This window comes from Comamonas jiangduensis (genome assembly GCF_030162955.1).
Lineage (GTDB): Bacteria > Pseudomonadota > Gammaproteobacteria > Burkholderiales > Burkholderiaceae_C > Comamonas > Comamonas jiangduensis.
The window spans coordinates 1-57671 of the sequence record NZ_JARXOV010000001.1; the positions used below are offsets into that span (position 1 = coordinate 1).

A 57671-nucleotide genomic window follows, 5' to 3' on the forward strand; every position below is an offset into this window, starting at 1 on the left:
GACTGTCCATAAATGCCATAAAGTGCTTTGTTCAATCTTTGCTGGGATGTTTTGCGGCCAGACTTTTGGCGCGAAGCGTTAGGTGAGAGCAGACGTTTTTTTCCAGGAGCACCGCAGAGGTCTCTGCGTATTCGAAGGCTGCGTTCAGTGAAGCCGTAGGTGCACAAGATGGACCAGAGTTGGCGTACATGGGAGTTGCTTACTTGGTGCTTCTCCATCGTTTTTCGCACCAGTTCACCAATATTCCCCTGAACCAAAAGGCTCTCTCGTAATTGCTCAAAGTCAAGAAATGACTGCATGGTCAGGCAGCGTTTATTAAAGAGTGCCTGATCTTTCTTCTGCTTCAAGTCTGTGTAATACGATGAGTGCAGTTCTAAGCTGTGTGGAACGATTTCTCTGTTGTCGAGCAGCTCTTGGAAGAGCTGGTAGCTGATCTTGCTGAGTGAGCCGACCAAAGGTTTTTTAGGCGTCTGCTTCGGACGTTTTGTGGCAATGCCGATAGGGCGGCCACCAGGCCGCCTGTGTGTCGGATCTTCTGGACGAAAGAGGATGCAGATCACGGTGTCACTTGCACGTTCAGCGAGCACCATTCGATAGAACCCTTTAACCAGTCCGTAAGCGTCGTTTAGTACACGGAATGGCTGGTTGTGACTTAGAGGCATGCAGACCTCCGTGCAGCAAGAGGGTTTTGTGCCAAAAATTCACTTGGAGAGATGTACTTAAAAGGTTGCGATGGTCGCCATCCACGGCGTAGATCGATGGGTAGCAGTCCAAACCAGATGGCTTGCCATAACGCTTCTTGCGCAAGTAATTGAAATTCTTGGCCTCCAAACAGCAGCGTTAGATGGTTCACGATATCGGAGTAGGCATGAAGCGGCATGGTCATCGCTACCTTGCGAGCTATCTCCAGATTGTGTTTATCAACCAGAGGTGCAAGTCCCCAAGCTGCGGTGCGCATAAGCGTACGTTTAATGGCTGGGTCAAACTCTGATGGTGTGATTAGCAGCCACGTAACGCCTCGCATCTGCCAATAAATTTTTTCTAGAAGCAAAAGCTGTCGTGCACGTTTACTGAGCTTTTGAATGGACTCAGCCTTGACTGATACCGCTAACAACTCCTTCTGACCCGAGGCTGTTTCTAGTACTAGCACAAGGTCGGTGCTGGATGTCCAAAGAACATCTTCATCCGTCCCTTGAAGTCGTGGGTGCCGGATACCTAACGACTTTGCGACCGCAAGTGTCCCCGGGTGGTGTTTGGAGTTTGTTCTAATGTCCCATCTCGAAATTTCTAGCTGTGCATCTTCTTGCTGAAGTGGAAACTGTTCGACTAAATCGAGTACGTTAGGCAACATCGCCGCAAAGTTGACGCAGTTCCATTCGACATCCGATAGCAGCTCGCGCTGGCGCTCCCGCCAGATGATGAGGTGGGAGCGGCCATGGCTAGATGGATCAGAGCGTGAAACACGGTGCCAGGGTATGTAATCGGCATAGGTGCCAGTGCCTCGTCCATCTCGTTGAAAGCGCTCTATTAGCGATGGCGTAAAGCGTTTTTGAGTTCTCATAAAAATCCCCACTTTGAGAACGAACGAGTCCCTCGCTCGTTCTCAAACGTTCGATAAAAAGTGAAATGGGGATTGACGCTTTTTAGGTCAGAGACTTAGACTTTGTTTGTTCGGAAAGTCTGGGCCAACCCCCAGCGAAAGGCGACGTTGGTGTGCAAGCCAACGTCGTTTTTTTTTGAGTATTTGCAGATAACTAATAGCTAATGCGTTGTCTCCTTATCTTCTGGGGTTTAGCCCTTTTAAAGGGCGTGTGATTTAGTGCGCCCCGTAATTCGCGTTGTGGCCGCCACGAGGTTTGGAAGTCGCTTCGAAGAGGTGTTGTCTAATTTCGTTTAACGTTTGGCGATCAATATGCGGTGCCCAGACTTGGAAGAAAATCATCAAGTCGATGGTTTCGGGCGGCAGTGTTTTGCGGAGATGTGCCGTAATCCGTTCTGCAGTGGCAAGCGACAGAAGATCTGTTTTTTTCTTGTCTGAGAGAGCCAAGCCTGTCGCTATTTTTAGGATTGTTTTTTGTGATGGCGTTGGCCTTTTGCCGTTCTCAATTTCACTTAGATAGCCGATTGATATTTCAATTAAATTCGCGGCAGCTGCTTGAGAAATGCCGAGCTCCTGCCGTATGCAATACAGCATCTCTCCGACGGATGAGGGAGGTTTGGATACGCTCATTGACTAAGCATCCTGCAAGTTTGGAAAAAGAGCAAAGTTGCATAAGAAGGGAAATAGCACTTTGACAAATAGACAAACGAGTGATCTTGATCGCTTAAGAACGAGAACGTGGGCCATGTGTGTCGCGGCTGCCGTAGATGAGTTTTCTCCGACGCGGCTGGAAAAGCACTTGAACAACTTGCTAGGCGATGAGTTCAAAGATGCAACTGGTGTGTGGCGAAGCTACTGCGAAGGGTCATCGAAACCATTCAAGAGAAGAGCAGTAAAGCCAAAAGCTGTTTGGGTAGATGAAGTCGAGCGCCTGTATCCAGGTACATCGAGGTGGTTCTATACGCCAGTTTGGTATCTTTTGGAAGAAACAGAGTTCTATCCATCAGAGATTTATGAATGCGCTAAGCAGCTGCCACATGATGAGTTGGCGGAATATCTTTTGTCGGGAGAGGGATTGGAGGAATCAGCTGCGTTGATGCTTTCTGAGTTGACGATGCAAGTGCCTTGGCTTCTTGCGGTGAAGCCATCTCCAGAGGCTTTGGGCGCTATGGCGTGTGCGATGCGCAGAGCTGAGCTAGCAGGTCAGATGCCAATCTTTAGACGAGCTGGAATAGGTATGTTGTGGCTGCTGGATAGACTAATACTGAAGGAGCCCTTACCCGTTAGAGAGTGTTTGCGAGAGCTGCGGAAAATCGTCAAAGAAAAATTTGATAAACAGGTCTATCCGATGGGCGGTCTGATGCGCTCTCCTCCAAAGAGGAGGGACTTGGAGGAATTCTCAAAAAGAGTGAAGCTCTTGAAAGCCGCGGAAAAAGCTTTTGACAAATGCGATATGGAAAAGGGGGAATCACTGATTGATCAAGCGTTTTCGATAAAGTGAATTGCACCGTTCCGGCTCTCTTGGTGGTTTAAAATTGTCTAAAAAGCACTGGTCGATTCAAGCCGCTCTTTTGCCAGTTGGGTGCCTGCTGCCAGCGCTTTCAGCTTTCGCCATGCCACGTCCCTTCCCATGGGCGCTAGGCCGCAATTGGTGCATGGGAACAGACGTTCCTTGGGAACAAACTCCAGCGCACGGGCGATGGCGCCGGCCACTTCCTCGGGAGTTTCGACCACATCGCTGGCCACATCGATCACGCCGACCAACACATCTTTGCCAGCCAGCAGTTTCATCAGATTAGGTGGCACGTGGGAGTTGATGCATTCCAGGCTCACCTGGTCAATGCTGCTGCGGGCCAGTGCAGGGAATACGGTCTCGTACTGGCGCCATTCATCGCCCAGCGTGCTCTTCCAGTCGGTATTGGCCTTGATGCCGTAGCCATAGCAGATGTGCACAGCCGTCGTGCAGTTCAAGCCTTGCACGGCACGTTCTAGCGCTTGCACGCCCCAGTCAGCAGCATCTTTCATGTAGACATTGAATGCGGGCTCATCGAACTGGATGATGTCGACGCCATCGGCCTGTAGTGCCAGCGCCTCCTGGTTGAGCAGCTCGGCAAAGGCAAAGGCCATCTTGACCTTGTCGCCGTAAAAGCGGTCGGCCACAGTGTCGATGATGGTCATGGGTCCGGGCAGGGTGAACTTGAGCTTTTTCTTGGTGTGTGCCCGTGCCAGTTGGGCTTCAAACCCATGTACGCGGCCTTTGAGGCGCAGAGCTGAGACCACCTGCGGCACCATGGCGTCGTAGCGGTTGTTGCGGATGCCCATGGTCACCTTGTTGTCGAAGTCAATGCCTTCGACCTTTTCGAGAAAGCCGTGCACAAAGTGCTGGCGCGACTGCTCGCCGTCGCACACGATGTCTAGGCCCGCGTCTTCCTGCGCCTTGATCCACAGCAAAGTAGCGTCTGCCTTGGCCTGCAGCAGGGCATCGCCCTCGGCTTTCCACTTGGGCCAGAGTTTGTTGGTTTCCGCAAGCCATTCGGGTTTGGGCAGGCTGCCAGCAATAGATGTCTCAAACATAAGGATTCCTTTTAAAAATGGGGGGCTCACCGCAAGGCCGTATGCCTGTACGGTGAGTGCGACAGAAGTTCTTAAGCGGCCACTGCTTCCAAGTCAGCGCAAGTCGTCGCGCGGCATGCCAGCTCAATCATTGGCAATCCCTTTTCAACGGCTAATTGGGCTCGCTCAAGCAGAGCTTCATTGCGAAGGCAGCCGTCCGCAAAATCAGTGTCCGTCGCATAAACGCCTAAAGGCAAAGTGCGCGCTTGAAAAAAGCTGAATAAAGGGCGCAACTGGTGATCAATCATCAAAGCGTGACGCTGACTGCCGCCAGTGGCTGCCAGCAAGATGGGCTTATCGACCAGTGCATCCTGTTTAATAAAGTCGAAAAAATGCTTGAACATGCCTGTGTAGGAGCCACGAAAGACAGGGGTAGCCACAATCAGGATGTCTGCCTGCTCCACGGCAGCAAGTTCTTGCTCCAGCAAGCTTGGCAATTGCGTGCGAAATATCGTTCCTGCCAATTGCGGGACACGTTGCCCGATGCTGATCAGACGTACATCGCACGGTACCGCCTTAGCAACCAGACTGAGCAAATGCTTGGCCAAAACAGTGGACTTGGAGCTTTGCTGCAGCCCGCCAGAGACTGCAACTAAACGCAGTGGGCGCATGATTTTTCTTTCATGAAATTGCATCCAACAATCACAACCATGAGATGTAGAACCATTAAATCTGGACATGCGCAGACCATTGCTCAAGCACTTTTTGGTAGGGTTTGATAAACCATTCTTCCGTCAGCTTGCCCTGGCTCACAGCCAATTGGTTACGCTCTTCGCGATCGTAGAAAATCCGTGTCAATGAGTGGTCGGTATTCCTCAAGCTAGGCTGAAAACGAATGGCTGCTGGTGCATTGGCGTTATAAATCTCTGGGCGGTAGATTTTCTGAAACGTTTCCATGACGCTAATTGCAGCAATGATTTCCATATTTGAATAATCTGCCAGCAGGTCGCCAATAAAATAAAATGCCAGTGGGGCAACACTGTTTGCAGGCATGAAGTAGCGAACGTTCAGGCCCATCTTGGCGAAATAATTATCGGTAATTGAAAGTTGGTCTTGTTTGTACTCAACGCCCAGTACAGGGTGGGTTACACCTGTCTGGTAGTAGGTTTTTTCAGCTGCAATGCTCAGGCAGATCAGCGGGCTATTTTTGAAATTTTCTTTGTAGGCGCTTGATTCGAGAAAGTGCTTGAACAGCTTGCCATGCAATTCGCCAAAGCCCTCCGGCTCGCTAAACTGAATTTTGTTTTTGTTATGATTTTTCAATACAACGCTGAAATCATAGTCTCGAACGTATGAAGAAAAGCTGTTACCGCCGCTTCCTTCGATGTACTTACCTGTTTGATTGTCGAAAATATTTGTTTTCAATATTTCAATCAATGGAAGCTGATTCTTAAGCGTTTTCCGATTGATTTTCAGATCAGCAGAGATAATCTCTAATTCAATCGCATAGCGATCTCCATTCTGATTATCCAAATAGGCCAAGCTATTGAACCGATTGTTCATCATCTTGATGGTGCGTCGCAAATTTTCTTTGCGATTTTCGCCACGCGCCAAATTGGCAAAATTGGTCGTCAGGCGAGTCTTTTCAGAGGGTTGATAGTCCTCATCAAAAATTAATTTATCAATGCTGAAAGTAAATTCGGGGCACAAGGAGCTATTGCCCGCTACATCAATGCCATTAGGAGAAAGAGAACGACTCAGAGACATACAAACTTTCAAAAAAAGCACCACAACTGGGACAGGGCGGTGCCTAGGAATGCATGAATGCTATGAAGAGTACATCTTGAAGTAAAACGAGTTTTTTTCAGTGTGACTTGAGGTAAGCTAATGTTGTTGAGTTTTCGTACCCAAAGACTGCCGTGATCCTCTCCCCGTTTTTAGAGCTGCGTCACCTGCGGACACTCTCTGCCCTGCATGAAACCGGCAGCTTGGCTCGTGCTGCGCAGCTGCTGAATGTGACCCAATCCGCCCTCTCCCATCAGATCAAATTTCTGGAAGAGCGCTATGGCAGCCCCTTGTTTGAGCGCAAGTCCGTCCCCCTAAAATTCAGTGCCATTGGCGAACGCATCCTGGAGCTGGGCGCAAAAATACTGCCCGAGGTTGAACAAGCCGAACGCGATTTGCTGCGCTTATCGCAAGGTGGAGGTGGCACGCTGCGCATTGTGGTGGAGTGCCATACCTGCTTTGACTGGCTGATGCCCGCCATGGATGTGTTCCGCCAGCGTTGGCCTGATGTGGAGTTGGACATCGTCTCTGGCTTTCACCCCGACCCTGTGGCACTGATTCTGCAAAACCGTGCAGAAGTCGCCATCGTGGGAGAGCCCGATGACAACGACCCCGTGATCTACCATCCGTTGTTCCGCTATGAAATGCTGGCTCTCATAGCCAAGCACCACCATTTGGCGGAGCGCAGCTACTTGGAGGCTCAGGACTTTGCGGATGAAGTGCTTATCAGCTACCCGATTCCAGATGACATGCTGGACATCATGCGGCAAGTGCTGATGCCTGCCGGAGTCACCCCCGCAGGCCGTCGCACCAGTGAACTGACCGTTGCCATGTTGCAATTGGTCGCGAGTGGCCGCGGTATTGCCACATTACCGATGTGGACAGTGCAAAGTTATCTGGACAAAGGTTATGTCACTGCCAAGCCAGTGAGCAAACAAGGACTGCATGCGCACTTGTACATGGCCAGCACACCAGAAGTTGCGCAACGTCCATGGATGGCTGATTTCGTGCGTATTACCCGCGAAAGCACATTCAAAACACTACCGGGGATCGAATTGCTGTAGATCTGCTGCACCATGCGATGGTCGAGTCAGACTTCAGAACCTATGGCAGAGAGTCAGGAATAGCGCTTTTCCAGCGAATCCCAGAAGTCCTTGTTCACCAGGCGTTGGCGCTCTAGGAACGGGGTGACGATGGCGGGATCTTCATCCACTTTATGCTCATCGCGCAGCAGGGTTAGGCACTTTTGCATGCCAGCCACTGCACTTTGAAGGGCGGCGTTGGCGTACAGCACAAAGCCAAAGCCAAGCTGTCCGAGCTCATCGGCGTTGAGGATGGGGGTCTTGCCACCGATGACCATGTTCATCAACTGGGGTGCCTGCAGACGCTGGGGCAGGGCGCGCACTTCTTCGGCATGGGTGACGGCTTCGACGAACAGAATGTCGGCACCAGCTTCTTGAAACGCTTGGGCGCGTTCGATAGCGGCTTCAAAGCCATGAACTGCAGCGGCATCGGTGCGGGCCATGATGAGGGTGCCGATGTCGCGGCGGGCATCCACCGCAGCGTGGATCTTGCCCAGCATTTCGCTGGTTTCAATGACTTGCTTGCCGTTGAAGTGGCCGCAGCGCTTGGGTGAGACCTGGTCTTCCAGCTGAATGCAGTCGGCACCTGCGCGCTCAAGCGTGCGCACGGCGTGGTAGGTGTTGACGGCATTGCCGAATCCGGTGTCTGCATCGACTAACAGCGGCACTTCCACGGCATCACGGATGCGCGCCGTGTGGTCAGCGATATCGGCCAGACCCATAAAACCTTGGTCGGGCATGCCAAACCACATATTGGTCACGCCTGCACCGGTGACGTAAATCGCTTCAAAGCCTAAATCTGCGATTAGTTTGGCGGACATAGCGTTGAAAGCGCCGGGAACGATGACACCGCGGCGTGCGTCAGCCAGGGCTTTGAGTTGTTGCTTGGGGTTCATGATATGTCTCTTTAACTTAATAGCGGCTAGCGCTTATGCATCAAGTGCTACAGCCTGTTTTGTTTGTTATTTGGCTTCCAGCACCAATGCGGGCACACGTATCGCGCCTTCCATCAAAATGCGCGCACTGCGGCTCATCAAGGCCTTGGTGACTTGCCATTGACCGTCAACGAGTTGCGCTTCTGCACCCACACGCAGCGTGCCGCTTGGGTGGCCAAAGCGAACGGCACGGCGTTCGCCACCGCCCGCTGCCAGATTGACCAGTGTGCCGGGAATGGCTGCTGCTGTGCCGATAGCCACGGCGGCCGTACCCATCATGGCGTGGTGCAGCTTACCCATGGAGAGAGCTCGTACGACCAGGTCTATGTCCTGTGCGGCAATAGCCTTGCCGCTGGATGCGGTGTAGCTCTGGGCTGGTGCGACGAAGGCAATTTTGGGTGTGTGCTGGCGCGTGGCTGCTTCGCTCAGGTGTTTGATCAAACCCATACGAATCGCACCGTGGGAGCGGATGGTTTCAAACTTGGCCAGCGCTTCGGCGTCGTTGTTGATGTCGTCTTGCAGCTCACAGCCGGTGTAGCCCAGGTCTTTGGCGTTCAGGAAGATGGTGGGTATACCTGCGTTAATCATGGTCACAGCAAAGCTGCCAACACCAGGAACGTCGAGTTGATCGACCAGATTGCCTGTCAGGAACATCGAGCCACCGTCGTCGCCATCGTCAGCCGGGTCCAGAAATTCCAATGGGACTTCAGCTGCAGCGAAAGTTACTCCGTCCAGCTCAAAGTCGCCGGTTTCCTGCACTTGGTCATCGGTGATCGGCACATGGGCCACGATGGTCTTGCCAATATTGGCCTGCCAAATGCGGATGATGGCGGTGCCGTTTTGTGGAATACGGGCTGCGTCAATCAAGCCCATATGGATGGCACAAGGGCCGACAGCCGCGCTCAGGTTTCCGCAGTTACCGCTCCAGTCCACAAATGCCTTGTCGATAGCGACCTGGCCAAACACGTAGTCCACATCGTGGTCGGCGCGCGTGCTGCGGCTCAGGATCACGCCTTTGCTGGTGGACGACGAGGCATTGCCCATGCCGTCAATTTGCTTGCCATAGGGATCAGGGCTACCCAGAGTGCGCAAAAAAATGGCGTCGCGCACAGGGCCGGGCTGCTGTGCTGCTTCGGGCAAGTCCTGCAGTTTAAAGAACATCCCTTTGCTGGTGCCGCCACGCAGATAGGTGGCTGGAATCTTGATTTGCGGTGCAAACCGCTGGTTGTCACTCATGGTTGTCTCTGGCGTTAGGGTCGTTATCCAAGAGTGAGTAGCCATCGTCTTTGATAGCTACCCGTGCTAATTAAACCTGGGCTTCAAGCTCTTTTTGTTCAGAGTTCTTAGCCAGAAAGTCTTGTGCAAATCGTTGCAGCACGCCGCCAGCCTCATAAATGCTGACTTCTTCTGCTGTATCCAAGCGGCAACTCACAGGCACTTCGGTGCGGGCGCCAGTTTGGCGGTAGATGTGCAGCATCAGCTCGGCACCCGGTTTGCGCGTACCAATCACGTCATAGGTTTCGGTGCCATCCAGACCCAACGTCAAGCGAGTGGTGCCGGGCAGAAATTCCAGAGGCAGCACGCCCATACCGATCAGGTTGGTGCGGTGAATGCGCTCAAAACCTTCGGCCACGATAGCTTCTACACCCGCCAGACGCACCCCCTTGGCGGCCCAGTCGCGGCTCGAGCCCTGGCCATAGTCGGCGCCGGCAATGATGATCAGGGGCTGCTTGCGCTCCATATAAGTTTCGATGGCTTCCCACATGCGCATGGTCTTGCCTTCGGGCTCCACACGGGCCAGAGACCCCTGGCGCACTTTGCCGTTGTTGTCCACCACCATTTCATTGAACAACTTGGGATTGGCAAACGTGGCGCGTTGGGCGGTGAGGTGGTCGCCGCGGTGGGTGGCGTAGGAGTTGAAGTCCTCTTCGGGCAGACCCATCTTGTGCAGGTACTCACCGGCGGCCGAGTCCATCATGATGGCATTCGATGGCGACAGGTGATCGGTGGTGATGTTGTCAGGCAGGATGGCCAGCGGGCGCATCCCGCGCAGCGTGCGCTCTCCTGCCAAAGCACCTTCCCAGTAAGGTGGACGGCGTATGTAGGTCGATTGCGCGCGCCAGTCGTACAGTGCTTTTTCCTTGGCGCCGTTGTCCGCCTGGATGGTGAACATGGGCTCATAGACAGCGCGGAACTGTTCGGGCTTGACGGCGGCCTTGGCTACGCGGTCAATCTCGTCATCGCTGGGCCAGATGTCCTTGAGGCGAATTTCGCGCCCCTGGAAAACGCCGAGCACATCGTTTTCGATATCGAAGCGAATGGTGCCGGCAATCGCATAGGCGACCACCAAGGGGGGGGAGGCCAGGAAGGCCTGCTTGGCGTAGGGGTGGATGCGGCCGTCAAAGTTGCGGTTGCCAGAGAGTACGGCCGTGGTGTAGAGGTCGCGATCAATGATCTCTTGCTGAATGGCAGGGGCGAGCGCGCCGCTCATGCCGTTGCAAGTGGTACAGGCAAACGCCACCACGCCAAAGCCCAGGGCTTCGAGGTCATGCAGCAGGCCAGCCTGCTGCAGGTATAGCGGCACGGTCTTGGAGCCGGGGGCCAGCGACGATTTGACCCAGGGCTTGCGCATCAAGCCCAGGTTGCGGGCGTTGCGTGCCAGCAAACCGGCAGCGATCACGTTGCGCGGGTTGCTGGTGTTGGTGCAACTGGTGATTGCCGCGATGATGACGGCGCCATCGGGCATCTGATCCTCTTGCTCAGTCCATTCACCGGCAATGCCCTTAGCGGCCAGATCGCTGGTGGCCAGGCGGGCGTGCGGGTTGGAGGGGCCTGCCATATTCCGCACTACGCTGGACAGGTCGAACTGCAGCGTGCGCTCGTAGACGGCGTTTTTCAGCGCATCTGCCCACAGACCGGACTGCTTGGCATAGGTTTCGACCAGCTGAACTTGGGCAGGCTCGCGGCCCGTGAGGCGCAGGTAGTCAATGGTTTGCTCATCGATGGCGAACATGGCAGCCGTCGCGCCATATTCGGGCGCCATATTGGAGATGGTGGCGCGGTCGCCAATGGAGAGGCTGCGGGCGCCTTCACCAAAGAACTCCAGATACGCGCCCACCACTTTTTGCTGGCGCAGAAACTGGGTGAGGGCCAGCACGATATCGGTGGCGGTAATGCCGCTCTGGCGCTTGCCAGTCAGCTGCACGCCAATGATCTCGGGCAGGCGCATCCACGATGCACGGCCCAGCATGACGTTTTCGGCTTCGAGGCCGCCCACGCCGACAGCGATCACGCCCAGTGCATCCACATGCGGGGTGTGGCTGTCCGTGCCGACCAGCGTATCTGGATATGCTTCACCATTGATAGCATGGATCACAGGGCTCATGCGCTCCAGATTGATCTGGTGCATGATGCCGTTACCTGGTGGAATCACTTCCACATTCTTGAACGAGCGCTTGCACCAGTCGATGAAGTGAAAGCGGTCTTCGTTACGTCGGTCTTCGATGGCGCGGTTTTTCTGGAAGGCATCGGGGTCGAATCCGCCGCACTCTACTGCCAGCGAGTGGTCCACTATCAATTGCACGGGAACGACAGGGTTGACGGCAGCAGGGTCGCCGCCCTGGTCGGCAATGGCGTCACGCAGACCGGCCAGATCGACCAGCGCTGTCTGGCCCAGGATGTCGTGGCAGACCACGCGCGCCGGGAACCAGGGAAAGTCGCGCTCGCGCTTGCGTTGCACGATCTGGGTCAAACATTCGGTGAGGATGGCTGGCTCGCAGCGGCGCACCAGGTTTTCGGCATGCACACGGCTGGTATAGGGCAATGTGGCCCAAGCCCCGGGCTGAATTGCTTCGACAGCAGCTTGCGCATCGAAGTAATGCAAAGCCGTGCCGGGCAGGAATTTGCGGTAGACGTTGTGGGTGTTGTGTGTACTCATTTTTCTATCTTGTGACAGGCTTAGTCAGCAAAAGCAGCGCTGTGCTGCTCTGAAATAGCAGGGGTGTATGACGGGCGGGGACCCATTGCCAGTTGCAAGCGTGCTTGTGCAATCGCATAGACGCGCTGTGTCAGTTCAGTGCAGGATGTGCTGCTCTTGTGCCCGATCTCATTCAGGTGCTGTGCCAGAACTTGGCATAGCTGCTGGGCCTCGGCCTCCTGTGCGGCAGTGAGGCAAGTCACCGTCATTCCACGGCGGGGCTGTGCTGTGAGCAGACCCTCATGGCACAGCAGCTTCATGGCTTCGCGCACAGGGGTGCGACTCACGCCAAATTCCAGAGCCAACGCGCCATCGTTGATATCGCTGCCTGGCAGCATCTGATGGCTCAGAATGCGCTCGCGCAATTTGTCAGCTATGGCGATACACAGTGAGTGGGCCTGCAGGGTTTGGATAGTCATGGCGTGGGGCAGGGTGAGGTTTTACTGGCGCTCTTCAATGGGCACAAAGCGCAGATCGTCAGGGCCGGTGTAGTTGGCACTGGGGCGAATGATCTTGTTGTCCTGGCGCTGCTCGATGATGTGGGCCGCCCAGCCACTGGTGCGGGCAATCACGAACAAGGGCGTGAACATGGCGGTGGGCACGCCCATCATGTGGTAGCTCACGGCGCTGAACCAGTCGAGGTTGGGGAACATGTTCTTGACTTCCCACATCACGGCCTCCAAGCGCGCAGCGATGTCGTACATCTTGGTGCTGCCTGCTTCATCCGACAGCTGCTTGGCCACGCCTTTTATGACCACATTGCGTGGGTCGCTCACGGTGTAGACGGGGTGACCAAAGCCAATCACGACCTCTTTGGCTTCTACGCGGCGACGTATGTCGGCCTCAGCTTCGTCGGGGTTGTCATAGCGCTTCTGGATTTCAAACGCCACCTCATTGGCACCGCCATGCTTGGGGCCGCGCAGTGCGCCAATCGCGCCGGTGATGGCGGAGTACATATCGCTGCCGGTGCCTGCAACCACGCGGGCCGTGAAGGTGGATGCGTTGAATTCGTGCTCGGCGTACAGATTCAGCGAGGTGTGCATGGCGCGTACCCAGCTATCCGAAGGGTTGGCACCGTGCAGCAGGTGCAGGAAGTGGCCGCCGATGGAGTCGTCATCAGTCTCCACCTCAATGCGGCGGCCCGAGTTGCTGAAGTGGTACCAGTACAGCAGCATGGAGCCCAGCGATGCCATCAGGCGATCGGCAATATCACGGGCACCGGGCAAGTTGTGGTCGTCTTTCTCGGGCAGGGCGCAACCCAGGGTCGAGACACCGGTGCGCATGACATCCATTGGGTGGCTGGCGGCGGGCAGTTGCTCCAGTGCCGTCTTCACACTGGTGGGCAGACCGCGCAGTGCCTTGAGTTTGTTCTTGTAAGCCTTCAGTTCAGCGCGCGTGGGCAGCTTTCCATGCACCAGCAGGTGGGCGATTTCTTCAAATTCGCAGACCTCGGCAATGTCCAGAATGTCGTAGCCGCGGTAATGCAGGTCATTACCGGTCTTACCCACGGTGCACAGCGCTGTATTACCGGCCGTCACTCCCGACAGGGCCACGGACTTTTTGGGCTTGAACGTGCCTGTGGCAGCTGGATTGTTGGCTTGGACTGTGGGTTCGGCCACGATGCTCATATGGGTCTCCTTGGGTAGTTATGGATGGCAATCAAAAGCGCTTATGGGCTTTCTGGTCTGCCATACTTCGCAATCTACGCAATTGAATTGCACCGAGATAGCACTGAATTAGCGAAACATTGCGAAGAAGAATTCGCTAGATTGCAAATTTTGCGAATTTCTCTATCCATAAAACAGGGAGACGGTGAGATGGCCAAAACTTTCATGGGGGTACGGCTGCGCAGCCTGCGTGCCGAGCGCGGCATGACGCAAGCCGCGCTGGCGCAAGCTCTGGATCTATCGCCCAGCTACCTCAATCAGATTGAGCAGGATCAACGCCCGCTTACCGTGGCTGTGCTGCTCAAGATCCACAAGGCGCTGGGTGTGGACATCCAGCAGTTTTCGGAAGACGAAGAGGCGCGCCTGCTGGCGCAGTTGCGCGATGCCATAGCAGCCATGCCGCACGAAAGTGGTGGCGTGCCGCTGCCCGAGCTGCGCGAAGTCGCCTCCAAGCTGCCGCAGCTAGCAAAGGCGCTGCTGGCTATGCACCAGCGCCATCTGGCCGATACCGAGCGACTGGAGGCCTTGACGGTCCGCATGGGCGATGACCGCGCTGAAATGGATGAAGGCCAACTCCTGCTGGCCCATGCTCCGCGCCAAATGCCTTTCGAAGCCGTGCGTGACTTCTTTTTTGCCCATCGCAACTATTTTGATGCCCTGGACCGGACCGCAGAAAACCTGGCGATACAGGCCCAAGCTCAAATCAACGCTGAGGGCGGTACGCTGCAGGAGTGGCTGAAATATCGGCTGCAAGCCAAGCACCAAGTTCTGGTGCTACGAGATGGCCACAGCAACATGAGTGGGGAACATCGTCACCGCCACTTTGATCCAGCGTCGCGAACGCTTTATGTCACGCCGCAGCTGCGCCCGGCCCAGCAAGCCTTTCAATTGGCCACACAACTGGCCTTGCTGGAGTTTGACACCTTGATTGAGGAGCAGCTGCGGTCAACGCATTGGCAGGATGAGGCCACGCGGCGCCTGGCACGCATGGGGCTTGCCAACTATGTGGCAGGTGCCTTCGTGTTGCCCTATGACGAGTTTTTGCAGACTGCGGAGAACTTGCACTACGACATCGATTTGGTGGGCCAGCGCTTTGGGGTGGGATTTGAAACCGTATGCCACCGCCTCTCCACCTTGCAACGGGCAGAGGCACCTGGCATCCCTTTTTTCTTTGTGCGCGTGGACCGGGCAGGCAACATCAGCAAGCGTCAATCAGCTACGCATTTTCACTTCTCCAAAACCGGCGGTACCTGCCCGCTCTGGGGTGTGTATGAGGCATTTACCCAGCCGGGGCGCATCGTGCCGCAACTGGCCGCTATGCCCGATGGCCGCGTCTACCTCTGGGTGGCACGCACCATCAGCCATGCCGGCCACGGCTGGGGAGCACCCGGCAAGACGTTCTCGATTGGCCTGGGCTGCGACCTGCAACATGCCGCTCGGCTCGTCTATTCCAAGGGGCTGGATTTGCGTAATGTGGATGCCGCAGCACCTATAGGCATGGGCTGCAAGGTTTGTGAACGCAGCGCCTGCCCGCAACGGGCCTTCCCGTTTGTGGGCAAAGCCTTACGGGTCAATGAAAATGAAAGTGGTTTTGTGCCTTACGGATAGAGCATTGGTAAAGTGGCTTGGTCGAGGTCATGTTGCATTTGCGTTCCTGCTCACAACTCAGGCTTTGTCCCGAAAGCTCCGCCAAGGCGGTAAGCCATGTAATACGAAGTGAGTAAATGACCGGAGAGAATCCGGGTATGACTTACACCGAGCTGTAGATTTGCATGAGCGACTTGTGTATCACCAAGGTACTCTCTAGCACTCGGCCTGGTTGGGGTGGTTTGCGTATCTCCATTTGTAAATCCGTCAGTGACAGTCGATGCGCGGGGAGCTCCGGTGCACTGGTTCAACCACTGCAGGCTGCTGGAAACCATAGGGCATATACCGCCAGCGGAAGCTGAGGCAGACTACTAGCGGCAAGTTGCCAATACCGTGCAGGCTAGCCCCTGCACTTCAACAAACTAGCCTCCATCAAACCCGGTGTGATTCAGTCGTCGATCGCATTGAGCAGTCGAATGCTGCGTTCGTCCGCTTGAGGACGAAGCTAGGCATACTTCACCAAGTAGCTACCTAGTCATAGGGATCGACAAAGATGAGCACGTGCAGCACCGCCTCAAACAATCCAGCGGCAAAACAGCATAGTCCAGCTGTTGTCTACCTCGATTTCGATGGTGTCTTGCATCACCACAACGTCCTGTGGTCTACAAAGCGGGGACCACATCTAGACGCTTCGGCCCATGACGTGTTGTTCCAGCATGCTGAGCTACTCCTGGGTCTAATCCGCCCCTATCCAGACATCCGCATCGTTTTATCTACATCCTGGGTACTGAAATACGGATGCTACGGAGCCGCAAGACGGTTACCTGCAGAGCTACGGGCTCGAGTGATTGGAGCTACTTTCCACAGCAAAATGGACCGTACTACCTTCGAGGATGCCTTTCGTGGCATGCAAGTCTGGGGGGATGTGTACCGCCGCTGTCCTCGCGACTGGTTTGCTATTGATGATGACTACTTGCAATGGCCTGCGTGGTGTCGTCAAAACTTGGTTAGGACCCATCCAGAAAAAGGCATCAATGTCCCTGAAACGCTTGATGAGATACGACTGGGCTTGAAACGTATTTCAGCAGTCAAATCGATCGACTATCGCTTGCAGCTTAGTCGGTCACCAACGTCCCCGGGGTGGTAAATCGACCAGCATTTCCTGAACACTTGCGAAGCTGGGTAGAAGCGGCTTACTTTAGTTGCGAGATTGCGTACCCGCTTTATTGTTAGGGCAACTTGAATTAACCCTTGTAAGCCCTAAAGCTTGTCTAGGAAACTCTGGTCAGTTCACTTTTAGCTGGAAGGTTCTCCAACATTTCTTTTAGCAGCCTTATCAGTGTCTGTGCAGAAGCACTCAGTGGTGTATGCCTGTGCGTGACTACGCCCAAAGGCCGTTTTATTCCTGGAGAGTGCAAGCGCAAACAGCGGATCTGATTGGATTGCAGTAAGGCGATGGCCGTTTCAGGCAAGGCGCTAATGCCTAATCCCTGAACTACCAGCGCTCCAATTGTGGCGATGTGATCAACTTCGAAAGCTGGTATGAACTTGATGTCATGCTTTGCCAGTTCGGCATCCACATACTGGCGCACACTTGCCGAGCTGCTCATAGAAATATGTGGGAAATGCAGCGTTGCTTCCAGCACGATGGGCTTTACTTCTTCACATAGAGGATGGTCTGAACGACAGACCAGCAAGAACTCGTCAGTGGTGAGTTGCTCGTAAGCGAGATCTTCTTGCTTGGGATCCGCTGCTGTGAGGGCAAGATCTACTTTCCCATTACGCACTAGATCAAAGGCTGGGTCTGAGAGTGTGTCTCGCAAGGAAAGCCTAACTCCGGGATAGGCCTGGGAAAACGCAGCAAAGGCTTGAGGCACGATAGAAGCAGCCAAGGAGGGAAGAGCTGCCACGGACACCGCACCGGTTTTCAGCAGCACAGTATCTGCTACCGCTTGCAGTGCGCGCTGAGTGTCACGTATCAACTCTTGTGCATGAGCGACAAAAATATGCCCCACGTCTGTTAGCTCCACAGCGCGTGTCGTGCGTTCAAAGAGGCGCGCACCTAACTGGGCTTCCACTCGTGCAATCAACGCAGATAAAGCCGATTGCGAGAGATGCACCTGTAGTGCGGCTTGGCCAAAGCTGCGGGTTTGGCTCAAAGCGATAACCGCTTTGAGCTCTTTCGTTGATAAATTGGGTTCCACGAGCAGAGTATAGACAGCGGGGCAGCGACAAAAAGTGGCCCCGATTCGCTGCATTACTCAGGCTTGATGTTGCCGTCCTTGATTAACTTGGCCCACTTGGCATATTCATCGTTGATGATTTTCGATGTTTCTGCTGGGGTGTTGTAGGTCGCGATGGTGCCTTGTGCCAGCATGGAGTCTTTGACTTCTTGTTTGGTCAAAATTTCCTTCAAAGCACTGTTGAGCTTTTGGATTACAGCTTCGGGGGTGCCTGCTGGCGCAGAAATCCCAAACATCGAACTAACCAGCATGCCGGGGAAGCCTGCTTCACCAACTGTAGGCACATCGGGGAGTGATGCTACGCGCTCTTTAGTAGTAGTAGCTAGTGCACGCAGTTTGCCGGCCTTGATTTGGCTTTGTGCAGCCGGAACTGTATCGATCATGGCATTGACTTGACCGCCTAAGAGGTCTGCAATGGCGGGGCCGCTGCCCTTGTATGGAACGTGTACTGCATCAATCTTTGTCTGCAGCTTCAGCATTTCAAGGGCTAGATGCTGTGGAGAACCATTGCCAGCGGAAGCAACAGTGAGTGCGCCGGGTTTTGCTTTGGCGAGCTCAACAAGCTCTTTTACAGAGTTGGATGGTATTGAAGGGTTCACCACAAACACAAGTGGAACAGTACCAACCAGCGAAATATGCGCGAAGCTTTTCTGGATATCAAAGGGCGTTACCGCTGGCATTAGCGCCGCGTTGATGGTGTGGCTGGTAAAAGCGCCCATTAGCAGCGTGTAGCCATCAGCGGGGGATTTAGTAACTTGGCCTGCACCGAGGCTGCCACCAGCACCCGCACGGTTTTCCACGATGAATTGCTGGCCCAGTTCATCCGACAAGTGCTTTGCCAGCACGCGGCCAATCACGTCAGTCGCACCACCGGGAGCATAAGGTACGACTAGCTTAACAGGCTTGCTAGGGTAGTCGCTCTGGGCATAGACGTTACCCGATATACCGCAAAACATTAAAACAGTTGCAGACAGAGCAGTCAAAGCTTGGCGACGAGCCAGTTTAGGATTGGTGTTGGTAGTTTTCATTAAGTCTCCTTAGGGTTTGTAGGTACGCGTTTTCTTGTGAAGCGCTCGATTTTTTTGCAAATCAACAATATTATTAATAATTCAAATCTTCAACAGTGGTTAACCCTCCCATGACAGACAAGCCAAGCCAACAACCCACCATTCACCCTGAAGCTGCTACAAGCGGGATGGCAAAAGGTCTGACCAATTACGGAGACCGTGGGTTCTCGTTGTTCCTGCGAAAAGCTTTCATCAAGGGCGCAGGCTTCACGGACAAAGCGCTGGAGCGCCCGGTGATCGGCATTACCAACACGGGCAGCTCCTACAACCCTTGCCACGGCAACATGCCGCAGCTCATGGAGGCGGTAAAGCGCGGCATCCTTATGGCAGGTGGCCTGCCCATGGACTTTCCGACCATTTCTTTGCACGAGAGCTTTTCGCAACCCACTAGCATGTATTTGCGCAATCTGATGTCTATGGACACCGAAGAGATGCTGCGCGCCCAACCCATGGATGCGGTGGTATTGATCGGCGGCTGCGACAAGACGGTGCCTGCACAGCTCATGGGGGCTGCCTCGGTAGGATTGCCTGCTGTGCAGTTGGTGACCGGCTCGATGCTGACAGGCTCGCACCGTAGTGAACGTGTCGGCGCATGTACGGATTGCCGACGTTACTGGGGCAAATTTCGCGCAGAAGAAATTGACAGTGAAGAAATTTCGGACGTAAACAACCAACTGGTGGCCAGCGTGGGTACCTGCTCGGTGGCAGGAACGGCAAGCACCATGGCATGTATTGCTGAAGCTTTGGGTATTGCGATCCCTGGCAGTGCCAGCCCGCCGGCTGTCACTGCCGATCGCATCCGAATTGCCGAACGCTCGGGCGAAGTCGCCGTGCATATGGCGCGTGCTGGTTTGACCATCGACCAGATTCTGACGCCCGCTGCATTTGAAAATGCCATGCGCGTTTTGTTGGCCATGGGCGGTTCGACCAATGCCATCGTGCACCTGGCAGCTATTGCTGGACGTCTGGGTTACGAGTTGGATCTGAAAGCCCTGGATGTCTTGAGCCGCAATACGCCCGTGTTGTTGGACCTTAAACCCTCGGGTGATCACTACATGGAGGACTTCCACGCGGCAGGCGGCATGCCCACGCTGTTGCGCGAGCTTAAGCCTTTGCTCAACTTGGAGGCGTTGACTGTCACAGGCAGGACTTTGGGTGAAGAGTTGGAAGCTGCAGGTTCGGGCTTTAAGCAATCCATTGTGAAAACGCTCAAGGAACCGCTGTACCCCCAGGGCGGTATTGCTGTTCTCCATGGCAATCTTGCGCCTGCTGGAGCCATCATCAAGCAATCGGCAGCCAATCCCGCACTGATGGAGCACGAAGGGCGTGCCGTGGTGTTCGAGAATGCTGAAGATCTGGCCGCACGCATTGACGCACCGGATCTTGACGTTCAGGCTGACGATATTTTGGTGCTCAAAAATATTGGCCCTAAGGCAGCGGCAATGCCTGAGGCAGGCTATCTTCCTATCCCTAAAAAGCTGGCTGCGCAGGGCGTTAAGGACATGGTGCGAATCTCGGATGGCCGCATGAGCGGTACAGCGTTTGGCACCATCGTTTTGCACGTCACCCCTGAGGCTGCCATTGGTGGACCTTTGGCGTGGGTGCAGAACGGCGACAGAATCAAACTGTCGGTCAGTCAGCGCAGTATTGAATGGATGGTTGATTCTGCTGAGGTGGCCCGTCGCCAGAGCGCGCAACCGGTGCAAGTTCCTAGCGCTGAAAGAGGCTACGCCCATTTGTTCAAAAAGACGGTGTTGCAAGCCGATCGAGGGGCTGACTTTGACTTTCTGACAGCTACCGAAAGCAAAGGCGCTATTCCAAGGAGTTAAATCTGTATGTCGAATGGCATTCGTTTGTCCGAGTGCCGTCCCTTTGAGGGCGGTGCTTCGGTTATTGCGGCTACGCTGGAAGAAGACATTGTGTTGGGTCTTCTGGCGCCCAAGGTACGTTTGGTCGAAGACGAGCTCATAGGGCGCTTTGGGGCCAAGCGCCATCACGTGCGAGAGGCCCTGGTGCTGTTGGAGGCCTTGGGGCTGGTGGAGCGCAAGCGCAATATTGGTGCGCAGGTGAAAGCATTCAGCCGCGAAGAAGTCATTCAGCTCTATGAGATGCGAGAACTGCTGGAGGTAGAGGCGATGCGCAAGATTCCATTGCCTGTGCCGACGCAGCCGCTGCAAGTGCTGATGCAGATCCAGCATGCGCACGACAGTGCTGTGCAGCAACGCGATGCGCGCTGCATCTTCAGAACCAATCAAGAGTTCCATCGGCATCTATTTGCCCAATGCGGTAACGCTTTCCTGGCACAGGCCATCGAGGACTTCGCGCGTAAAACGCACGCCATCCGTTTTGGTGCGTTGATTTCCAGCGAACACCAGCTTCAGTCTCAGCAAGAACACCACGAGCTACTGCAGGTTTTGGAAAGTGGCGATCGACAGAGCTTGATCGAACTAACCATGAAGCATCTTGTGCCTTCAAGAGATCATTACTTGAAGGCACAAGAGATGCTGCAAGCTTGAAAGCAGCCAACACTCAGTTCAAGAAAAGTTGGCGAACTTCATCGGCCTTGGCCAACGGCCTGCCCAGTGCTTGTGCACCTTGGGCCACTTGGGCCACCAAAGCTGCATTGTTGGGTGCCTGCAGGCCATTCTTGAGGAACAGGTTGTTCTCAAATCCCACGCGCGCATGCCCCCCCAAACTAGCGGCCGCGATTGCACATGCATTCTCCTGCGCCCCAAAGGCGCACATTGCCCAAGGGGAGGCGCCATCATGTGCAGCCAGAAACGGTAGCAAGTCCGTGGGCGATGAGGTTTGCCCCACCGAGTAGCGGCCCAGCACAAACAGCAGAAACCACTTGTTGTCTGGAATAACTCCGCGTGCGCGCAATTGCTGCCAGCTTTGTACATCGGCCACGTCATACAGAATGATCTGTGTCATGACGTTGCAGCTTTTCAGCCAGGAAAAAAATGCTGCTATATCGGCTTCTGGTACTTCCGGCTTAATGATTTCACGCAAGCCGACAGAGAGAGCTTCTGGGACTACCTCACGCGCAACCTGCATCTGCTCTTGTGGCTGGTAGACCTGTGCAGCTTCGGTAGTGATCTGCACCACCAACTCTTGCCCGACTGCCTTGCGGATGGCCGCTGTGGCTTCCTGGTATGCATGCGCATCCAGCAAATGTTTGCCATCGGGTTTTCTGACATGAGCGTGAATCATGGCAGCCCCAGCATCCAGGCACTCTTTGGCGGTCTGCGCGAGTTCTGCAGCAGTCAATGGAACATGAGGATGTTGTTCCTTGGTCTTGTAGGCTCCATTGGGCGCGACAGTGACAATTAGTGGTGTGTTCATTGTGCAGCCCCTTATTGCTCAACAGCATCGCCAACAGGTGGCAGCTCGCTTTTAAGGAGATCCAAGCCTGCGAGCAACGTATTCTGATAACGCTGACGCTCTTGAGCGATAGTTTCAGGTGTCCACTTAAAGAAACCTTCACCAGTCTTCATACCAAATTTGCCTTCTGCCACCTTTTGCGCCAAGCACTGGCTGGGCACGGTATTGGCGGCAAGAGAGGGGTACATCGTGGCGCCCGCAGCGCAGTGCACCTCCAGACCCGCATGGTCGCGCTGCAGTACCGGGCCAGCAGCCAGAAAACGAAAACCAAATCCAAATCGCACGGCAGCGTCCACATCTTCTGGCGTAGCAACGCCTGCATCAATCAATGCAAAAGCTTCGCGTGCCAGCGCATGCTGCAAGCGGTTGGCCAAAAAACCTGGCAAATCCTTCTTCACTAACACAGGCACCATGCCGCATTGGCGCATGAAGGCATGTAGATTCTGCGCACATTCCAGGTGGCTGGCTTGACCACATACCACTTCCACCAACGGCGTCAGGTGGGCAGGCATGAAAAAGTGCAAGCCCAACATACGGTGGGATGTTTGTAACCCCTCGGCAATCGCCGAGATAGGGAAGCTAGAGCTATTACTGGCGAGCAAGGCGTCAGGGCGAGCTAGTGATTCCAACTCTGTGAATAAAACCTGTTTGATATCGAGACGCTCAGGGATGCACTCGATGACCAAGTCAATCTTGCCCCAATCAATATCTTGGAGAGACCCCACCACCGTCAGCTTGTCCTGTTGTGCTGATGCTTGCAGTTGAGATAAGCCGTTGCCCACGAGCTCAGGTACTTTGGCGCGGCGTTCCGCGTTGGCTTCGACGATGATGGTCTGTGATCCACCACGGCACAAAACTACTGCAACATCCACCCCCATAGTTCCGCCACCTACCACGACGGCATGCGAGCGGGAAGGCCTGAAAAAATGCGAGGGGACGCTAAAAGGGATAGGTTGCACCATTGACTCCATATTCAAATCTACTTGAACCGAAGTTTGAGGTGCTGAGATAAATTTGTTAAACGAATTTATTTCGTTAAATGTCCTGTTTTTTAAATTTATCTTGAGCGTGACCTTGGTGAATACAGATGGATAAGGCGCTAGCTATAAGCCTACATCCACTACGATTAGTCAACTCCAACTCAACTGGTGTTGCCCCTGTTTTGTGGAGTTCTTAGCTCCCTGCTTACGCGGCCTTTTTGCGCTGTGCCTCGTACCAGCGTTGCTCGTATTGCATAGGACTGAGATAGTCCAAGCTCGAATGCCGTCTGCGCCAATTGTAGAAGGCCGTCCAGTTCATGATGGCCTGCCTAGCTTGCTCCCGGGTAGCAAAGCGCTGCCCATGCACACATGCGACTTTCACCCCCCCCCAGAAACTCTCGGTCGGGGAGTTGTCCCAGCAATTGCCTTTACGGCTCATGGACGAGCGTATTCCCCATTGGGCTAAAGCAGCCTGGAAGTCATGGCTGCAGTATTGACTGCCACTGTCGCTGTGGAAGATGGCTCTTGGCTCTTGGTGCCTTCGCCACCAAGCCATCGCCAAAGCATCTGTGACCAAGCTCGCTTGTATATATGACTGCAGGCTCCAGCCCACTATCTGACGGCTGAACATATCCATGACAGCGGCCAAATACAGCCTGCCCTCGTTGGTAGCGATATAGGTGATGTCTCCGCACAGAAGCTGATTGGGTAGACGTGCTTCATTTCGTGGATCCATGCATACCTCGCAGCACGTCCTGCGCGAAGGACGCTGCCGCTTTTTTTGCGATATCACGCCCCATTCACAAGCGTGCAACCCCAGCTCGTAGGGGGCTTATCTCCATTTGCTCCGGCGTGACCTTGCTTACTGCGCTATCGGCAGCTCCAAGCTTTGGAGTGCCTTCACCCAACTATTCAAGCTGGCCTTCGGTATGCCCAGCGCCTGGCACACCTGCATTTGAGATTGCCCGCTTTGCACCAAGCGAACAGCCTCCAACCTAAATTCCTGCGTGTACGCCACTCGCACTTGCTTTGTCGCCATTTCTTAGCTCCTTGTCGATATTTTGGACAACGCTAAGAACTCCCATTTTTAGGTGCAACTTCAACTTCGTTGAATGTTTGTGTAAACGGCTCTTAGGAATATTTGAGACTTGCTTTTTTGGCTTGCATTCGGGTTATTCATAGTTTTCTTATTGAAAGCAAATCTCGGATAATGAGATTATTGATCTTCTATATGAGGTGCCGAATGAAACCGATGAGCTTCGAATGTCAAGGCTTTTCAGGTGCTGTGGGCTTGATGCAAGAGGTCAGCAGGCTGTATGACCGTTTTGATGGCGCCGTTTAGAGCCGCTACCACTACCTTTGATACGTCGTTGCTTTGCCTTGTAATACTTCTGTATTGCCTTAGGCTTCGCGCCTCGTCTCAATCGCAATTCGAAGGTTTGCAGGGTAGTGTTAGCGGCTCTTAATCAGCATTACATGGCTAAATCGGGCCACTCGCATTCAAGTTGAATCGCACGAAGCGATCAGGAGACAAATAGATGAACCGACGTGACTTCGGCGGCACAGCTGCCGCGCTGAGCGTGTACTTTTCCTTACCGCGTGTCGTGCATGCTCAGGGGAAGGGGCAGATTGACCAGTTACGCATCTTTGTAGGCTTTCCGGCAGGTGGCGCCAACGATATAGTTGCGCGCCATCTTGCTGAGGGACTTCGATCAAGCTACGCACGCACCACGCTTGTTGAAAATAGACCTGGGTCGGCAAACCGCTTGGCGCTGGCCGCAATGCACCGCAATCCGTCTGACGGCAGCTCAATGTTGGTGTTGCCAGATACCCTGCTCACTCTGATACCCCACGTAGATCCCCTTCCAGGGACTTACACGCCAGAAGATCTAGTACCCGTCTCTCCCTGCGCGATGGTACGACAGGGTTTTGCTGTGGGCCCTATGGTGCCGACTACGGTAAAGACAGTGGCAGACTTTTGGGAATGGGCAAAAGCCAACCCGAAGCTGGCCAGCTACGGAACACCAGGACCCAATTCGCCGCAGCGTTTCCTGATGCAGGAGTTGTTACGCAAAGCTGGCGTCACGCTAAACCATGTTCCTTACAGGGGGTCGATGCCCGGCATCATCGATTTAGTCGGCGGGCAGATCGCGGCATTCATTTCGCCGATCGGCGATTCGATGACGCACATCAAGGAAGGCCGCTTACGCCTTCTGGCAGTGGCAAGTCATCAGCGATCACCATTCTTGCCTGAAGTTCCCACCCTAGCGGAGCAGGGCTATCCACGCATCATCGGAGATGAACTTTCGGCTGTCGTAATGGCTAAGGGAACACCCCCCGAGATAGTGGAAGCTGCTGCCAAGGCCATCGCTCAAGCTATCAAGCGACCCAAGGTCCTGCAAGCGCTGGCAAGCTTGGGCATGGAGCCATACATTAGCACTCCGGCCGAATATGCTCAATCGCTGCGAGAAGATTTCAAAAACTGGGAAGAACGCGTTAAGGCATCTGGATTCAAGCCCGAAACGTAATTCACCATCGATCAGCACGTGAACGGTAAGCTCTATGTGCAGAGTAGGATCCTACTGATGTGTAGAAATCTGACAGGTGCACCCGTTTCAATTGGGTCAGTTGTCAGATGCGTTCAAACGTCTGCAAGCTCTGCTGCTCAAGCAGTGAATCGCACCGTGTTTGGTGGAGGCTAGTTTGTTGAAGTGCAGGCGTTAGCCTGCACGGTATTGGCAACTTGCCGCCAGTAGTTTGCCTCAGCTTCCGCTGGCGGTATATGCCCTATGGATTCCAGCAAGCTGCCGTGGTTGAACCAGTGCACCCATTGCAGTGTTGCCAGCTCCAGTGATTCCCGTGTTTTCCACGGCCCTCGCTTGTAGATGACCTCCGTTTTGTAAAGACCGTTGATGGTTTCGGCCAGGGCGTTGTCATAGGAATCGCCGGTGCTGCCCACCGAAGGCATCAGGCCAGCTTCCTCCAAACGCTCTGTGTAGCGAATGGACACGTACTGACTGCCCCTGTCGGAGTGGTGAATCAGCTCCGTATCACTTGAAGGCTGCCTTGCATACAGCGCCTGCTCCAACGCATCCACCACAAAGTCCGTACGCATGTGGCTGCTGACCCGCCAGCCCACTATGCGGCGGGCATACACATCAATCACAAAGGCCACAAACATTTGCCCTTGCCATGTTGATACATAGGTGAAGTCTGCAACCCAAAGCTGGTCAGGGCGCTGGGCTGTGAACTGGCGGTTGACCAGGTCTAGCGGGCATGGCCTTGCCATATCTGGGCGTGTCGTGCGCACCTTCTTGCCTCGCCTTGCGCCTTCAAGGCCCAGCTTGCGCATCAGGGTTGCACTGTGCAGCGGGCAATCGGCAAGCCCTCTCGGTGCATCTGCTTCCAGACTTTGACGACGCCATACACCTGCCAATTGGCGTGCCACACCCGTTGAATATGACTGCAACGTTCTTCATCTGATTGGCTGCGCTTGCAGCGCAGCCAAGGGCAGTTTCTTTGTTGAACCCTGCGCCTGTAGCCCGATGGGGCAATTTGCAGCAACCTGCAAATTGGCTCGACCCCATAGGCATCACGGTATCTGTCTACGAAGTCAATCAACTCTTGATGCGACGGTCCAGCTCCGCCTGCGCAAAAAAAGCGCTCGCAGCCTTGAGGATGTCATTGGCTCGGCGCAGTTCCTTGTTCTCTCGCTCAAGTTGCTTGAGCCGCTCACGTTCATCCGTGGTCAATCCTGGCCGTTGGCCTGCATCTATTTCTTTGCGCTGCACCCATCCATGCAGGGTGCTGACAGAGCAGCCAATCTTGGGGGCAATCGATTCACACGCACCCCACAGCGATGCGTAATCCGCTTGGCATTCCTGCACCAAACGTACGGCACGTTCACGTACCTCGGGGCTAAAACGAGCAGCTTTAGTGTTCATGACTCAAACCTCTCAGGTGTTGAGCCCTCACGGAAGTCGGTGCGATTCAACAAACAAATTGTGCGATCACAGGTGGTTGGAAAAGTCGATAGCTAGCCCAAGGAAAGACGTATGGCTGCGGATGCCTCCTGCAATCTGTTCAATATGCGAGCGTCTAAACTAGTATCAAAACGCTGGATGCTGCCTACAAGTGCCAGCGCAGCCACGCAATCACCTTCGGCATTGAAAATCGGAACAGCAACTGCGCCGAGGCCGGGCTCTAACTCGCCTTGAGAATGATAAAAGCCATCCTTGCGGATTTTCGTCAACACACTTAAAAACTCCTGCCAAGTATTTCCCATGCCATTGATGCTTATTTCCTTGGCGTGGATTTCATAAATCTTCTTGAGAGAGTTACGTGGCAGGTGTGCTAGAAGAACTTTAGGGGACGCAGCAAGGAACAAGGGACGGGGCCGCCCACGCCCATAAGAAAGGTGAAGATTTTTTTCCGCGTTGATGCGATGAACGTCGATGACCTGTGGCCCGGCAAACATGACACTGAGTGCTGCGTCGAACTTGGTATGGGTCGCCAACTCACGCATGACCGGATCGGCAGCGAACAGCACCGGGTCGGTTTTTCGCAGCAAATAGTCGAGTGCAATGATTCGTCCGCCGAGTGCGTAGTTCCCAGCCGAGATTTTTTGCAATAACCCCGCTTCGACTAATTCCTTCACATAGCGATAACCAGTGGGACGAGAATAGCCTAAAACGGCGTTGATGTTGTCCGGTTGCCAGACCGGATTTTCCTCTGTAAATAGATCGAGTATGGCAAAAACCCGGCTAGGGCTAGTCATATTGGATTTGTAGTAGTGAATTAAAAATGTACATCATCGCGTCTGGAGCGTTGCATATTTCATCCAATGAAACGCCTCCGACATTGTGACCAATCTCAACCCGGAGCCATTACTCACTATAAGTTGAAAGTTTTCTGTTGGGAGCTTGGTTCATAGACGTGACTGGCTGAGTGTTGTCGGAATAGGTAGCAAGGGGTGGGCTTGAGCTAGTCATTTTTTGGCTTGGTCGCGTAGATAGAAAATTTGTTCCCGGCGTGATGATGGGAGTTTTTCTGCAAAAAAAATTCTCATGTAGCACGCACAGGGTATTCCAGCCTCCTGTTTTCAGTGGAATCTGATTCGGGAGGGTTGTGTTATAGGGTTCTCCATGAATTGACAGTCGCTTTAGGCGAAAGTATAAATCTCAAAAAATGAGATTTGCTTATATAAATCTGTGAGATTTTTTACTTTCGAAAGTTTTCGATGAACTAGCTTTGTCAAGCGTAGCAAGTGACTAGTGTCATATGCACTAGCACTGCTTGTACGTTCCAGAGAAGTGCTCTCCTTAGGTGCTCCCTGTGTGCAACAGCGAGATGCTTCAGTCGACCATGTGCTGTGAAGAATCGGCTGGGGTTAATCAGATCACATGCTTGCAAGTCGCTCGTGTTTGCGAAGTAAATCAGGATAGCAATTAGAAAGAGGCATCTCTCTGTGCCGTCTGCCGAGTAATAAGAAACCTTTGTACTATGCCTCTAACCACGACTGCTATTGAACCCCTGAGTGTTGACGACGTTTATTGGCGCGAGGAATACGCGCAGATCCGCGAGGACGATGCCTTCCTCGAAGACATCGTTAAACAAGCTGATCTGCCATCGCTGCTGCCTGCGCTTGCCGCCGTCACCGGAGACTTGTCTATCCTGCGCACCCACCTGCGCCCACCGTTTCCGCCTGTTGATACGGTTGCACCTGCCAATGGTGGTATGAGTGAAGCCGCGCAAAACGAAGCGCGTGAACTTGTTTTGGCCGCACTCAAGCGTGTGCGCGACGAGGGTCTGAATCGTCCGCGTCCTCTTAACGATATCGAGACACGCGCCGTGATTGGTTTTCTCACGAATGGTGCCGGAGAGACCGATACGAAGATCCTCACCCATGAGTTGGATATCGCTGCTAAAAAGCTCGGTGCGCCTGATTGGAAACGCGACGAAGTAGCTGGTGATCGTCCGTTCTCTGTTGCGGTGATTGGCACCGGTATGTGTGGTATCGCTGCCATGTATCGTCTGAAACAGGCTGGCGTGTCATTCACAGCATTCGAGAAGAACCCTGATGTTGGTGGCGTGTGGTGGGCAAATACCTATCCGGGCGTGCGACTCGATACACCAACGTTCGGTTACAGCTTTTCATTTGCGCAGCGCGCAGATTGGCCGCATGCGTTTGCAACCGGTGGCGAAATTCAAGACTATGCGCGCAACATAGTTGAGCGTGCCGGACTTCGTGAGAATATTCACTTTGGTGTTGAAGTTGTTTCGCTCAAGTGGGACGAATCAACTGGTTACTGGGATGTAGTGACTCGTACAGATAATGACGAGCTGGAGCACCATCGCTTTAACGCAGTAATTTCGGCTGTCGGTCAGTTGGAGCGCCCCAATATCCCTGAGATCGAAGGTCAAAACGCGTTCAAGGGCGTATGCATGCACTCCGCTCGCTGGAATCATGATGTAGAGCTTCGCGGAAAGCGTGTCGCAGTCATCGGTACTGGCGCAAGTGCATACCAAATCGTCCCGACCATCGTTGACGAGGTTGAACATCTGACAGTGTTCCAGCGTTCTGGTCCGTGGATGGTTCCTGCCCCAAACTACTACGATGAAACGCCGAAGGCGATGCGCTGGTTGATAGAGCATGTTCCATGCTACGGCCAATGGTTCCGACTTTCAGCTTTCTACCAAGCTGCCGCTGGACGTCTGCATACTGCTATCACTGACCCGAATTGGAATCGAGAGGATTCAGTCTCGGCCAAAAACTTGGAAGTACGCGAGACGTTAACCAAGATCATTCGCGAGCAATGGAAAAACCATCCAGAACATCTCGACAAGATCGTGCCGACATACCCGCCTGGAGGCAAGCGAATGCTGCGCGACAACGGCGTGTGGGCAGCCGCGTTGCAGCGTCCCAACGCAGCGTTGGTGACCAATCCTATTGTTCGTTTCACGGAAACGGGCTTGGTGACTGAAGATGGGGTTGAACATCCAGTGGATGTTGTCGTCTATGCAACAGGCTTCACTGCTGCTGAGTTTCTTGATCCGATGGAGATTCGTGGTGTTTCAGGTCAGACCATCAAGGAATACTGGAAGGGCGACGCAAAAGCGTGGGGCGGCATTGCCGTGCCTGACTTCCCAAATTTCTTCATCCTGCTGGGCCCGAACACGAATTATGTTGTGCATGGTAGCCAGCACTTCATGATGGAGTGTGCAACGGAGTTCGCTGTCGAAGCGATCCACCAAGTTCTGCGCCGCGGCATTAAAGGCATCGAAGTCAAGCAAGAAGTGCTTGATGCCTTTGTTGAACGCGTCGATGCTGAGAACCAACGCCGCGCTTGGGGGCGCCCGCAAGTCAGCAATTGGTACAAGAATCGCTTTGGGCGGGTCTCTCAGGTGTGGCCATTCAGCCACCGTGAGTACTGGCAACTCACTCATGAAGTTGATTTTGACGGCGACTTCATCTCGCATTGAACTAACAGGCCTTTGGAGTGTAGAAGAATATGGCTTTAGATAGTGCCTCGAAGGCCTTGTTACAGTCTTGGGCAGCAGCAGCGGGGCCGAATCCGACGCCGCTGTGGCAACTCGATGCCGTGCAAGCGCGGGCGGCAGCCAAGCGCAAAGCGCTTCAGCGTGAGCCTGGGCCAGCGATGGCTCGCTGCGAAGATGTCTTGATTCCGGTCGGGGGCGGCTCCTCTATCCCTGCTCGCCTGCTAGTGCCTACGCAGCAGCCGCGAGGTTTGCTGGTGTACCTGCATGGTGGCGGTTGGGTGTTGGGCGAGTTGTCCGAATTCGAGGTTATCGGGCGCAAGCTCGCTGCATGCACGGGCACAGCGGTATTGCTGGTGGGTTACCGCCTTGCGCCAGAGCATCGGTTTCCAATCCCGCTGCAAGATACATGGAACGCTCTTTTGTGGGCCAATGAGCACAAGGTAGAGATTGCTGGAGGTAATGTTCCTTTGGTCATTGCCGGGGACAGCGCTGGTGCCAATCTGGCTGCAGTCGTTGCGCGTTGGTCGCGGGAGCGAAACAGTCCTCAGTTGGCTGCGCAAGTGCTGGTGTATCCGGTCACCGATGCGGACTTCACGCGCGGCTCCTATCACGAGCCGGAGAATCAGACCTTCCTGCCAACTCCTGCCATGAACTGGTTCTGGGACCAATATGTGGCCGATACATCTGAACGCTCGCATCCCGATGCCTCTCCATTGCGTGCCCAAGACTTGTCTGGCTTACCTGTAACCTTTCTGGTGACAGGTCAACACGACATCCTCCGTGATGAAGGGCAAGCCTATGCTGCTGCAATGGCTGATGCGGGAGTTGAGGTAGAGCACCATGAGATGGCGGGTCAGATGCACGGTTTTTTCAATATGCCAGGGATCTTGCCGGCCAGCGATCAGGCGTTGGAAAAAATAAGCAGCTTTCTTGATCGCAAGCTGTCCCGCCCACAGACGTACCATCTACCAGATGACCAAGTTAACGCTTTCCAAGTCGAGTCATCTGTAAGCGCTTGACTTGAGTAACAGGCGGCCCTACTTGTGAGGCGCCGCCTGTTTAAGTACCTTCGTGCCTTTGTGTATTGCCGCCTCGCATCATTAGTGCTCTGACGTATCACTTCCTCTCTGACCAACACGTACTTCCATATACGCCCCGTGGTCGTCGAACGACTCGTGCTTGCCACGGCTATCGTCTATCGGCAATGGCGTAACGATTGGCTACTGGCGGCAGTCTTGCATCTTCCGAAATCTTGTCACGTGGGCAAGGCTCTAGTCTTGTCAGTTGGCAGATGCTGGCCGATATGAACTACTTCTTCTGTTGACTCAAGAGTGTTTTCCCCTTGCATTTTTGCGGCATGGATGGCGGGGGTTTTATTGATTGACTATGAAAAATAAATCTCGAATAATGAGATATTTGAATTTAGTTGAGTAGTGTTGAATCAGGCGATTGAGCTTTGAGCGGCAAGGCTTTGCAGGTTAATGCAGTGCTGATGTAGGCGCTGTGAGCTGGCATAGGTGCTTATGGGCTGTATTGGTGTGCTCAGTACAAGTTTGCCTAGCTCAAAGAACTCAGAACTATCCATCCCAAAGTCGCGCAGACCTGATCTGCTGGAGGCCACGTCAACCCAATGGCTTCCCAGAAAAAGGATGGGCCGACCCGGGGTATCTCCATCGGACAAATCAGAGCAAAGCTCTATCGAAAGCAGTAGTTATGCATGACGTTGCGATCATCGGTCTCGGCCCCACAGGGGTGACTCTGGCAAATCTGCTTGCACAGCAAGGCCTTCGGGTGCTTGCTCTCGACCGTGAAGCGGATATATACCCTCTGCCGCGCGCAGTGCACTTCGATGGTGAGTGCATGCGTGTGTTCCAAAGCATTGGCATTGCCGATGCTTTGCAGTCTCAAGTGCGTACATCGCCGGGCATGAAGTTCATTAACTCTGAAGGTCGACTGCTGATTGACTGGTCTCGTGAATTGGAAGTAGGCCCCATGGGTTGGTATCCCAGCTACCGTTGCCACCAGCCTTGGCTGGAAAAAACGCTGAGACAAAAACTGGCCGAGTACGCCGCTGCAGACATTCGCCTCAAGCACGAGTTGATCGATTGCATGCAAACGTCTGACGGCGTTGAGTTGCGCATCCAAGATGTTTCTAATGGCGAAGTGCTGCAAGAGAAAGCACGCTACGTCGTTGGTTGCGATGGAGCGCGATCCATCATTCGTGGACTCATCGGAGCGAGCTTAGATGATTTGCAGCAAAGCGAGCAATGGGTCGTCGTGGATGTGGTGCTCAATCGCGAGCGTCCGGATTTGGGTGATTACAGCATTCAGTATTGCGATCCAGCGCGTCCGGGAACTTACGTTCGTGGCGTTGGCATGCGTCGTCGCTGGGAGTTGATGCTCATGCCGAGCGACGATCCGGCAACTATCACCCAGCCTGAGGCCATATGGAAATTGCTTTCACGATGGGTGACGCCCGATGAGGCTGTGCTGGAGCGTCCTGCGCTCTATACCTTCCGTGCCGTGGTTGCGCGCGGGTGGCGCAAAGATCGTCTACTGATTGCGGGTGATGCGGCGCATTTGACGCCACCATTCATGGGTCAAGGCATGTGCGCAGGTATTCGTGACGCTTCCAACCTTGCATGGAAATTGGGCGCAGTAATTCGCGGCGAAGCCGGTGAAGAATTGCTAGACACTTATGAAACCGAGCGCGAGCCGCATGCACGAGAGTTCATCTCAACAGCAGTGCGCTTGGGGCAGGTGATTCAAACCACGACCCCAGAAGTCTTGCGCCAGCGTGAAGAGGAATTTGCACAAACTCAATTTTTTGCGACGCCTCAGCCAGCACTGGGCCCTGGCGCCCATGAAGGCGGGACGCTTGGGGGGCGCCTCATTCCCCAAGCAGTCTGCGCAGATGGTTCGCGCACAGACGATGACATAGGCTATGCGCATGCTTTGTTGGTAGCTCCAAGCGCAGTGGTTGCAGCGAAGGCCATGGTCAATGGTGCGATGCCTATCGTTGTGGCCACCGAGCCTGTCTTGGTGAAATGGATGGAAAAATCCGGTATTGTCGCGGCGCTGGTTCGCCCTGATCGCTATGTAGCCGGAGTGGCTGCAACGGCTAGCGAACTGGAGCAGCTGGTTCAGTCACGCAGACTGCAACCCCAGATCGCTGCGTGAGCGCAGAGGCAAGCACAATAAATGAAGCTGCATTACGCAGCTTCATTTTTGAGTTCACTGCAGCAGTGAAGCAGTGAAGTGCCACGCATCTGACGCAGCACAAGCCTGGTGTGTGCTGGGTCAGACCGAGCGGGTTTCTCCGCCATCCACCCGCAAGTTCTGCCCGGTGATGTAGGCAGACTCATCACTTGCGAGAAAACGAACAACGCGCGCCAGTTCTGCGGTACTTTGGGCGCGACGCAAGGGGATCTTGCTAGTCCATTCGGGGGGCACGGCAGAGGGGTCTTCCTTGGTAAATCCCGGAAGCACATTGTTCATGCGAATGCCTTGCGCTCCGTACTCATCGGCATAGATCTTGGTGAACGAACCCAGCGCAGCGCGCAGTGTTGTGGAGACAGGGAACATTCGGTTGGGTTCGAAGGCTCCGGCTGTGGAGATGTTGACGATAGATCCACCGCCCGAAGCAAGAAGGTGTGGGGTCACGATCCGCGCCATCCGAATGACGTTCAACAAGTACAAATTCACACCGTGTAACCAGTCATCATCGCTGAGCTCCAGCAGCGGCGAGCGTGCAGCGTGACCGCTGTTGTTGATGACCGCATCAATACGCCCAAACTTTTCTATTGCGAGATCTACTGTGGCGCGCAGATCTTCGACGTTAGTGTTCGAGCCTTCAATGCCAGCGCCACCCAGTGACTCTGCGAGCTGACGGGCGCGCCCGGACGGAGACAGCGCTACGACACACCAGCCGCAGGCCGCAAGCTCACGCACGCAAGCGGCACCAATGCCAGAGCCTCCGGCGACAACAATACCGACTTTTTCCTTTTCTGTGCCTTGTGAGTTGACTCCAATCGCGGCCATGTGCTGACTCCTTTTTAAGTGTGTGGTGCTGACGGCATGTGCGGGAATGTACCAATGCCGAAAATATCATTTTTCCCATCTATTGAGATAAACTGAATTAACTGATTATAAGAAAGAGACTTTCCAATGAAGATATCGGATCTCATCGCAGATTCTCCGATGACCAGCTTGCAGATGCGCGTCGTCATCGTTTCCATCATGCTTGTCGTGCTCGATGGCTACGACGTTGCGCTAGCGGCGTTTGCTGCTCCGTTCATTGCGAAAGACTTCGGTGTTTCAAAGACTGAGCTTGGCATGGTCTTGTCCGGCGCCCTCATCGGCATGCTGGCGGGCTCTGTCATCGTGGCTCCTATTGCTGACCGCATGGGCCGTCGTTTTACGGGCGTGGTCGGTGCAATCGTGATTGCCTTGGGCATGTTTATTGGCTTGTTTGCCAACGCTGAAAACGGAACCATGATGCTGGTGATTAGCCGCATAGTCACCGGCGTTGGCGTTGGTGCTTTGGTTGCCGTGGTTGGTGTGATCTTGTCTGAGTACACCAACAAGCGCGTCTATCCCATGGTCATGGCGATTTATGCCGCTGCGATCAATATCGGTGGCTTACTCGGTGCTTTGGTTGTTGGCCCCATGCTGGCTGAGCATGGATGGAAGTTCGGCTGGTGGGTCGGGTTTGTCCTGAGTGCTTTGGCAGCTGTCGGCGCTTACTTCTTGCTGCCTGAGTCGCTGACTTGGTTGGCTGAAGGCCGTCGCCCTGATGCATTGAGACAGCTGAACAAGATCTTGACCAAGATGCGCAAGCCTGTTTTGGAGGCACTGCCCCAAAAGAGCAAAACTGGCGCTGACAAGAAGGTGGGCGTGAGTGCTATTTTGAGCGGCTCGCTGCTGTGGCAGACCGTGCTCATGGTGGCGGCTTACTTTGCGTACATGGTGAGCTTCTACTTTATGACCACCTGGGCGCCCACCACCGTTGCATCGATCAATCAGCAGCCGCTGTTTGCTCCGCAACTCGTGATCGCATTCAGTATCGGTGGTATTGCAGGCAACATCGTGTTTGGCTTTATCGCTAGCTATGTGAACTTACGCATCCTGACGCCTGTTTTCCTGATCCTTGCTACTGCAGCGCTGTCGTACTTCGGCTTTGCTGGCGCGACGATGCCTGCTGCTTGGTGGACATTGCTGATCGCCTCGTTCTTTGTCTGCGCAGGTACTGCTGGCTTCTACGGAATCATCCCGGTTCTCTACCCAACATTGGTGCGTTCGACCGGCTACGGCGTCGTCATCGGCTTGGGTCGCTTTGGTGGTGTGGTTGCTCCCATCCTTGGTGGTGTGTGCTTCGACGCTGGCATGGGCATGACCATGGCATTCACATTGTTTGCACTGCCAATGTTGCTTGCAGGTATTGGTCTGCTGGTGCTCCACGTTGGACTCAAGCGTTCTGCAGCTCGTGAGGCAGCAGCTCCTGTTGCAAGCCCTTTGGCCACGAATGCGGCGTGTCCCCAACAAGCCTAATAAGAAGAACTAACGAGGGCTGACTGCAAGTTGGCCCAAGAAAGGAATACACATGTCAATCGCTGTTGCGGCTTTATCCCATGCACCATCTTTTGGTAGCGTCGATCCAGGTGGTTCTACCCTGGATGAAATCAAGGATGGCATCCAGCAGGTGCGAGCCTTTATTGACCGCTTCGACCCTGAGGTTATCGTCGTCTTCGGTCCCGACCACCTCAATGGCCAGTTGTATTCCCATATCGCTCCTTGGGTGATCGGTGCGCAGGCTGAAGGCGTGGGCGACTACGGCACGACTGCTGGCCCCATCAAGGTCGATGGCGACACTGCGCGTCAGTTGCATGCAGCCGTGTTGGCCGAAGGTATCGACATTGGCCGCTCTGAGCGCATGATCGTAGACCACGGCGTGATGCAGCCTGTGGACTTCTTGCTGGGCAAGGACAACACACGTCCCATCATCCCTGTGTTTGTGAACGCGATTGCGCATCCGCTGACGCCAATGAAGCGCGTGCGCGAGATGGGCGAAGCCTTTGGCAAAGCTGCACTGCAGCTGAACAAGCGTGTGCTGTTCATCGCCTCCGGTGGCATTTCTCACTCGCCTCCAATTCCTCGTTGGGATACAGCACCTGATGAGGTGAGAGCACGTTTGGTGACTTACGCGCCTACCAGCGAACAGCGACGCGCACGCGAGGAAGCTATGGTGGCTGGCATTCGGCGCATTGCTGATGGCAAGGCCCCAAGCACACCGCTAAACGAAGCGTGGGACACCATGGTGCTCGATACCTTGCGCTCTGGCAATTTGACCGAAGTGGATGCGTGGGAGAACGAGCAGTTCATCATCCACGGTGGCTCCGCCGCGCATGAAATGCGCAGCTGGATTGCTGCTTACGCCGCACTGTCGATGGCCGGTAAGTACGAGCTGCCCGTGGATCGCTACTGGGCCGTGAAGACTTGGGGTGGTGGTTTTGCCGTTCAAGCAGGATGTACAGCATGAGCCGACTCGTGACTTTTTGGGAAGCAGTGTCGGATCTGCCACATCGTTTGCACTATGTGAATGTTGGCCAGTGGCGTACGCGTGTGCTTGAGATTGGCGAGGGTGACAAAGTTGTCGTACTGGCCAATGGCACCAGTGGCCATATCGAAGCATGGACACAGAATGTGCGTGCGCTGGCACAGGCTGGCTACCGTGTGATTGGCTATGACTATCCCGGCCATGGCTACACCACCCTGACTGACCATGACTTGGAAATCCCAGAGTACGAGTCGCACCTGCTGGGCCTGATAGATGCACTGAATCTGCTGCGAGTTCACCTCGCAGGTGAATCACTCGGCGGTTGGATTGCGGCCAAGTTTGCGGCCCACCATCCTGAACGATTGCTGAGCGTGATTTTGAGCGCGCCAGGCGGTCGTGTGGTCGGCGAGCAAAAGGTCGACAAGGCGCAATCCGTGAGCAAGCAAGCAGTGACAGAGCCGACGTTTGAGAACGTCAAAAAGCGCCTGCAGGTGGTGATTCACGACCCACAAAAGATTACCGACGAGTTGGTGCGTGTTCGCCAAGCGATCTACAGCCGCGATCCGAGCGGTGCAAACATGGCGCATATCGCCGTGTTGCGTCAGCCAGAACCACGTTGGCGCAACCGTTTGACGGATGAAGATCTAGCGGCCATTCCTGTGCCCGCGCTCTTTGTCTGGACAGACCATGAACCCACTGGCGACGCTGCAGAAGGCAAGCGCTTGGCTGCGTTGATACCTCAGGGCGAGTTTTTGCTGGTTGAAGGTTCTGCGCACTGGCCTCAGTGGGAGGGTGCCGAGGTCTTTAATGCCGCGGCCGTGTCCTTCCTCAATAAATTGCACAGCCAGGGCTAAGCAGGAACGTAACCCGTATGACCATCTCCTCTGAAACTATCCAAGGCATCGCTCGTGAGCTCTTCGATGCCCAAGTCGGTGTCTACACCGTTCCTTACGTCAGCCCACGTTTGCCAGAACGTGACTTGGACGCAGCCTATGCCATCTCGGCAGAGTTTGCGGCGCTGCGTGAACGCCATCTGGGCGTGCGCAGAGTGGGGCGCAAGGTTGGCCTGACCAATCCGAACGTGCAAAAGCGCGTTGGCATCAGTGAACCCGACTACGGAATCATCCACGACGACATGGTCTTCCAGTCGGGCGTGGTGCTGCCTAAGTCGCGCTACAACCGCTTGCTGATTGAAGCAGAAGTGGCTTTTGTCCTCAAGAGCGACATCCTTGAGGCCACGAAGGAAGCGGTAGAAGCTGCGATTGACTATGTGACTCCGGCTTTTGAAGTTGTTGCTTTCCGCTACGAAGGCAGCGTCGGACAGATCGTGGACACGATTGCTGACAACGCAGGATGCAGCGGCATTGTGGTTGGCGAGGAAAAGCACCCCTATGGCTCGGTAGATCTCAAAACTGTCGAGATGGTGATTACTGGCGGTGGCCAGGAGATTACGCGCGGCATTGGCAGCAATGTGCTGGGCGATCCGATCAACGCCGTGCTCTGGTTGGCTGAAACTGCTATCCGTACTGGGCAACCGCTGCGAGCTGGAGAAATCCTGTTGTCCGGCTCCATTGGTTACATCGAGCCTTGGCCTATGGATGTCGAATGCGTTGCCACTATCACCGGGCTGGGCCGTGTGGTTGCGAGTGTCGACTCCAAAGCCTGAGTGACTAGATAACTTGAGAACTAGATATATAGCGAGAGAGCTACACAATGAGTAACTATCGCCCCGTTGATGCGGTCACCCGTGTCGAGATTGAGCAGCTCATTTCCGAGATGCTGTACCGCCTGGATCACAACCAAGCAGATACCGCGTGGGAGTTGTATACCGAAGACGGTATCTCCGTTGGGCCTTTGGGCACCATGAACCGCGAGCAAAGCAAAGCTTGGGGTGCTAAGCGTGCGAAGCAAACCGACATCATCAGCCGCCATTTCATCGGCGGAATTCGCCTGGTTTGGGACGGTGATGAAGTCGAAGGCACTGTGCAGTATTTGACCTTCCGCGACACCCATCAGCCGCAGACCCAGCCCGCTTCCGTGGGCGAGTTCCGCGAGCGTTATCGCAAGGTGGGCGGCCAGTGGCGCTTTGCTCGCCGAGAGATCGTGCCTGTCTTTGGTGGCAACGCTGCGGCTGCGCATGCCGCGCGTGTCACAGAAGGTGAGAACAAGTCATGAAAGCAGCCGCTCTCGGGGGGGGCCCCAAGATATTGGTGCACCAGACGCTGCCTGCGTTTTCCATTCCTGAATGGGCGAAGCTGGCTGGCTATGACGGCATCGTCCTTGATCTTCAACACGGGGAACTTGGTCTTGAAGCCGCATGCGGCATCATGCGTTCGATTCCTCGCGACAACGCGTACGCTTGGGCACGCGTTGGCTCGACCGACCCCGGGCCAATCCTGCGGCTGCTGGACAGTGGCGCGCGTGGCATCGTTGCTCCCACTATCGAGTCGCGTGAACAAGCGCAAGCCTTGGTGGCAGCGACCAAATATCTACCCGTGGGTAACCGCAGCATGGGGCCGTCTCGTCCCGGTCTTTACATCGGTGAGTCATATGCAGAAGCAGGCAACCTTGCTGTGTCGACCATTGCACAGATTGAGACCCGCATCGGTGTCGAACGCGCGGAAGAAATCATCTCAACTCCAGGGCTGGATTCGATCTACATCGGTCCTGCCGATCTTGCCGTTTCTTATGGGCTCCCTGGGCGTGGTGACTGGGAGGATGGCCCTGTTCGGGACGCGATCCTCCACTTGCGTGAACTTACTCAGGCTCATGGCGTGACGCTGGGTATTTATTCGGGCAAATCGACATACACAGCAGCATTGCTGGCTGATGGCCTGGTTGACTATGTTGCGTTCGGTATCGACCTCGTTTTGTTGAATCGCGCCTTCAGCGACAGCATCAATGAACTCAAGATCGCACTCTCTAAATAAAAGGAAATCATCATGAGCAAAAATGCGGACGTTCTCATTATTGGAGCAGGGCCTGTTGGCCTCATGCTGGGCAACTTGCTGGGTCAGCAGGGCGTTAAGGTTCTTGTTGTTGAGAAGAACGAAACACTGATCGACTACCCACGCGCTGTGGGTATCGACGACGAAGCGCTGCGTGCGATGCAGACGGTGGGTCTGGTAGATGAGGTGTTACCTCACACCATCCCAGATCAAAAGATCTACATGGTAAATGGCGATCGACAAATCCTGTCTGAAGTCAACCCAACAACGCGTGAGTTTGGCTGGCCCCGCCGTAACGGATTTGTGCAGCCACTGGTGGATAAGGTGCTGCTGGATGGCCTCAAGCGTTTCCCAAGCACATCGGTGCGTTTCTGTACCGAAGTTGTCGATTTGCACGAAGATGAAGCTGGCGTAGTCGCCACAACAGCCACTGGCGAAAAGTTGCGCGCAAGCTATGTTATCTCCGCAGAAGGTGGTGCATCGGCTACTCGCATGCGAATGAATATTTCGTTCGAAGGCGAGACTCGTCCATCTTGCGGCATCGTGATTGACGTTGCCAACGACCCCATCGGAACACCACATGCAGTGTTCGGCGGTGACCCCAAGCGTAGCTATGCCAGCATTGCGCTGCCCCACGGTATCCGCCGTTGGGAATTCACGTTGTTCGAGCACGAAGATCCTGCGCTGGTCGATAACGATGACTTCATCTTCGACCTGCTGGCACCTCATGTCCCCGATCCACGCAAGCTGGATATCATTCGTCGCCGCGTTTACCGCCACCATGCGCGTGTGGCTGGTCAGTTCAAGATTGGCAAGATCTTCCTGGCGGGCGACTCTGCACACGTGATGCCTGTGGTGGGTGGGCAGGGCTGGAACTCAGGTATCCGCGACGCATTCAATCTTGGCTGGAAGCTGGCTGCTGTGATCAATGGCGCATGCGACGAGTCGTTGCTGGACACCTACGAGATGGAACGTATGGGTCACGTCAAGCAGATGGTTGCTGTCTCGCTGGGCATGGCCAAGGAAATGACCGATCACGATCCAGTTAAGGCCGCAGAGCGCGATCGCATCGCTGCTAGCCGCACCCCTGAAGAGCGTGAAGCTATGCGCCGCCAAGCCTTCAAGCCTCAGCCTAAGTTTGACACTGGCGTGGTTGTGCAGACGCCTCTGCCTACCTTCAAAACTCTGCCCGCGCGCGATGTGCCACGCATGGCTGGCGCCATCTTCCCGCAGCCACGTGCAACGGATGCTGAAGGCGTCGAAATGCTGCTCGACGATGCGACCGGCCAAGGCTGGCGCGTGCTGATGTGGAACAACAATCCGATGGCATTTATTTCGGACAAGCACTGCGCTGCGCTGACACATCTGCACGCACGCGTTGTGCAGGTTGTGCCTAAGGCACAACTGCCTTGGGCACGCCGCAATGCACCTGAAGGTGTGACGGTCGTTGGTGACTTGGGTGGCGAAGGCAGCTTGCAAGCTTGGTTCGACGCACGACCTGTTGGGGCAGTGATTCTGCGTCCTGACCACGTGGTGGCCGCCGAATGCTTGGCGCAAGAGCTGGACGAAGTGCTCGGCCGTGTATTGGCTGTCGCACATTGTAGCGTGCCACAGGCCTAATCAGCCGATAGATCAGGCCAAAGGGGTGGTCAATTCATAGCCGCCCCTAGGCTGCGGCTGGACTCATAACTCGGGGGTTATGAATTCCACAAAACCGCAGCTCATGGTCAGGTGTTTCTGAAAGTGCTGCATACAGAGTCCATGCGGCACTTTCAGCTGCGTTTCACTGACACCAGCAAAAAGTTCAGTACCTGCCGGGGCTCTTACAAAAAAAGCCGAAAAGGCCCAAGAGCCCAGAGATGAGGAAGTGTCTCGCAAGCTGCCCCAGAGCTAGCCATCGAGCTCCACTTCCACTTCATCGCTCCCTTCGCGCACAGCACATCTACCGCACGGTCAAGCTTTCAAGGGCTGGATCCGTGAGGTCATCCCATGCTGTTCATGCAACTGATCCAACCACAGGTTTGTGCATGGCACAAGTCTGCGAGCAAGTGCGATGGCACCAGCCATTCACAGCCCTCCATCCCGCAGGTTCTGGGCTGCCTTATTTGGATGAGAGCCTGCAATACCAAGAACGTGGCTTTAGTGGCCGCACATACATAGAGGAGACAAACTCATGAAATTTCCAATGAAAGGCACAGCTTTAGCGCTGTCGACCCTGCTGGGTGCCATGGTGAGTGCACATGCTCAATCCAATGTATCTATTTATGGCATTTTAGATGCCAGCGTGTCCTATGCCAAAGCAGCGCAAAGCAAAACCGCATTGCGCTCGGGCGACTTGTTGGCACAGCGATTGGGCTTCCGCGGTTCGGAGGACTTGGGCTCGGGACTGAAGGCCAGCTTTATGCTAGAGGCGGGCGTGTCAGTTGATAACGGTACAGGCTCAGCTACCAATACGAACAACCAAGCGTCAGGAGGCACTGCCGCAGGCGCTTTGACATTCAATCGCCAGTCTTGGGTTGGGCTTGAGGGCGCATGGGGTGCTTTGCGTTTAGGGCGCACGTTTAATCCAACCTATCGTCAATATATTGACTTTGACCCCTTCGGTGGTGGTGGGCTTGGCGCTTCCCAAGCTGCACAGTCCTCGCTGGCCACCTATGGTTACAATCCTTGGGCTGTCGGGTTGCGTCACTCTAACGCGGTGGAATACTCCCTGCCAGCAAAAGGCGCACTTACCGGCCAATTTATGTACGCTATGGGTGAGAATGCATCCAATGCGACTACGACGATTAATGGGACTCCTACTGACATTTCTTCAGATGGAAACTATCTTGCCGGGCGTTTAGCCTACAAATTTGGCCAAGCCCAAATCGGTTTTGCGGCAGGTCAAATGAAAAATGCGGCCAAGAAAAATGTTGATGAATATGTGTTGGGTGGAAAGTATGCATTGGGCGATGTCGTGCTGATGGGCATGTATTCACACAGCAAAGAAGGCATCGGCACGAAGCAAAATGGCTGGTTGGTCGGGGGTACTATGCGCCGCAATGCCATGGCATATAGCTTGTCCTTGTCTGGATCACAGACAAAAAATTCAAGTGGGGCCTCGATCGGCAAGAGTCAAAAAATGGCTGCACTTGCACGCTATCACTTGAGCAAGCGCAGCAGTGTGTATTTGCTTGGTGTGTACACCCGCAATAGCGATGGCGCTAACCAAGTTCCATTATTTGCATTAACTCCTGCTGACACCGCTCCCAACCAGAATGCCCGCGCTATCTCTGTTGGGCTTACACACGTCTTCTAAAAATAGCTTGTATGTGGTGCGTTGGGGATGATTGCGCACTTTTTGAGTGAATAAATCAGAGCCTCGCATGCACCTTCTTTGAAGAGCTTGTACTGGGACTTCATGTCCCAGTACCTTTTTGTAGTGTTGCTAACACTAAGCCTGAAGCATCGCTATTTCGCCTCATCTTAGGTGTCAACATTTGATTTGCGAGGTCATGCAAGTGGCTCTTAGCAAGTGCTAGCAGTGCAGCCATTTGAATATCAGCAACTGATCGCAATTTTTAATGCTGCTGAAGTATCGGGCTGATTGCTGAAGCAAGAGAAAGTAAAGAATGAATTTGGAACTAGGGTCTGCTGGATGTGATGAAACGCTGGTCAAAGCCGCAGAGCTTGCACGTCAGCAAGCACTCGCAGCCAATGACGCGAAATTGCTGGGAGCGCTTCTTGATGAAAAATTGGTATTTGTGCATTCATCGGGCAAAGTCGACGATCGACAGTCATTGATAGAAAAGATAGAGACTGGGCGCATCCAATATCAAGCGGTCAAGTTACAGCCCGTCAAAGTGTTGCCCGTAGATGCTAATACTTGGGCGCTGTGGGGGAAGATGGATGCACAGATTGTGGTTGCCAATACCCAACGCCAAGTATCCAGCAGTTATGTAACCGTTTGGGTGTTACAGGCAAATGGGGTGCTCCGACTCGCCTTGCATCAAGGCACACCAGTGGCGAATGCCTAAGCGTTATACAGCGTAGTTGGCGATTCCAATTGATAAAAAATTTGGGCGCGGCATTGCTGCAGCCACTCTTTGGCCTTCTCTGTTTCTAGCAAGCGAAAACGCTCTGACGACATCACCAGGCCAAGGCCGCAGTAGATTGATTGCTCTGCAATTTCTAGCGCAATTGCAATACCCGCATTGTGTGGATCCAGCACTCCCAAACTGGTGGCATAGCCTTGTTTGCGTATTATTTTCAGTGTTTGGCTCAGTGTTTCTAAAGAAGCATCAACACTTGCAGAGATATCTAGTTCGGTAGAATTTTTTTGCAATAACTTGCGCAACTGGGGCTTGCTCAAGCTAGATAGCACGGCAAGCGACATAGCCCCTTTAAAGCTGGGCATTCGTCGCCCCCGCCCATAGCTGGCTCGCATTTGTGTGCCATAAGGCTCGTAGTGGATGGTCAGAACATGGTCGCCGCTCAGCATGACCAGAGCAACGTCACATTCCACTTGTTGGGCTAAATCCTTCATAGGTCCACAACTGGCTTGGATTAAAGGATCACCACTTCGCAATTGATAGTCAAGCTCTATGATGCGATTCCCGAGCGCATAGCGTCCGGTGCTTGCCGTACGTAGCAACCGAGATTCAGTGAGTTCTCGAAGGTAGCGGTAAGCAGTTGGAATGGAGCAATCTAGCTGCAAAGCGACTTCATCAGCACTCCATGTTACGTAGTCTTGGGTGAATAAATCCAAGACAGAAAGCATGCGTGTAAGGCTAGACATGACGTATTAAAAGCAAAGCCTTCGCAATGATCAATTCGGTGCGATGGCCAGTAAAAAAAATCAATGCTTATGGAATCAGTCGACCGCCATCGATGACCAAGTCTATGCGTGTAATTAGTTGCACCTAGTGAAAGGCCAAGAATGTCATAGAGGCTGTGACGTCATTAGTCGTGACCATATCACTTTGAGTTCATGCAACGCCCGGCTTGTTAGGCAGCTTTCAGTGTGCCGAACTGCTGAATTAACTTGCTTTAACTAATGGTGTTTACCAATAACCGTGGTTGCAAGGAATTAGCGTGGATCTTGTAGCCAAAAACTCATAGTGTTCAGCGCCGTTTCCTTTAGAGGCTCCAACATCACTTGCTCCGACTTTGATGACTATGGATCATAAGTTCATGCATGGACTACTATGCGCTTTTTGCTTCATCACATGGATTGTCGCTTTTAAATCTATCAACGTTCAATCCATATCGATAGAGAGCAGACGCTGCCGGTCATCTAAGTGCAACCTTGTCCTTGAAGACAGCGCCTTGTTTGCAACGTGACTAGAAGTCATAGATCTCTCCAAGTTAGGCCTATATCAAACCATTTTACGGGCAGAGATCTCGCTGAGTTAGTTGTTTAAAAATCGGCGCAACTTTTCTTTATTCGTCGCGAATACCGTTGCGCAAAATGCCAACTGCATCCACTTCAATTTCGACCACATCACCGGGCTGCATGAATACAGGAGGTGTACGTTTGTTCCCCACGCCACCTGGGGTACCGGTCACGATCACATCGCCTGCTTCCAAGGGAATGAATGTCGAGATGTAGGCGATTTGGCGAGGGATGCTGTGAATCATCATGTCCGTTGTCGCTTGTTGCATGACTTGGCCGTTCAAGCGAGTGGTCAACGTCATGTTCTGATTTGGAGCGATTTCGTCCGAAGTCACCATCCAAGGGCCAAAGCCACCGGTGCGCCAGAAGTTCTTGCCGGGGCCCCACTGGGAAGTAGCTACTTGCCAGTCACGAATGCTACCGTCGTTGTAGCAGGAGTAGCCTGCAATGTGATCCCAAGAATCAGCTTCGCTGATACGGCGACCACCCTTGCCGATCACGATGGCAATCTCACCTTCGTAGTCGAGGCGGTTTGACTCTGGTGGGCGCACAATATCTTGACCATGGGCGACTTGCGATTCATTGAGACGCATGAAGATCACAGGACTTTCTGTGATGGTCTTGCCTGTTTCGCGCACGTGTTCTCCGTAGTTCAGGCCAATGCACAAGATCTTGCCTGGGTTAGGCACCACGGGCAGCAAAGTCAGTTGGTCAAACTTCAACGTGGATGGTTGAGATGCCACCACTTGCGCCGCAGCGGCTTGTAGCTTGTTGGCAATCAGGCTCTTCAGGTCAGGTGCCTGTGCGCCGAGTGCTTGACCTAAATCCCAAACGTTATTTCCAACAACGGCTCCGTAAGTGGCGCGGCCTTGGTGTTCAAAGCTAATAAGTTTCATGCTGTCCTCTGTGGTTCAAGGTGGATATGTACTGCGCGGTGCGCAAAAATCTTTAAGCGGTGCGGCCTTGGTCGCGGTTCATGCGAACTTGCATCTCTGCACGCCATTCGGCACGTGGCATAAAGCGAGGGGTGCGCTTGGCGATGGCTTCGGCTTGCTCCATCACTTGCTCATCGCTGGTGTCAAAGTCGATGGGTTCACGCAAGGGTTGGTAGCAGTACCAAGGGGTGTCCATGAACACCTCGATGCGATTGCCTTCGGGATCTCGGAAGTACAAAGAAACAGCATTGCCATGTGTCGTCGCTTGCATATCACTTGCACCTGCAGCCAATGCACGTTGGTACACCTGACGTAGGTTAGGCATGTCAGGTACTTGGAAGGAGATTTGGTTGATCGGATTAAATGCTTGGACATCGTCAGGGCGGCCGGTCAGCAATGCCAACTGGTGATGTGTATCAGGATCGCGGCTCAGGAAAATTAACTGAAAAGCCCCCAAGCCGCCTCGATCGGTCTCCGTGAATTGAAGGACAGCTTTGTAAAAATTCGCCATGCCCTCCAGATCCTGCACATGAAAGCCAAAGTGGCTGAACTTAACCTCAAGTGTTTGGGGTGCTGTCATTTGATAAAAAGATAAAAATATGTCGATTTTTAAATCATAACAAGTATTTTTTATCAAATAAAGATAATTTGTAGCCTCATGGTAAAACCCCTGTTAGGGTTTTTATGTAGCTGTTGCATATAGCTAGTTTGTAACGAGCGCCCCCCAGCCGTGTCATAGCCACGGCTGGGGTTTGGTGTAACTCGCCTCAAACTGGATTTGTGAAACAACGCCGGGTGAGGACAAAGGTAAGGAAGATGTCAAAGACGAGAGAGTAGAGTCCTAACATCGGCCTCGGCGTGCAGCGTTGCTCACCTCTTCCTATCTCATGGCTTTTGTGGAGAAGCGTATGAAGAAATCATCCTTAAACTGGGCGTGCATGATCGGTGCAAATGGGCTTGTTGCGCTTCCGACAGGCCATGGTTTCCGCGCGGGCCAAAGAGTGTTTGTTTGCATCAAGAATGAAGCCATTGTGTTGACGCCCAAGCCTGCTGGTCAAATCACTGGAAAGAGGCGCTTCAGCATGAGGGTAAGGCGGGTAACTACTGCCTCACGTAATGTGATTTGTCACCGGCCTCATTTCAAAAAGGCTGTCATGTTGGATGCTCCTCATCTTCAGCCGCATGGCGAATTTGTGGGTCTTCCCGAGCGAGATCAGCCGACGATACAAGAACGTTATCCACTTCTTTGATTGGGCCGTACGATAGTTTTGATAGATACGACGATGACTTGTTGCCCGAGCACGATTTTGTGTTTACGACATTAGGCGAACAGTTGCTTCAGTTGTCCCTCTTGAAAGCCGCATGAATCCACACTCCGTGTTTACGACTTTAATTAGCCAGAACACTTATTTTTGGTAAAAAAGTCTCAAAACCAGTGTTGATATTGCATTAAATGCTATGAAAAAAGCGCTTCAATGGAGCGCTTTTTGTTGGGTTGGTGCGATACAGATAGGTGTGTGGCCTGAGCCTCCCGAAAATGCCTTGCCGGGCTGGATTCCTGAGATTTAGCCGGTCGATACAGCAGGGTGAGACGGTACTCTCCCGGGGAAAGCATGTTCGTTGCATACCAAGCGAATCATGGGCAGCGATGGTGCGCGCGCCAATGCGGCGGTGGCCAACTCCACGCTGCAGCGCATCGCCTGCGGCGCCTAACTGGTCCAGCGTAAAGACGCAATATCGTGCGTATAGATGGGGTAGTTCATCCAAAGGCCCTGCAAGCCCTTGCGTGCGACTGCGCTGACTTGTGAATTGAACAACCAGACGTTGGCTGCATCCTGGGCTAAATACCGTTGCATGGCGGCGTACAACAACTGGCGCTCACGCGGGTTGCGGGATGCTGTGTGGCGATGTGTCAGGTCGCGGAAATCTGCGCTGTCATAGCCAAAGTAATACCCTGGATCGGCATAGATCATGTGATCCAGCGGCTCGACATGGTTGATGAGCGTCAGATCGAAGTTGCCCTGGAAGGTATGGCTGAACCACTCTTGCCACGTCACTGGCTGGAGGCGCACCCGAATGCCAACTTTCTCCAAATACGCGGCGATGAAGGGGCCTCCTTCGCGGGCGTACGGCACGGGAAGCAGGGTCAGCGTGAGTTCCAGGGGCGTCTTCACGCCAGCTTGTTGGAGCAGCTCTTTGGCACGCTCCGGGCTGTAAGCATGCAGGTGCGCAAGATTCAGGAAGCCAGGGTCTGTAGGGGCAAAGTGGCTGCCGATGACATTGCCTTTGCCTTGCAAAATGCTGCTGACGAAAGCTTGGCGATCGATTGCATGGGTGATTGCACGGCGTACCCGTACATCTTTCAAGACGGGGTGGCGGTGGTTGACGGCCAGCATGCCTTTGCCACTGGAAGAGCCCAGTAGCACTTGGTAGCGTGGATCCCCGTGGAAGCGGTGCAGATCGTGCGTGATGAAATTGATGAAGACATCCACCTCACCTTGCTCCAGCGCTCGAGCCTGTTCTTCCAAATTATTGATAAAACGGAACGTGGCGTGCTCGATCGCTACTTTTTCTGGTGCTCGAAAGGTCGCAGACTTGCGCATTTGCACACTGTGCCCCTTGCGCCATCTGACAAATGCATACGGACCTGTACCAATCGGTTGCGTGGCTGCTGAGGCGGCTGAACTAGGGTGCAGGATGACAGCGCTGGCTTCTCCCAGGTGAAAAAGAAAATGCGGATCAGGATTGCGCAGTTCTAGCTCGAAGCGAAGAGCGCCTTTGGCGGTCATGCGCTGAATGTTGTCAAAGACGCTCTTCTTGGCCTTGTTTGGAGAGTTCGGGGCCTGTGCTTGGCGAAAGCTGAAGAGCACGCACTCCACATCTAGCGGAGCACCATCGTGAAAACGCACATTGGGCACTAACTCAAAGCTGTAGATGCGTTGACTGGCGTCGATCTGCCAGCGGGATGCCAGCAACGGTTCGACGGCTCCATTTTCGCTGATTTTGACCAAGCCCTCAAAAATGTTGTAGAGCACAACTTGGCCGCAGGCGGCTGCTGCAAATCGTGTGGGGTCAAGGCCATCAGGCTCCAGTGCAATATTCAGCGTCACGCTGTCACGCCGGGTTTGAGCGATTGCGGACAGAGGCAGGCAAGCGGCCAACCCGGCCGCACCCAATTGCTGGAGGCAGTGGCGACGAGGAAGATTCGGTGCAGGCTTGAGAGGGGGCATGGCGTGCTCGGTTATTGGCTGGGAATACAGCATGTATCTATCAGTATCTGATAATCGACTAAGCGCATGCTGCTTGTTGGCAGTTATTTGACGCCAAGTATTAATGTTAAGAGGCTGGGTTTTATCTTTCCAACCTGCAGACAAGCTGGGAACTCGCGTATCGGCATGACCCATCGGTCGCCGACATATGGCTGAATCGGCATGCACAAGCTTCAACAGTACAAAGACAAACATCTCTGGCATGTGATCGCAGTCGTGGTCATCGTGCAAGTTGTACTTGCTTGGGCAGGCATGCACGTCTATACAGAGCGTGAGCTGCGTTATCGCCACCAAATAGAGAGTGGGCTCAAGAGCAACAACGACCGGGTACTCCAGAGTTTGGCCAAGTGGCGGGCCAGCACGCTGGCTGCAGCTGAGTCGCTGATGGACGACAGGCTGTTTGCTCAGGCTTTATCGCGTTGGCTGGTTCAGCACGAAGCACTGGTGCGCGATGATTTGGAAAACCGTCTGCGCAGCCTGACGGAGCGCAATGAATTTGCCAAGGTGCTGCTACTTGATGCAGAAGGGCGCATCCTGATAGCAACGGCGGGCGTGGAGGAGCGCACGCTCCCTGAGCGTGAACAAGCGGCGTTGCAACAAGCCTTGCTGCAAGCGCAAGCGGTGGTGGTTGAACCTTACCGACAAGCCCAGTTTGCGTACCCCACGTTCTCCGTGCTCACCCCTTTGTACGATGGTTTGCAACCTTTGGGGGCGCTGTGGATGGTGGTGGACTTGCGCGCCAACCTGTTCCCGCTCTTGAATGCGATTCAGCAAGGCAGTGCTACCGCAGAATCGATGTTGTTGCAGCGCGAAGGCTCGGACGTGGTGCACATCAATCCGTTGCGGCATCGCATTTCCCAGCCATTGGAAAGGCTGGCTTCGGTTGAACAGGATGATGACCTAGTGGCGGTGCAGGCCTTCGCTGGTATTCGTGGCGTTCTTTACGGTCCTGACTATCGCAGGTACCAGGTGTTGGCAGCCAGTGGTGTGGTGCCCGATTCACCCTGGTTGCTGGTGAGCAAAATCGATGTGACCGAAGCGTTTGCCCACGATCAGCGCAAAGAAGGCGTTTTTTTGGGCTTGCTGATTGGGGTTTCAGCATTTCTCATGTTGTCCACGGTGCTGTACTGGATATGGCTCACGGGAAAGCGCGAACATGGGCTCAAACTCGAACTCGAAAACCACATGAGGTGGCTGGAGCGAGCACAGAAAACGGCATTGCTGGGCTTTTTCTCGATTGATTGGTCTAACCAGAAGATCGCGCTGTCTCCGATGGCGGCAGAGATCTTGGGTACGCAAGGGCTGCAGCAGCTCACTTTCTCGGATTTCGCACGCTACATACCCCCAGAACAAATCAAACCCATACTGCGCAAACTTTTGGAAGTACGTCGTCACAGGACGGTGCAAAAAATTGAATTTGATCTGCGTACTCAGCACCAGCAAGCACAGATACGTACTGTCGAGTGCTGGTGCGAACTGGAAGATGTCGCTGTATACGATCAAACAGCCAAGATCATTGGAACCATCCAGGACATCACGCAACGCAAGGCAACAGACCAGGCTCTGGAGCAATACCGCAACTTGCTAGAGCACCAGGTACGCAAAGACAGCTTAACGGGGCTGTCCAACCGCCGCGCCTTGGATGAGGAGCTGGATCGAGCATGGCGACATGCCATTCGTGAAAACCAACCTTTGGCGGTTTTGGTAATTGATATTGACCATTTCAAAGGCTACAACGACCACTATGGCCATTTGCAGGGGGATGTGTGTCTGCAGCAAGTCGCCCAAGTCCTTGAAAAGCATGTGCAACGCGGTCACGATCATGTATTTCGCTTTGGCGGGGAAGAGTTTGTGGTGTTGCTGCCTAACACCACGCTCTCGCAGGCGCAGCAGATGGCTGCCCATCTTTGCCAGACCGTTCAAATGCAATCCATCGAAAATGAAGCTGCGCCTGAGAGCCAGGTGATCACTATCAGTGTCGGAGTTGCCAGCATGACACCGACCAAGAGCGATAGTCTGAGGGCCTGCCCTTTGCTGGAAATGGCGGATACCGCGCTGTATCAAGCTAAAAGTGCTGGGCGTAACCAAGTCTGCGTGCAAAGACCAGACTGACCTTGTCCGGGTATTTTTGAAAGCTGCTCCGAGCGGCGCCTCTGCACACATCCAGTGTGGGGCTAGCGTTCCTCCAAGCTGAATCACACCGGGCTGTGTGGCGGCGAGTGCGTGTTTACCTTGCCAAGTGCTCAAGGATTAGCGCTGAGGTAAAGGCGATGTACCCGACATCCGGGCTGTCATAACGTGTAGTGGACGATAGCGTCGATTCGCCGAAACACCTGCCTGCCTTCGTTGCACTGGCGGTATTGCCTCTTATCTAACCGCCGGGGATGTCTTCGTCTGGGGTGTGCAGCCTCGGCAGCAGTAAATTGCATCGCAGTGCTGCTGCCCGAATGTCATCGCCCTCGCAGGCACTATCCGTGAGCAGACAGACAAGTGCAGGTTGTGGGTCAAGGACGGCTTTTACGCCTACAAGCCGTCCTGCTGATCTGTTCGGTGTGACAGCAGGCGAGTAATGCGCGCTCTTACAACGAGCGGCGCATTGCGCCCCATGCAGGGTCACTCTGGCTTATTCAGGGTGCGTGGTACGTTGGCTGATGAACAGGCGGTGAACACTTTGTTCATCTTGCCTTCAGGACGATCTTGCAACAATTTCACAACGCAGAAAACTGAACCCATGCTTGCTGTCGTTCCAACGGGAATTGGCTTGGATGGGCGCAAGCAGGAGGAGGGTTGCGTGACCCGCGCATTGTCATAAGGCGTCGACTGTGCAAGTCTGTATGCATGGGCCATTTGTTGTAGGAACTTTCGATGAAATATCCACTTTCTTTGCGCCGTAGCTTGCTGGTGCTGTCGCTGGGTCTGAGCGCCTTGCCCACCTGGGCGGATGACGATTGCGAAGCACCGTTAAATCGCTGGCAGACACGCGAGGCGGTACGTCAAATGGCGGCTGCACAAGGCTGGCAAATTCAGCGCCTCAAGATTGACGATGGTTGCTATGAAGTACGCGGCATAGATGCCCAAGGGCGCGGCTTCAAAGCCAAGATTGACCCGGAAACGCTGCAGGTGTTGAAGATGAAGCAAGACCACCGCCAGCGCACTCGGGAGCATGCGCACGATCACGAGGAGGGTGAGGCGGAGCAGTACAAACGCTCACCGTCATCGGAAGGCGCGCCGATGTCTACCCCCTCACCTGCATCTGGCTCCATTCCACGTGGCCAGGTTGAGTAACTGCTGTTCTTCATTCTCACGAGGAGTATCACCATGTCCAAGCCCATATCTACCATTTTGGCCACTGCCTGTGCGCTGGCTCTCCCCACACTGGCGCACAGCCGCCCACTCACATTGACCGCACAGCTCAAGAACTACGGTGGTGATGGCGCTTACCTGGCTGCGTACTTGACCGATGCCAAGGGCACGTATGTCCGCACCCTGTGGGTGGCTGGTGGCAAGGCCAAGTACTACAAACACTTGGCAGACTGGAACCGGCTCTCGGCCGGTGATGCCAAACGTCTGAACGGGGTCACTGGTGCCAGCGTGGGTGCGGGGCGTACGCTCAAGGTGACGGCCGATCTGGCCGATGTGCTGATCGACGCTGGCTATGAAATCCGCATCGACGCAGCGGCCGAAGACATGCGGGACAGCCCATCGGAGGTGCGTATTCCGCTGTCCAGTACCAATGCGGGTAAGCCCCAGTCTGGCAAGCAGTACATCCAGTCGGCCACCTTCCAATTCCAGTAAAGAGACACACATGGCCTGGAAAGTAATTCATCGCTGGCTGGGGCTGACCTTGGGAGCCCTGGCGGTGGTGCTGGGACTCAGTGGCGCTGTGCTGGCAATTGATCCGGTACAGCAAGCCTGGGAGGCTCCGGCGGTTCCAGGCGATTTGCCCGTGGCTACGCTGGTGGATCGTGTGACCCATACCGTACCGGGCGTGGAAGAAATCCGGCGGCTTCCCTCAGGCGCCATCGTGGCCTTCAGTTTTACGGGGGATCAGCCCCAGGCGTCGTATGTAGACCCCGCTGATGGTCGGGTGCTGGGTGCATGGCAGCCGTCGTCACTGCCGCGTTGGGTGAAGAATTTGCACCGTTCTCTGCTGCTGGGTGACGCCGGGCGCTGGGGCGCAGCAGCTGTTGCGCTGACCATGGGGCTGCTGTGCATTTCTGCCTGGGTGCTGCTGCTGCGACGCATGGGCGGTTGGCGTCGGCTGGCTGGGCGCGTGCGTGGCTCGCTGGCGCAGCGTATGCACGTGGTGACAGGGCGCGTCGTGCTTGCCATTCTTTGCCTCTCCTCCATCACCGCTCTTACCATGAGCGCATCGACGCTCGGGCTGGTCGAGCTGGATACCCGTGTGGAGCCCGAGGTGCTGTCGGTGGTCACCGGCCAGCCAGATATGCCAGGTGCAAAGCTTACGGCGCTGCAAAGCATTGTGGCCAAAGATTTGCGCAAGCTGAATATGCCGTACGCCACAGACCCGCAGGACACGTGGCAGGTGGTGACCGCCCAAGGGCAAGGGTGGATCGACCGGTACTCTGGCCAGATGCTGGCCTGGCAGGAGGCCACCTTGGCGCAACGTGTGTACGACTTGGCGCTGGTGCTGCACACCGGTGAAATGGCGTGGCTCTGGGCGGTCATCTTGGGTTTGGCGGGTGCCAGTGTGCTGTTGTTCTGGTGGTCAGGCATCGTCATATGGTGGCAAGCACGCCGCCTGGCACCCCGCATCACGGGCAATGCCCCGCTGGCCCAGGCAGATGTGCTCATCTTTGTTGCCAGTGAAGGCGGCAGCACCTGGGGGTTTGCCCAAACGCTGCAAGATGCGCTGCGCCAGAGGGGGCACCGTGTGCACACCAGCGCGCTGGAGCACTTTCAAGTGACACCCGCGACGCGGCAGGTGTTTGTGCTCGCCGCGACCTATGGCGAAGGGCAGGCTCCGGCCCATGCCCGCCACACCTTGGAGCGCATCACCCTGCAGCCGAATACCAGTGCGGTGCCCGTCACCGTGTTGGGGTTTGGCGACCGGCAGTTCCCCGCCTTCTGCGCGTTTGCCAAAGCGCTGGATCAAACCCTGCGTGCGCAAGGCTGGCCGTCGTTGCTGCCCATCGAGTGCATCCACCAGCAATCGGGCCAGCAATTTGCGCGCTGGGGTGCTTCTCTGGGGCAAGCGCTGGGTGAGCCGTTGGTGCTGGAGCATGTCCCACGGGTGCCGCCAACCACGGCGCTCACGCTGATCGCGCGGCAAGACTACTGCGCAGCTTCAGGGCAAGCCACAGCCATTCTGCGCTTTGCATGGCCGGTACAGACTCAGGGGGCTCGCCTGCGTGGGCAAGGACTGGCGCGATTTGCCGCCGGTGATTTGGTGGGCATCCTGCCCCCAGGATCGATGGTGCCGCGCTACTACTCGTTGGCGTCAGGCTGGGACGACGGGTTTCTGGAAATCTGCGTGCGCCAGATGCCTGCTGGCCAGTGCTCTACACACTTGCTGAACCTGCACCACGGGGATCAGATCCAGGCTTTTATCCGATCCAATCCTGGGTTTGCCCTGCCGCGATCCACACGACCGGTGATTCTGATCGGCGCGGGCACGGGAGTGGCTCCGCTGGCCGGTTTTATTCGCCGTAACGACCGTCTGCTACCCATGCATCTTTATTTTGGAGCGCGTGATCCCGCGCGAGATTTTTACTTTGCCCCTGAAATTCAACAATGGCTGGCAGAAGGACGCTTGACCACGCTGCAAACGACGTTCTCTCGTATCCCCGATGGCGGTGGCTATGTGCAAAACGCCCTCCACCGTGATGCCGAGCGCATGCGGGTATTGATCACCCAAGGCGCCATCGTGCGTGTGTGCGGCAGCCGTGCCATGGCCCAAGGCGTCGCCGAGGCACTGGATGCGGTACTGCAACCACTGGGATCGAGCGTTGCCACGCTGAAAGCCGAGGAGCGCTATGCCGAAGATGTCTTCTGAAGCGGCACTCCGTAGCCAGCGCATGACATTGCATGGCCCGACGATGGGCACTCGCTGGTCTGTCTGTATCGACGCGGGCCCAGCTGTTGAGCTGCCTGTCTTGCGGCAAAACCTTGCTGCTGCGGTGGAGCAAGTGGATACACAGATGTCGCCCTGGAAACCGCACAGCGACCTGGTGCGCCTGAACCGTGCGCCTGTGGATGAATGGGTGCCCCTCTCTCCTGAAATTTTGGAGGTGCTGGACTGCGCGCTGGAGGTGCAACGCCTGAGTGCAGGTGCATTCCATCCCTGCGTGGGTGCTTTGGTCGATGCCTGGGGGTTTGGTGCGGTGCGCGAGACGCCCGATGCGCAAGCCATTCGCGCAGCACGCCAGTCTTTGCCCCTTGCTGCGCACGGATGCCTGGAGCTGGACAAAGCGGCAGGCCGTGTTCGCAAGCATGCGCCGTTGCAAATCGACTTGTGCGGCATTGCGAAAGGATACGCGGTAGACCGCATGGCCGATGTGCTGCACCAGCACGGCGTGCAGCATGCGCTGGTGGCGCTGGATGGGGAGCTGCGTGCTGTGGGCCCCCAGGCCAGCGGCATGCCCTGGGCCGTGGCATTGGAAAGCCCTGAGACTGGCCGCCGCACAGTACACAGTGTGATTGAACTGGAAGATCTGGCCGTGGCCACCTCGGGTGACTACCGCCGTTATCTGGAGGTGGGTAAGCAGCGCTTGTCACACACCATGGATGCACGCAGAGGTGCTCCCGTGAACAACGCCGTAGCTTCCGTCACCGTGCTGGCACGCACTTGCATGCAGGCGGATGCCTGGGCCACGGCCTTGCTGGTTGCAGGCCCTGATGAAGGGCTGGCGATGGCACAGCGGATGGGCATGGATGTGCTCTTCTTGCTCCGTCATGCGCGAGGGTTGACGGAGGTGGGGTTGGGCAGGTTTGGCAACTCGACTGCTCCGTTCCAGTGTACTGATCGGGTCAATCGAAATAGGTAAGTGGCGTGCCGACAGCAGCGATGATTTTGCAGCTTCTGCATTAATTTCTTCAGCAAATCTTGCTGGTTTATGGGCTTCTATGGGCCCTGAACTAGAAGGCCTGCTCGTCTGCTATTACTTCTCCATGCAAAAAATTTTTCTTGTGCTGCTCATAAACAAGCATGCAGCAAAAAAATAATTTAAATAAATTCATGAGTGACAACTTGCTGGAATAATATTTTTATGTTCATCCAAGTTGCTATTAATATTTATCGATGCTTTAAAGCTCTTGGTTTTTAATGGTTTCTTCGCGCTTTTGGTCGATAAAAAATAATTATGCTTTGCTTGTTTTGCATAGGTTCTATTTTATTTTGGCAGTTTGTTGGTTTTTTAGATTTGATGATTATCCTGGATGCGATTTTTTTGCTTTTAATTACCTTGAACAACTTAATTTTACACATTGTGAGATTTCCGTTTTTCTTACAAAGAAGTTAGGGTGCAAAACAGATTGTTTTCCATAGGGAGCCTCTCAAAACCTCGGCAACTTAAGCCAGTTGAGGCGGGCGGCATGCAGTAAATTCAGAACATGATCACCCCACGCAGCGCCCTGAAGTTCGACCTGTTTGCTGATACCTGCCGCAAAGGCAAACTCGATGAGGTGGGGGATCCGCTGCAGGTGATAGCCCGCCACATAGACTTTGCGCAATTGGCGGCACTGGCTGATGCCTTGATTGAGCGCAGTGATGGGCGTAAGGGCGGCAGGCCGGCGTATCCCACCGAAGTCATGGTGCGCATCTTGGTGCTCAAACGGTTGTACAACCTGTCCGATGAGCAGATGGAGTTCCAGTTGCTCGACCGCACGAGCTACCAGCGTTTTTGCCTGCTGCAAAACGCCAGGAACGTACCTGACCGCAACACCATCTGGCGCTTTGGTGAGCGCATTGGTGTGGATGGTGCAACAGCCTTGCTGCATGGTGTGGATGCGCAGTTGCACAGTCACGGCTTTATGGCCCGAGGCGGCCAAGCGATCGATGCCACACTGGTTGCAGCGCCTGTGCAGCGCATCAACAAGGCCGAGCGCTGCGAGCTGGCTGATGGCCAGCAACCTGCGTGGAGTGAAGCCCGGCGCAGACAAAAAGACGTGGATGCCACACATACCAAAAAGCATGGCAAAGGCTACTTTGGCTACAAGCTCAGCGTGAGTGTGGACCACAAGCATGGCTTTATCCGTGGCGTGGCTACAG

General features: G+C 54.5%; 48 protein-coding genes, 2 pseudogenes and 1 other annotated feature (1 of these 51 running past the window's edge). Of the genes and pseudogenes, 26 read left to right on the forward strand and 24 right to left on the reverse strand.

Annotated features, from left to right (window positions below; all coding sequences use genetic code 11):
* The 3 genes and pseudogenes from QEP12_RS00005 to QEP12_RS00015 all read right to left on the reverse strand — a co-directional run.
* Positions 1-662: pseudogene (locus QEP12_RS00005) on the reverse strand (transposase); the annotation flags it as partial.
* The gene (locus QEP12_RS00010; RefSeq protein WP_174863784.1) at positions 653-1561 is read right to left on the reverse strand and encodes a PDDEXK family nuclease; all 909 of its coding nucleotides are present in this window, start codon (positions 1559-1561) and stop codon (positions 653-655) included. The gene QEP12_RS00010 and the pseudogene QEP12_RS00005, both read right to left, overlap by 10 nt.
* A 255-nt stretch (positions 1562-1816) precedes the next feature.
* Complete coding sequence (locus tag QEP12_RS00015) at positions 1817-2230, reverse strand: helix-turn-helix domain-containing protein (RefSeq protein ID WP_174863782.1); 414 nt, start codon at positions 2228-2230, stop codon at positions 1817-1819.
* A 115-nt stretch (positions 2231-2345) separates the two neighbouring features.
* Between QEP12_RS00015 and QEP12_RS00020 the strand changes: the two genes are divergently transcribed.
* Complete coding sequence (locus QEP12_RS00020; RefSeq protein WP_284212959.1) at positions 2346-3101, forward strand: hypothetical protein; 756 nt, start codon at positions 2346-2348, stop codon at positions 3099-3101.
* A 38-nt stretch (positions 3102-3139) separates the two neighbouring features.
* Here QEP12_RS00020 and QEP12_RS00025 read toward each other — a convergent pair whose 3' ends face one another.
* The 3 genes from QEP12_RS00025 to QEP12_RS00035 all read right to left on the reverse strand — a co-directional run bounded on the left by QEP12_RS00025 (position 3140) and on the right by QEP12_RS00035 (position 5863).
* A complete protein-coding gene (locus QEP12_RS00025) occupies positions 3140-4174 on the reverse strand; it encodes a methionine synthase (protein WP_284212960.1) in 1035 nt (344 codons plus the stop codon).
* 71 nt (positions 4175-4245) lie between these two features.
* Positions 4246-4827 (reverse strand): FMN reductase, encoded by a 582-nt coding sequence (gene msuE, locus QEP12_RS00030; RefSeq protein ID WP_284213143.1) that lies wholly within the window; start codon positions 4825-4827, stop codon positions 4246-4248.
* A gap of 52 nt (positions 4828-4879) precedes the next feature.
* Complete coding sequence (locus tag QEP12_RS00035; protein ID WP_174863803.1) at positions 4880-5863, reverse strand: putative oxygenase MesX; 984 nt, start codon at positions 5861-5863, stop codon at positions 4880-4882.
* 212 nt (positions 5864-6075) lie between these two features.
* On the opposite strand from QEP12_RS00035, the gene QEP12_RS00040 reads away from it, so the two are divergent.
* Complete coding sequence (locus tag QEP12_RS00040; protein ID WP_174863801.1) at positions 6076-7002, forward strand: LysR family transcriptional regulator; 927 nt, start codon at positions 6076-6078, stop codon at positions 7000-7002.
* 53 nt (positions 7003-7055) lie between these two features.
* Here the strand turns inward: QEP12_RS00040 and QEP12_RS00045 are convergent, their stop codons facing one another.
* The 5 genes from QEP12_RS00045 to prpC form a co-directional block, all read right to left on the reverse strand.
* Positions 7056-7916 (reverse strand): isocitrate lyase/PEP mutase family protein, encoded by an 861-nt coding sequence (locus QEP12_RS00045; protein ID WP_219162947.1) that lies wholly within the window; start codon positions 7914-7916, stop codon positions 7056-7058.
* 66 nt (positions 7917-7982) lie between these two features.
* Positions 7983-9191, reverse strand: a complete 1209-nt coding sequence (prpF, locus tag QEP12_RS00050; protein ID WP_219162946.1) for a 2-methylaconitate cis-trans isomerase PrpF — start codon at positions 9189-9191, stop codon at positions 7983-7985.
* Between the two features lie 70 nt (positions 9192-9261).
* Positions 9262-11892 (reverse strand): Fe/S-dependent 2-methylisocitrate dehydratase AcnD, encoded by a 2631-nt coding sequence (gene acnD / locus QEP12_RS00055; protein ID WP_284212961.1) that lies wholly within the window; start codon positions 11890-11892, stop codon positions 9262-9264.
* A gap of 20 nt (positions 11893-11912) precedes the next feature.
* A complete protein-coding gene (locus QEP12_RS00060; RefSeq protein ID WP_174863779.1) occupies positions 11913-12350 on the reverse strand; it encodes a GntR family transcriptional regulator in 438 nt (145 codons plus the stop codon).
* Positions 12351-12371: 21 nt separating this feature from the next.
* Positions 12372-13559, reverse strand: a complete 1188-nt coding sequence (gene prpC / locus QEP12_RS00065; RefSeq protein ID WP_219162944.1) for a bifunctional 2-methylcitrate synthase/citrate synthase — start codon at positions 13557-13559, stop codon at positions 12372-12374.
* A gap of 189 nt (positions 13560-13748) precedes the next feature.
* Between prpC and QEP12_RS00070 the strand changes: the two genes are divergently transcribed.
* Both QEP12_RS00070 and QEP12_RS00075 read left to right on the forward strand, forming a co-directional pair.
* Complete coding sequence (locus QEP12_RS00070; protein WP_284212962.1) at positions 13749-15206, forward strand: short-chain fatty acyl-CoA regulator family protein; 1458 nt, start codon at positions 13749-13751, stop codon at positions 15204-15206.
* Positions 15207-15738: 532 nt separating this feature from the next.
* The gene (locus QEP12_RS00075; RefSeq protein ID WP_284212963.1) at positions 15739-16332 is read left to right on the forward strand and encodes an HAD domain-containing protein; all 594 of its coding nucleotides are present in this window, start codon (positions 15739-15741) and stop codon (positions 16330-16332) included.
* Between the two features lie 124 nt (positions 16333-16456).
* On the opposite strand, the gene QEP12_RS00080 is transcribed toward QEP12_RS00075, so the two are convergent.
* Entirely contained in the window at positions 16457-17389 is a 933-nt protein-coding gene (locus QEP12_RS00080) for a LysR family transcriptional regulator (protein WP_246254277.1), read from the reverse strand.
* 53 nt (positions 17390-17442) lie between these two features.
* A complete protein-coding gene (locus QEP12_RS00085; RefSeq protein WP_284212964.1) occupies positions 17443-18456 on the reverse strand; it encodes a Bug family tripartite tricarboxylate transporter substrate binding protein in 1014 nt (337 codons plus the stop codon).
* A gap of 110 nt (positions 18457-18566) precedes the next feature.
* On the opposite strand from QEP12_RS00085, the gene QEP12_RS00090 reads away from it, so the two are divergent.
* Together QEP12_RS00090 and QEP12_RS00095 are read left to right on the forward strand one after the other, a co-directional pair.
* Positions 18567-20324 carry an IlvD/Edd family dehydratase gene (locus QEP12_RS00090; RefSeq protein ID WP_284212965.1) on the forward strand — a complete coding sequence of 586 codons (1758 nt, stop codon included), beginning with the start codon at positions 18567-18569 and terminating at the stop codon, positions 20322-20324.
* A gap of 6 nt (positions 20325-20330) precedes the next feature.
* On the forward strand, positions 20331-21011 hold the full coding sequence (locus QEP12_RS00095) for a GntR family transcriptional regulator (protein WP_174863238.1): 681 nt from the start codon (positions 20331-20333) through the stop codon (positions 21009-21011).
* A gap of 13 nt (positions 21012-21024) precedes the next feature.
* On the opposite strand, the gene QEP12_RS00100 is transcribed toward QEP12_RS00095, so the two are convergent.
* From QEP12_RS00100 to QEP12_RS17035, 4 genes are all read right to left on the reverse strand, one after another.
* A complete protein-coding gene (locus tag QEP12_RS00100; protein WP_219164388.1) occupies positions 21025-21840 on the reverse strand; it encodes a beta-keto acid cleavage family enzyme in 816 nt (271 codons plus the stop codon).
* 11 nt (positions 21841-21851) lie between these two features.
* Positions 21852-22841, reverse strand: a complete 990-nt coding sequence (locus tag QEP12_RS00105) for a 3-hydroxyacyl-CoA dehydrogenase family protein (RefSeq protein WP_284212966.1) — start codon at positions 22839-22841, stop codon at positions 21852-21854.
* A gap of 223 nt (positions 22842-23064) precedes the next feature.
* A complete protein-coding gene (locus QEP12_RS00110; RefSeq protein WP_431308045.1) occupies positions 23065-23652 on the reverse strand; it encodes an IS3 family transposase in 588 nt (195 codons plus the stop codon).
* A 69-nt stretch (positions 23653-23721) separates the two neighbouring features.
* Positions 23722-23898 (reverse strand): transposase, encoded by a 177-nt coding sequence (locus QEP12_RS17035; RefSeq protein ID WP_431308046.1) that lies wholly within the window; start codon positions 23896-23898, stop codon positions 23722-23724.
* A 499-nt stretch (positions 23899-24397) separates the two neighbouring features.
* Between QEP12_RS17035 and QEP12_RS00115 the strand changes: the two genes are divergently transcribed.
* A complete protein-coding gene (locus QEP12_RS00115) occupies positions 24398-25387 on the forward strand; it encodes a tripartite tricarboxylate transporter substrate-binding protein (RefSeq protein ID WP_284212967.1) in 990 nt (329 codons plus the stop codon).
* 173 nt (positions 25388-25560) lie between these two features.
* On the opposite strand, the pseudogene QEP12_RS00120 reads toward QEP12_RS00115, so the two are convergent.
* Both QEP12_RS00120 and QEP12_RS00125 read right to left on the reverse strand, forming a co-directional pair.
* A pseudogene (locus tag QEP12_RS00120) lies at positions 25561-26803 on the reverse strand (transposase); the annotation flags it as partial.
* Positions 26406-26522, reverse strand: a sequence feature (AL1L pseudoknot). Its footprint overlaps the pseudogene before it by 117 nt.
* 92 nt (positions 26804-26895) lie before the next feature.
* Complete coding sequence (locus tag QEP12_RS00125) at positions 26896-27636, reverse strand: IclR family transcriptional regulator (RefSeq protein ID WP_284212968.1); 741 nt, start codon at positions 27634-27636, stop codon at positions 26896-26898.
* A 725-nt stretch (positions 27637-28361) separates the two neighbouring features.
* Here QEP12_RS00125 and QEP12_RS00130 point away from each other — a divergent pair.
* The 3 genes from QEP12_RS00130 to mhpA (QEP12_RS00140) all read left to right on the forward strand — a co-directional run bounded on the left by QEP12_RS00130 (position 28362) and on the right by mhpA (QEP12_RS00140) (position 33539).
* A complete protein-coding gene (locus QEP12_RS00130; RefSeq protein WP_284212969.1) occupies positions 28362-30341 on the forward strand; it encodes a flavin-containing monooxygenase in 1980 nt (659 codons plus the stop codon).
* Between the two features lie 29 nt (positions 30342-30370).
* The gene (locus tag QEP12_RS00135) at positions 30371-31378 is read left to right on the forward strand and encodes an alpha/beta hydrolase (protein ID WP_284212970.1); all 1008 of its coding nucleotides are present in this window, start codon (positions 30371-30373) and stop codon (positions 31376-31378) included.
* Between the two features lie 694 nt (positions 31379-32072).
* Positions 32073-33539, forward strand: coding sequence for a bifunctional 3-(3-hydroxy-phenyl)propionate/3-hydroxycinnamic acid hydroxylase MhpA (gene mhpA / locus QEP12_RS00140; RefSeq protein ID WP_284212971.1), 1467 nt, complete (start codon positions 32073-32075; stop codon positions 33537-33539).
* A 120-nt stretch (positions 33540-33659) separates the two neighbouring features.
* On the opposite strand, the gene QEP12_RS00145 is transcribed toward mhpA (QEP12_RS00140), so the two are convergent.
* The gene (locus QEP12_RS00145) at positions 33660-34400 is read right to left on the reverse strand and encodes an SDR family oxidoreductase (protein WP_284212972.1); all 741 of its coding nucleotides are present in this window, start codon (positions 34398-34400) and stop codon (positions 33660-33662) included.
* Positions 34401-34526: 126 nt separating this feature from the next.
* On the opposite strand from QEP12_RS00145, the gene QEP12_RS00150 reads away from it, so the two are divergent.
* The 9 genes from QEP12_RS00150 (at position 34527) to QEP12_RS00190 (ending at position 43879) form a co-directional block, all read left to right on the forward strand.
* On the forward strand, positions 34527-35909 hold the full coding sequence (locus QEP12_RS00150; protein ID WP_284212973.1) for an MFS transporter: 1383 nt from the start codon (positions 34527-34529) through the stop codon (positions 35907-35909).
* Between the two features lie 52 nt (positions 35910-35961).
* Complete coding sequence (locus QEP12_RS00155) at positions 35962-36897, forward strand: 3-carboxyethylcatechol 2,3-dioxygenase (RefSeq protein WP_284212974.1); 936 nt, start codon at positions 35962-35964, stop codon at positions 36895-36897.
* Positions 36894-37769, forward strand: a complete 876-nt coding sequence (locus QEP12_RS00160) for an alpha/beta fold hydrolase (RefSeq protein WP_284212975.1) — start codon at positions 36894-36896, stop codon at positions 37767-37769. Before QEP12_RS00155 ends, QEP12_RS00160 begins: the two co-directional genes overlap by 4 nt.
* Positions 37770-37786: 17 nt before the next feature.
* On the forward strand, positions 37787-38581 hold the full coding sequence (locus QEP12_RS00165) for a 2-keto-4-pentenoate hydratase (protein ID WP_284212976.1): 795 nt from the start codon (positions 37787-37789) through the stop codon (positions 38579-38581).
* 47 nt (positions 38582-38628) lie between these two features.
* Positions 38629-39090, forward strand: a complete 462-nt coding sequence (locus tag QEP12_RS00170; protein WP_284212977.1) for a nuclear transport factor 2 family protein — start codon at positions 38629-38631, stop codon at positions 39088-39090.
* Entirely contained in the window at positions 39087-39845 is a 759-nt protein-coding gene (locus tag QEP12_RS00175; protein ID WP_284212978.1) for an HpcH/HpaI aldolase family protein, read from the forward strand. Before QEP12_RS00170 ends, QEP12_RS00175 begins: the two co-directional genes overlap by 4 nt.
* Before the next feature lie 12 nt (positions 39846-39857).
* Positions 39858-41483, forward strand: a complete 1626-nt coding sequence (mhpA, locus tag QEP12_RS00180) for a bifunctional 3-(3-hydroxy-phenyl)propionate/3-hydroxycinnamic acid hydroxylase MhpA (RefSeq protein ID WP_284212979.1) — start codon at positions 39858-39860, stop codon at positions 41481-41483.
* Positions 41484-42036: 553 nt separating this feature from the next.
* A complete protein-coding gene (locus QEP12_RS00185; RefSeq protein WP_284212980.1) occupies positions 42037-43161 on the forward strand; it encodes a porin in 1125 nt (374 codons plus the stop codon).
* A gap of 313 nt (positions 43162-43474) precedes the next feature.
* Positions 43475-43879, forward strand: a complete 405-nt coding sequence (locus QEP12_RS00190; RefSeq protein ID WP_284212981.1) for a nuclear transport factor 2 family protein — start codon at positions 43475-43477, stop codon at positions 43877-43879.
* On the opposite strand, the gene QEP12_RS00195 is transcribed toward QEP12_RS00190, so the two are convergent.
* The 3 genes from QEP12_RS00195 to QEP12_RS00205 all read right to left on the reverse strand — a co-directional run bounded on the left by QEP12_RS00195 (position 43876) and on the right by QEP12_RS00205 (position 46752).
* Positions 43876-44640, reverse strand: coding sequence for an IclR family transcriptional regulator (locus QEP12_RS00195; RefSeq protein ID WP_348521118.1), 765 nt, complete (start codon positions 44638-44640; stop codon positions 43876-43878). The two genes, QEP12_RS00190 and QEP12_RS00195, sit on opposite strands and share 4 nt — an antisense overlap.
* Before the next feature lie 644 nt (positions 44641-45284).
* Positions 45285-46133: a fumarylacetoacetate hydrolase family protein gene (locus QEP12_RS00200; RefSeq protein WP_284212983.1), complete on the reverse strand. Its 849-nt coding sequence runs from the start codon at positions 46131-46133 to the stop codon at positions 45285-45287.
* A 52-nt stretch (positions 46134-46185) separates the two neighbouring features.
* Positions 46186-46752: a VOC family protein gene (locus QEP12_RS00205; protein WP_284212984.1), complete on the reverse strand. Its 567-nt coding sequence runs from the start codon at positions 46750-46752 to the stop codon at positions 46186-46188.
* 328 nt (positions 46753-47080) lie between these two features.
* Between QEP12_RS00205 and QEP12_RS00210 the strand changes: the two genes are divergently transcribed.
* On the forward strand, positions 47081-47422 hold the full coding sequence (locus tag QEP12_RS00210) for a hypothetical protein (RefSeq protein ID WP_284212985.1): 342 nt from the start codon (positions 47081-47083) through the stop codon (positions 47420-47422).
* A 459-nt stretch (positions 47423-47881) separates the two neighbouring features.
* Here the strand turns inward: QEP12_RS00210 and QEP12_RS00215 are convergent, their stop codons facing one another.
* Positions 47882-49636: an ABC transporter substrate-binding protein gene (locus QEP12_RS00215; protein WP_284212986.1), complete on the reverse strand. Its 1755-nt coding sequence runs from the start codon at positions 49634-49636 to the stop codon at positions 47882-47884.
* On the opposite strand from QEP12_RS00215, the gene QEP12_RS00220 reads away from it, so the two are divergent.
* From QEP12_RS00220 to QEP12_RS00245, 6 genes are all read left to right on the forward strand, one after another.
* Positions 49604-51553, forward strand: coding sequence for a sensor domain-containing diguanylate cyclase (locus QEP12_RS00220; protein WP_284212987.1), 1950 nt, complete (start codon positions 49604-49606; stop codon positions 51551-51553). The two genes, QEP12_RS00215 and QEP12_RS00220, sit on opposite strands and share 33 nt — an antisense overlap.
* Before the next feature lie 753 nt (positions 51554-52306).
* Entirely contained in the window at positions 52307-52726 is a 420-nt protein-coding gene (locus QEP12_RS00225; RefSeq protein ID WP_284212988.1) for a PepSY domain-containing protein, read from the forward strand.
* 33 nt (positions 52727-52759) lie between these two features.
* Positions 52760-53236 (forward strand): DUF2271 domain-containing protein, encoded by a 477-nt coding sequence (locus QEP12_RS00230; protein ID WP_284212989.1) that lies wholly within the window; start codon positions 52760-52762, stop codon positions 53234-53236.
* A 10-nt stretch (positions 53237-53246) separates the two neighbouring features.
* Positions 53247-55457, forward strand: a complete 2211-nt coding sequence (locus QEP12_RS00235; protein WP_284212990.1) for a PepSY domain-containing protein — start codon at positions 53247-53249, stop codon at positions 55455-55457.
* Positions 55438-56448 (forward strand): FAD:protein FMN transferase, encoded by a 1011-nt coding sequence (locus QEP12_RS00240; protein WP_284212991.1) that lies wholly within the window; start codon positions 55438-55440, stop codon positions 56446-56448. Before QEP12_RS00235 ends, QEP12_RS00240 begins: the two co-directional genes overlap by 20 nt.
* 568 nt (positions 56449-57016) lie before the next feature.
* Positions 57017-57671 carry the 5' portion of an IS5 family transposase gene (locus QEP12_RS00245; protein WP_284213144.1) on the forward strand. It continues 428 nt past the right edge of the window, so only the first 655 of its 1083 coding nucleotides appear in the window; its start codon is at positions 57017-57019; its stop codon lies beyond the right edge, outside the window.

What these genes read in the sequence shown, in the direction of transcription:
- QEP12_RS00010 (WP_174863784.1), bottom strand. Translation starts at nt 1,561, where the DNA reads ATGAGAACTCAAAAACGCTTTACGCCATCGCTAATAGAGCGCTTTCAA.
- QEP12_RS00015 (WP_174863782.1), bottom strand. Translation starts at nt 2,230, where the DNA reads ATGAGCGTATCCAAACCTCCCTCATCCGTCGGAGAGATGCTGTATTGC.
- QEP12_RS00020 (WP_284212959.1), top strand. Translation starts at nt 2,346, where the DNA reads ATGTGTGTCGCGGCTGCCGTAGATGAGTTTTCTCCGACGCGGCTGGAA.
- QEP12_RS00025 (WP_284212960.1), bottom strand. Translation starts at nt 4,174, where the DNA reads ATGTTTGAGACATCTATTGCTGGCAGCCTGCCCAAACCCGAATGGCTT.
- QEP12_RS00045 (WP_219162947.1), bottom strand. Translation starts at nt 7,916, where the DNA reads ATGAACCCCAAGCAACAACTCAAAGCCCTGGCTGACGCACGCCGCGGT.
- prpF (WP_219162946.1), bottom strand. Translation starts at nt 9,191, where the DNA reads ATGAGTGACAACCAGCGGTTTGCACCGCAAATCAAGATTCCAGCCACC.
- acnD (WP_284212961.1), bottom strand. Translation starts at nt 11,892, where the DNA reads ATGAGTACACACAACACCCACAACGTCTACCGCAAATTCCTGCCCGGC.
- QEP12_RS00060 (WP_174863779.1), bottom strand. Translation starts at nt 12,350, where the DNA reads ATGACTATCCAAACCCTGCAGGCCCACTCACTGTGTATCGCCATAGCT.
- prpC (WP_219162944.1), bottom strand. Translation starts at nt 13,559, where the DNA reads ATGAGCATCGTGGCCGAACCCACAGTCCAAGCCAACAATCCAGCTGCC.
- QEP12_RS00070 (WP_284212962.1), top strand. Translation starts at nt 13,749, where the DNA reads ATGGCCAAAACTTTCATGGGGGTACGGCTGCGCAGCCTGCGTGCCGAG.
- QEP12_RS00075 (WP_284212963.1), top strand. Translation starts at nt 15,739, where the DNA reads ATGAGCACGTGCAGCACCGCCTCAAACAATCCAGCGGCAAAACAGCAT.
- QEP12_RS00085 (WP_284212964.1), bottom strand. Translation starts at nt 18,456, where the DNA reads ATGAAAACTACCAACACCAATCCTAAACTGGCTCGTCGCCAAGCTTTG.
- QEP12_RS00090 (WP_284212965.1), top strand. Translation starts at nt 18,567, where the DNA reads ATGACAGACAAGCCAAGCCAACAACCCACCATTCACCCTGAAGCTGCT.
- QEP12_RS00095 (WP_174863238.1), top strand. Translation starts at nt 20,331, where the DNA reads ATGTCGAATGGCATTCGTTTGTCCGAGTGCCGTCCCTTTGAGGGCGGT.
- QEP12_RS00100 (WP_219164388.1), bottom strand. Translation starts at nt 21,840, where the DNA reads ATGAACACACCACTAATTGTCACTGTCGCGCCCAATGGAGCCTACAAG.
- QEP12_RS00105 (WP_284212966.1), bottom strand. Translation starts at nt 22,841, where the DNA reads ATGGTGCAACCTATCCCTTTTAGCGTCCCCTCGCATTTTTTCAGGCCT.
- QEP12_RS17035 (WP_431308046.1), bottom strand. Translation starts at nt 23,898, where the DNA reads ATGGCGACAAAGCAAGTGCGAGTGGCGTACACGCAGGAATTTAGGTTG.
- QEP12_RS00115 (WP_284212967.1), top strand. Translation starts at nt 24,398, where the DNA reads ATGAACCGACGTGACTTCGGCGGCACAGCTGCCGCGCTGAGCGTGTAC.
- QEP12_RS00125 (WP_284212968.1), bottom strand. Translation starts at nt 27,636, where the DNA reads ATGACTAGCCCTAGCCGGGTTTTTGCCATACTCGATCTATTTACAGAG.
- QEP12_RS00130 (WP_284212969.1), top strand. Translation starts at nt 28,362, where the DNA reads ATGCCTCTAACCACGACTGCTATTGAACCCCTGAGTGTTGACGACGTT.
- QEP12_RS00135 (WP_284212970.1), top strand. Translation starts at nt 30,371, where the DNA reads ATGGCTTTAGATAGTGCCTCGAAGGCCTTGTTACAGTCTTGGGCAGCA.
- mhpA (WP_284212971.1), top strand. Translation starts at nt 32,073, where the DNA reads ATGCATGACGTTGCGATCATCGGTCTCGGCCCCACAGGGGTGACTCTG.
- QEP12_RS00145 (WP_284212972.1), bottom strand. Translation starts at nt 34,400, where the DNA reads ATGGCCGCGATTGGAGTCAACTCACAAGGCACAGAAAAGGAAAAAGTC.
- QEP12_RS00150 (WP_284212973.1), top strand. Translation starts at nt 34,527, where the DNA reads ATGAAGATATCGGATCTCATCGCAGATTCTCCGATGACCAGCTTGCAG.
- QEP12_RS00155 (WP_284212974.1), top strand. Translation starts at nt 35,962, where the DNA reads ATGTCAATCGCTGTTGCGGCTTTATCCCATGCACCATCTTTTGGTAGC.
- QEP12_RS00160 (WP_284212975.1), top strand. Translation starts at nt 36,894, where the DNA reads ATGAGCCGACTCGTGACTTTTTGGGAAGCAGTGTCGGATCTGCCACAT.
- QEP12_RS00165 (WP_284212976.1), top strand. Translation starts at nt 37,787, where the DNA reads ATGACCATCTCCTCTGAAACTATCCAAGGCATCGCTCGTGAGCTCTTC.
- QEP12_RS00170 (WP_284212977.1), top strand. Translation starts at nt 38,629, where the DNA reads ATGAGTAACTATCGCCCCGTTGATGCGGTCACCCGTGTCGAGATTGAG.
- QEP12_RS00175 (WP_284212978.1), top strand. Translation starts at nt 39,087, where the DNA reads ATGAAAGCAGCCGCTCTCGGGGGGGGCCCCAAGATATTGGTGCACCAG.
- mhpA (WP_284212979.1), top strand. Translation starts at nt 39,858, where the DNA reads ATGAGCAAAAATGCGGACGTTCTCATTATTGGAGCAGGGCCTGTTGGC.
- QEP12_RS00185 (WP_284212980.1), top strand. Translation starts at nt 42,037, where the DNA reads ATGAAATTTCCAATGAAAGGCACAGCTTTAGCGCTGTCGACCCTGCTG.
- QEP12_RS00190 (WP_284212981.1), top strand. Translation starts at nt 43,475, where the DNA reads ATGAATTTGGAACTAGGGTCTGCTGGATGTGATGAAACGCTGGTCAAA.
- QEP12_RS00195 (WP_348521118.1), bottom strand. Translation starts at nt 44,640, where the DNA reads ATGTCTAGCCTTACACGCATGCTTTCTGTCTTGGATTTATTCACCCAA.
- QEP12_RS00200 (WP_284212983.1), bottom strand. Translation starts at nt 46,133, where the DNA reads ATGAAACTTATTAGCTTTGAACACCAAGGCCGCGCCACTTACGGAGCC.
- QEP12_RS00205 (WP_284212984.1), bottom strand. Translation starts at nt 46,752, where the DNA reads ATGACAGCACCCCAAACACTTGAGGTTAAGTTCAGCCACTTTGGCTTT.
- QEP12_RS00210 (WP_284212985.1), top strand. Translation starts at nt 47,081, where the DNA reads ATGAAGAAATCATCCTTAAACTGGGCGTGCATGATCGGTGCAAATGGG.
- QEP12_RS00220 (WP_284212987.1), top strand. Translation starts at nt 49,604, where the DNA reads ATGCACAAGCTTCAACAGTACAAAGACAAACATCTCTGGCATGTGATC.
- QEP12_RS00215 (WP_284212986.1), bottom strand. Translation starts at nt 49,636, where the DNA reads ATGTTTGTCTTTGTACTGTTGAAGCTTGTGCATGCCGATTCAGCCATA.
- QEP12_RS00225 (WP_284212988.1), top strand. Translation starts at nt 52,307, where the DNA reads ATGAAATATCCACTTTCTTTGCGCCGTAGCTTGCTGGTGCTGTCGCTG.
- QEP12_RS00230 (WP_284212989.1), top strand. Translation starts at nt 52,760, where the DNA reads ATGTCCAAGCCCATATCTACCATTTTGGCCACTGCCTGTGCGCTGGCT.
- QEP12_RS00235 (WP_284212990.1), top strand. Translation starts at nt 53,247, where the DNA reads ATGGCCTGGAAAGTAATTCATCGCTGGCTGGGGCTGACCTTGGGAGCC.
- QEP12_RS00240 (WP_284212991.1), top strand. Translation starts at nt 55,438, where the DNA reads ATGCCGAAGATGTCTTCTGAAGCGGCACTCCGTAGCCAGCGCATGACA.